Origin of the sequence: Variovorax paradoxus, from assembly GCF_000834655.1 — a bacterium.
Classification (GTDB): domain Bacteria; phylum Pseudomonadota; class Gammaproteobacteria; order Burkholderiales; family Burkholderiaceae_C; genus Variovorax; species Variovorax paradoxus_F.
The window spans coordinates 1-55865 of record NZ_JXQQ01000052.1; the positions used below are offsets into that span (position 1 = coordinate 1).

Annotated in this window: 56 protein-coding genes and 1 pseudogene (1 of these 57 running past the window's edge); 42 read left to right on the forward strand and 15 right to left on the reverse strand. The window is 66.8% G+C overall.

The features are described 5' to 3' along the window. Window positions 1-1591 (forward strand): dihydrolipoyl dehydrogenase (lpdA, locus tag RT97_RS21430; RefSeq protein WP_042580846.1); only part of this gene is annotated, 1591 nt, incomplete at its 5' end. Between the two features lie 88 nt (window positions 1592-1679). On the opposite strand, the gene RT97_RS21435 is transcribed toward lpdA (RT97_RS21430), so the two are convergent. Then, window positions 1680-2264, reverse strand: coding sequence for a C40 family peptidase (locus tag RT97_RS21435; RefSeq protein ID WP_042580847.1), 585 nt, complete (start codon window positions 2262-2264; stop codon window positions 1680-1682). A 241-nt stretch (window positions 2265-2505) separates the two neighbouring features. Between RT97_RS21435 and RT97_RS21440 the strand changes: the two genes are divergently transcribed. Next, the gene (locus RT97_RS21440; protein WP_042580848.1) at window positions 2506-3636 is read left to right on the forward strand and encodes a PQQ-dependent sugar dehydrogenase; all 1131 of its coding nucleotides are present in this window, start codon (window positions 2506-2508) and stop codon (window positions 3634-3636) included. Window positions 3637-3649: 13 nt separating this feature from the next. On the opposite strand, the gene RT97_RS21445 is transcribed toward RT97_RS21440, so the two are convergent. Then, window positions 3650-4420: an alpha/beta fold hydrolase gene (locus RT97_RS21445; protein WP_052810718.1), complete on the reverse strand. Its 771-nt coding sequence runs from the start codon at window positions 4418-4420 to the stop codon at window positions 3650-3652. Window positions 4421-4430: 10 nt separating this feature from the next. Then, a complete protein-coding gene (locus tag RT97_RS21450; protein ID WP_042580849.1) occupies window positions 4431-6068 on the reverse strand; it encodes a 4-hydroxyphenylacetate 3-hydroxylase family protein in 1638 nt (545 codons plus the stop codon). 112 nt (window positions 6069-6180) lie between these two features. Here RT97_RS21450 and RT97_RS21455 point away from each other — a divergent pair, with 112 nt between their 5' ends. From RT97_RS21455 to RT97_RS21495, 9 genes and pseudogenes are all read left to right on the forward strand, one after another. Next, the gene (locus RT97_RS21455; RefSeq protein ID WP_042580850.1) at window positions 6181-6885 is read left to right on the forward strand and encodes a TetR/AcrR family transcriptional regulator; all 705 of its coding nucleotides are present in this window, start codon (window positions 6181-6183) and stop codon (window positions 6883-6885) included. 12 nt (window positions 6886-6897) lie between these two features. Further along, window positions 6898-7500 (forward strand): isochorismatase family protein, encoded by a 603-nt coding sequence (locus RT97_RS21460; protein WP_042580851.1) that lies wholly within the window; start codon window positions 6898-6900, stop codon window positions 7498-7500. Between the two features lie 126 nt (window positions 7501-7626). Continuing rightward, window positions 7627-9549, forward strand: a pseudogene (locus RT97_RS21465) (propionate--CoA ligase); the annotation flags it as partial. 179 nt (window positions 9550-9728) lie between these two features. After that, window positions 9729-12605 carry a 2-oxoglutarate dehydrogenase E1 component gene (locus RT97_RS21470; RefSeq protein ID WP_042580853.1) on the forward strand — a complete coding sequence of 959 codons (2877 nt, stop codon included), beginning with the start codon at window positions 9729-9731 and terminating at the stop codon, window positions 12603-12605. Window positions 12606-12659: 54 nt separating this feature from the next. After that, entirely contained in the window at window positions 12660-13928 is a 1269-nt protein-coding gene (gene odhB, locus RT97_RS21475; protein ID WP_042580854.1) for a 2-oxoglutarate dehydrogenase complex dihydrolipoyllysine-residue succinyltransferase, read from the forward strand. Window positions 13929-13944: 16 nt separating this feature from the next. Further along, the gene (locus tag RT97_RS21480; RefSeq protein ID WP_042580855.1) at window positions 13945-14406 is read left to right on the forward strand and encodes a GNAT family N-acetyltransferase; all 462 of its coding nucleotides are present in this window, start codon (window positions 13945-13947) and stop codon (window positions 14404-14406) included. 15 nt (window positions 14407-14421) lie between these two features. Continuing rightward, a complete protein-coding gene (lpdA, locus tag RT97_RS21485) occupies window positions 14422-15849 on the forward strand; it encodes a dihydrolipoyl dehydrogenase (RefSeq protein WP_042580856.1) in 1428 nt (475 codons plus the stop codon). Window positions 15850-15862: 13 nt separating this feature from the next. Then, a complete protein-coding gene (gene zapE, locus RT97_RS21490) occupies window positions 15863-16963 on the forward strand; it encodes a cell division protein ZapE (RefSeq protein ID WP_042580857.1) in 1101 nt (366 codons plus the stop codon). Beyond that, window positions 16960-17625 (forward strand): hypothetical protein, encoded by a 666-nt coding sequence (locus RT97_RS21495; RefSeq protein ID WP_042580858.1) that lies wholly within the window; start codon window positions 16960-16962, stop codon window positions 17623-17625. The genes zapE and RT97_RS21495 overlap by 4 nt, the downstream gene beginning before the upstream one ends. Before the next feature lie 32 nt (window positions 17626-17657). Here RT97_RS21495 and RT97_RS21500 read toward each other — a convergent pair whose 3' ends face one another. Beyond that, window positions 17658-18446 carry a PP2C family protein-serine/threonine phosphatase gene (locus RT97_RS21500; protein ID WP_042580859.1) on the reverse strand — a complete coding sequence of 263 codons (789 nt, stop codon included), beginning with the start codon at window positions 18444-18446 and terminating at the stop codon, window positions 17658-17660. Between the two features lie 108 nt (window positions 18447-18554). Between RT97_RS21500 and RT97_RS21505 the strand changes: the two genes are divergently transcribed. Next, window positions 18555-18758: a DUF465 domain-containing protein gene (locus RT97_RS21505; RefSeq protein ID WP_042580860.1), complete on the forward strand. Its 204-nt coding sequence runs from the start codon at window positions 18555-18557 to the stop codon at window positions 18756-18758. Beyond that, window positions 18755-20821, forward strand: coding sequence for an ATP-dependent DNA helicase (locus RT97_RS21510; RefSeq protein WP_042580861.1), 2067 nt, complete (start codon window positions 18755-18757; stop codon window positions 20819-20821). Before RT97_RS21505 ends, RT97_RS21510 begins: the two co-directional genes overlap by 4 nt. Before the next feature lie 14 nt (window positions 20822-20835). On the opposite strand, the gene RT97_RS21515 is transcribed toward RT97_RS21510, so the two are convergent. Beyond that, a complete protein-coding gene (locus RT97_RS21515; RefSeq protein WP_042580862.1) occupies window positions 20836-21642 on the reverse strand; it encodes an outer membrane protein assembly factor BamD in 807 nt (268 codons plus the stop codon). Window positions 21643-21713: 71 nt separating this feature from the next. On the opposite strand from RT97_RS21515, the gene RT97_RS21520 reads away from it, so the two are divergent. From RT97_RS21520 to RT97_RS21615, 20 genes are all read left to right on the forward strand, one after another. After that, window positions 21714-22682: an RluA family pseudouridine synthase gene (locus RT97_RS21520; protein WP_042580863.1), complete on the forward strand. Its 969-nt coding sequence runs from the start codon at window positions 21714-21716 to the stop codon at window positions 22680-22682. 129 nt (window positions 22683-22811) lie between these two features. After that, on the forward strand, window positions 22812-23726 hold the full coding sequence (gene scpB / locus RT97_RS21525; RefSeq protein ID WP_042580864.1) for an SMC-Scp complex subunit ScpB: 915 nt from the start codon (window positions 22812-22814) through the stop codon (window positions 23724-23726). Then, window positions 23713-25515 carry a pseudouridine synthase gene (locus tag RT97_RS21530; protein ID WP_042580865.1) on the forward strand — a complete coding sequence of 601 codons (1803 nt, stop codon included), beginning with the start codon at window positions 23713-23715 and terminating at the stop codon, window positions 25513-25515. Before scpB ends, RT97_RS21530 begins: the two co-directional genes overlap by 14 nt. 152 nt (window positions 25516-25667) lie before the next feature. Next, on the forward strand, window positions 25668-26093 hold the full coding sequence (gene ndk / locus RT97_RS21535; RefSeq protein WP_042580866.1) for a nucleoside-diphosphate kinase: 426 nt from the start codon (window positions 25668-25670) through the stop codon (window positions 26091-26093). A 21-nt stretch (window positions 26094-26114) separates the two neighbouring features. Continuing rightward, window positions 26115-27269 (forward strand): 23S rRNA (adenine(2503)-C(2))-methyltransferase RlmN, encoded by a 1155-nt coding sequence (gene rlmN, locus RT97_RS21540; protein ID WP_042580867.1) that lies wholly within the window; start codon window positions 26115-26117, stop codon window positions 27267-27269. 4 nt (window positions 27270-27273) lie between these two features. After that, window positions 27274-28128 carry a type IV pilus biogenesis/stability protein PilW gene (gene pilW, locus RT97_RS21545; RefSeq protein ID WP_042580868.1) on the forward strand — a complete coding sequence of 285 codons (855 nt, stop codon included), beginning with the start codon at window positions 27274-27276 and terminating at the stop codon, window positions 28126-28128. Beyond that, complete coding sequence (locus RT97_RS21550; RefSeq protein ID WP_042580869.1) at window positions 28121-29083, forward strand: helix-turn-helix domain-containing protein; 963 nt, start codon at window positions 28121-28123, stop codon at window positions 29081-29083. The genes pilW and RT97_RS21550 overlap by 8 nt, the downstream gene beginning before the upstream one ends. Continuing rightward, window positions 29080-30366 (forward strand): flavodoxin-dependent (E)-4-hydroxy-3-methylbut-2-enyl-diphosphate synthase, encoded by a 1287-nt coding sequence (gene ispG / locus RT97_RS21555; RefSeq protein WP_042580870.1) that lies wholly within the window; start codon window positions 29080-29082, stop codon window positions 30364-30366. Before RT97_RS21550 ends, ispG begins: the two co-directional genes overlap by 4 nt. Before the next feature lie 15 nt (window positions 30367-30381). Continuing rightward, window positions 30382-31692 (forward strand): histidine--tRNA ligase, encoded by a 1311-nt coding sequence (gene hisS, locus RT97_RS21560; RefSeq protein WP_042580871.1) that lies wholly within the window; start codon window positions 30382-30384, stop codon window positions 31690-31692. Window positions 31693-31698: 6 nt separating this feature from the next. Then, entirely contained in the window at window positions 31699-32391 is a 693-nt protein-coding gene (locus tag RT97_RS21565) for a YfgM family protein (RefSeq protein ID WP_042580872.1), read from the forward strand. A 7-nt stretch (window positions 32392-32398) separates the two neighbouring features. Continuing rightward, window positions 32399-33541, forward strand: coding sequence for an outer membrane protein assembly factor BamB (bamB, locus tag RT97_RS21570; protein WP_042580873.1), 1143 nt, complete (start codon window positions 32399-32401; stop codon window positions 33539-33541). A 60-nt stretch (window positions 33542-33601) separates the two neighbouring features. Further along, window positions 33602-34945 carry a ribosome biogenesis GTPase Der gene (der, locus tag RT97_RS21575; protein WP_042580874.1) on the forward strand — a complete coding sequence of 448 codons (1344 nt, stop codon included), beginning with the start codon at window positions 33602-33604 and terminating at the stop codon, window positions 34943-34945. A gap of 165 nt (window positions 34946-35110) precedes the next feature. Then, window positions 35111-35356, forward strand: a complete 246-nt coding sequence (hfq, locus tag RT97_RS21580; RefSeq protein WP_012747311.1) for an RNA chaperone Hfq — start codon at window positions 35111-35113, stop codon at window positions 35354-35356. A gap of 57 nt (window positions 35357-35413) precedes the next feature. Beyond that, window positions 35414-36583, forward strand: coding sequence for a GTPase HflX (gene hflX, locus RT97_RS21585; RefSeq protein WP_042580875.1), 1170 nt, complete (start codon window positions 35414-35416; stop codon window positions 36581-36583). Window positions 36584-36657: 74 nt separating this feature from the next. Then, window positions 36658-38034 (forward strand): FtsH protease activity modulator HflK, encoded by a 1377-nt coding sequence (gene hflK, locus RT97_RS21590; RefSeq protein ID WP_042580876.1) that lies wholly within the window; start codon window positions 36658-36660, stop codon window positions 38032-38034. Window positions 38035-38051: 17 nt separating this feature from the next. Beyond that, window positions 38052-38951 carry a protease modulator HflC gene (hflC, locus tag RT97_RS21595; protein WP_042580877.1) on the forward strand — a complete coding sequence of 300 codons (900 nt, stop codon included), beginning with the start codon at window positions 38052-38054 and terminating at the stop codon, window positions 38949-38951. A gap of 15 nt (window positions 38952-38966) precedes the next feature. Next, window positions 38967-39155: a DUF2065 domain-containing protein gene (locus RT97_RS21600; protein WP_013542105.1), complete on the forward strand. Its 189-nt coding sequence runs from the start codon at window positions 38967-38969 to the stop codon at window positions 39153-39155. 44 nt (window positions 39156-39199) lie between these two features. Beyond that, on the forward strand, window positions 39200-40360 hold the full coding sequence (locus tag RT97_RS21605; protein WP_042580878.1) for an ATP phosphoribosyltransferase regulatory subunit: 1161 nt from the start codon (window positions 39200-39202) through the stop codon (window positions 40358-40360). A gap of 22 nt (window positions 40361-40382) precedes the next feature. Continuing rightward, entirely contained in the window at window positions 40383-41714 is a 1332-nt protein-coding gene (locus RT97_RS21610) for an adenylosuccinate synthase (protein ID WP_042580879.1), read from the forward strand. Window positions 41715-41836: 122 nt separating this feature from the next. After that, a complete protein-coding gene (locus RT97_RS21615) occupies window positions 41837-42361 on the forward strand; it encodes a phosphoribosyltransferase (protein WP_042580880.1) in 525 nt (174 codons plus the stop codon). 11 nt (window positions 42362-42372) lie between these two features. Here the strand turns inward: RT97_RS21615 and RT97_RS21620 are convergent, their stop codons facing one another. Both RT97_RS21620 and RT97_RS21625 read right to left on the reverse strand, forming a co-directional pair. Continuing rightward, entirely contained in the window at window positions 42373-42837 is a 465-nt protein-coding gene (locus RT97_RS21620) for a VOC family protein (protein ID WP_042580881.1), read from the reverse strand. A gap of 63 nt (window positions 42838-42900) precedes the next feature. Further along, window positions 42901-43767 carry a helix-turn-helix domain-containing protein gene (locus RT97_RS21625; RefSeq protein WP_042580882.1) on the reverse strand — a complete coding sequence of 289 codons (867 nt, stop codon included), beginning with the start codon at window positions 43765-43767 and terminating at the stop codon, window positions 42901-42903. Window positions 43768-43856: 89 nt separating this feature from the next. On the opposite strand from RT97_RS21625, the gene RT97_RS21630 reads away from it, so the two are divergent. The 3 genes from RT97_RS21630 to RT97_RS21640 all read left to right on the forward strand — a co-directional run bounded on the left by RT97_RS21630 (window position 43857) and on the right by RT97_RS21640 (window position 46275). Further along, a complete protein-coding gene (locus RT97_RS21630; RefSeq protein WP_042580883.1) occupies window positions 43857-45050 on the forward strand; it encodes a PLP-dependent transferase in 1194 nt (397 codons plus the stop codon). Window positions 45051-45066: 16 nt separating this feature from the next. Further along, window positions 45067-46002 carry a hypothetical protein gene (locus RT97_RS21635; RefSeq protein WP_155403858.1) on the forward strand — a complete coding sequence of 312 codons (936 nt, stop codon included), beginning with the start codon at window positions 45067-45069 and terminating at the stop codon, window positions 46000-46002. A 69-nt stretch (window positions 46003-46071) separates the two neighbouring features. Next, a complete protein-coding gene (locus RT97_RS21640) occupies window positions 46072-46275 on the forward strand; it encodes a hypothetical protein (RefSeq protein ID WP_042580885.1) in 204 nt (67 codons plus the stop codon). Between the two features lie 77 nt (window positions 46276-46352). On the opposite strand, the gene RT97_RS21645 is transcribed toward RT97_RS21640, so the two are convergent. Continuing rightward, a complete protein-coding gene (locus tag RT97_RS21645) occupies window positions 46353-46952 on the reverse strand; it encodes an arylesterase (RefSeq protein ID WP_080898379.1) in 600 nt (199 codons plus the stop codon). Between the two features lie 81 nt (window positions 46953-47033). On the opposite strand from RT97_RS21645, the gene RT97_RS21650 reads away from it, so the two are divergent. The 4 genes from RT97_RS21650 (at window position 47034) to rlmB (ending at window position 50111) form a co-directional block, all read left to right on the forward strand. Beyond that, complete coding sequence (locus RT97_RS21650) at window positions 47034-47756, forward strand: ABC transporter ATP-binding protein (protein WP_042580887.1); 723 nt, start codon at window positions 47034-47036, stop codon at window positions 47754-47756. A 45-nt stretch (window positions 47757-47801) separates the two neighbouring features. Then, window positions 47802-48305, forward strand: a complete 504-nt coding sequence (locus RT97_RS21655; protein ID WP_042580888.1) for a ribosomal protein L7/L12 — start codon at window positions 47802-47804, stop codon at window positions 48303-48305. A gap of 4 nt (window positions 48306-48309) precedes the next feature. Further along, window positions 48310-49290 carry a hypothetical protein gene (locus RT97_RS21660; protein ID WP_042580889.1) on the forward strand — a complete coding sequence of 327 codons (981 nt, stop codon included), beginning with the start codon at window positions 48310-48312 and terminating at the stop codon, window positions 49288-49290. A 74-nt stretch (window positions 49291-49364) separates the two neighbouring features. After that, window positions 49365-50111 carry a 23S rRNA (guanosine(2251)-2'-O)-methyltransferase RlmB gene (rlmB, locus tag RT97_RS21665; protein ID WP_042580890.1) on the forward strand — a complete coding sequence of 249 codons (747 nt, stop codon included), beginning with the start codon at window positions 49365-49367 and terminating at the stop codon, window positions 50109-50111. A 7-nt stretch (window positions 50112-50118) separates the two neighbouring features. On the opposite strand, the gene RT97_RS21670 is transcribed toward rlmB, so the two are convergent. The 3 genes from RT97_RS21670 to RT97_RS21680 form a co-directional block, all read right to left on the reverse strand. Further along, the gene (locus RT97_RS21670) at window positions 50119-51219 is read right to left on the reverse strand and encodes an NAD(P)/FAD-dependent oxidoreductase (RefSeq protein WP_253278284.1); all 1101 of its coding nucleotides are present in this window, start codon (window positions 51217-51219) and stop codon (window positions 50119-50121) included. Between the two features lie 214 nt (window positions 51220-51433). Further along, complete coding sequence (locus RT97_RS33495) at window positions 51434-51604, reverse strand: hypothetical protein (RefSeq protein ID WP_042580931.1); 171 nt, start codon at window positions 51602-51604, stop codon at window positions 51434-51436. A 102-nt stretch (window positions 51605-51706) separates the two neighbouring features. Next, window positions 51707-52297: a helix-turn-helix domain-containing protein gene (locus RT97_RS21680; protein ID WP_042580891.1), complete on the reverse strand. Its 591-nt coding sequence runs from the start codon at window positions 52295-52297 to the stop codon at window positions 51707-51709. Window positions 52298-52339: 42 nt separating this feature from the next. Here RT97_RS21680 and RT97_RS21685 point away from each other — a divergent pair, with 42 nt between their 5' ends. After that, window positions 52340-52861, forward strand: coding sequence for a GNAT family N-acetyltransferase (locus tag RT97_RS21685; RefSeq protein WP_042580892.1), 522 nt, complete (start codon window positions 52340-52342; stop codon window positions 52859-52861). A gap of 3 nt (window positions 52862-52864) precedes the next feature. On the opposite strand, the gene RT97_RS21690 is transcribed toward RT97_RS21685, so the two are convergent. From RT97_RS21690 to RT97_RS21705, 4 genes are read right to left on the reverse strand one after another with little or no spacing between them, the layout of a single operon-like run. Then, a complete protein-coding gene (locus RT97_RS21690; protein ID WP_042580893.1) occupies window positions 52865-53347 on the reverse strand; it encodes a DUF3237 domain-containing protein in 483 nt (160 codons plus the stop codon). 13 nt (window positions 53348-53360) lie between these two features. Continuing rightward, on the reverse strand, window positions 53361-54329 hold the full coding sequence (locus RT97_RS21695; protein ID WP_042580894.1) for an aldo/keto reductase: 969 nt from the start codon (window positions 54327-54329) through the stop codon (window positions 53361-53363). Window positions 54330-54366: 37 nt separating this feature from the next. Beyond that, a complete protein-coding gene (locus tag RT97_RS21700) occupies window positions 54367-54966 on the reverse strand; it encodes a chromate transporter (protein WP_042580895.1) in 600 nt (199 codons plus the stop codon). A gap of 58 nt (window positions 54967-55024) precedes the next feature. Further along, a complete protein-coding gene (locus tag RT97_RS21705; RefSeq protein WP_042580896.1) occupies window positions 55025-55627 on the reverse strand; it encodes a chromate transporter in 603 nt (200 codons plus the stop codon). 81 nt (window positions 55628-55708) lie between these two features. Here RT97_RS21705 and RT97_RS21710 point away from each other — a divergent pair, with 81 nt between their 5' ends. Beyond that, a protein-coding gene (locus tag RT97_RS21710) for a YihY/virulence factor BrkB family protein (RefSeq protein ID WP_172672236.1) crosses the window boundary here: on the forward strand, window positions 55709-55865 show its 5' end (the start). Its footprint extends 773 nt past the window's final position; only the first 157 of its 930 coding nucleotides appear in the window; the start codon lies at window positions 55709-55711; its stop codon lies beyond the right edge, outside the window.

A 55865-nucleotide genomic window follows, 5' to 3' on the forward strand; every position in this document is an offset into this window, starting at 1 on the left:
GCCTGCGCCGGCAGCAGCCGCACCCGCGCCCGCGCCCGCCGCGGCGGCTCCTGCGCCCAAGGCCGCAGCGCCAGCCCCCGCGCCGGCTCCGGCCGCAGCGGCCGTTGCCTCCACCTATGGCGGGAAGGTCGATGTCGAGTGCGACGTGATCGTGCTCGGCGCGGGCCCTGGCGGTTATTCGGCAGCATTCCGCGCGGCCGACCTGGGCCTGAAGGTCGTGCTGATCGAGCGCTACGCCACCCTCGGCGGCGTGTGCCTGAACGTCGGTTGCATCCCCTCGAAGGCGCTGCTGCACGTGGCGTCGGTCATGGACGAGGTCAAGCACTTCGCCGACCTGGGCGTGAGCTTCGCCGCACCCACGGTCGATCGCGCCAAGCTGCTCGGCCACAAGAACAAGGTGGTAGGCAAGCTCACCGGCGGCCTCACGGCCATGGCCAAGATGCGCAAGGTGACGGTGCTGCGCGGCGTGGGCAATTTCATCGACCCGTACCACCTGGAAGTCGAAGAGACCTCCGGCACCAGCTGGGACACCACCGGCAAGAAGCAGACCGTCAAGTTCCGCAACGCGATCATCGCGGCCGGCTCGCAGTCGGTCAGCCTGCCGTTCATGCCCAAGGACCCGCGCATCGTGGATTCCACCGGCGCGCTCGAGATGGGCACGGACCCCAAGCGCATGCTCGTGCTGGGCGGCGGCATCATCGGCCTCGAGATGGGCACGGTGTATTCCACTCTGGGCGCGCGCCTCGATGTGGTCGAAATGCTCGATGGCCTGATGCAGGGCGCCGACCGCGACCTGGTGAAGGTCTGGCAGAAGATGAACGCGCCGCGCTTCGACAACATCATGTTGAAGACCAAGACGGTCGGCGCCGAAGCCACGAAGGAAGGCATCAAGGTCACCTTCGAGGGCGAGAACGCACCCAAGGAGCCGCAGGTGTACGACCTGGTGCTGCAGGCCGTGGGCCGCAGCCCCAACGGCAAGAAGATCGGCGCCGAAAAGGCGGGCGTCACGGTGAGCGATCGGGGCTTCATTCCGGTGGACATCCAGATGCGCACCAACGTGCCCCACATCTTCGCAATCGGCGACATCGTGGGCCAGCCCATGCTGGCGCACAAGGCGGTGCATGAGGCCCACGTGGCGGCCGAGGTGATCGCCGGCGAGCAGAAGGGCGACAAGGAGCTTTCCAGCGCTGCCTTCAACGCCCGCGTGATCCCGAGCGTGGCCTACACCGACCCCGAGGTGGCGTGGGTCGGCCTCACGGAAGACCAGGCCAAGGCCGAAGGCATCAAGGTCAAGAAGGGCCATTTCCCGTGGACCGCTTCGGGCCGCGCCATCGCCAACGGGCGCGACGAGGGCTTCACCAAGCTGCTGTTCGACGCCGAGACGCACCGCATCCTGGGCGGCGGCATCGTCGGCACGCATGCGGGCGACATGATTGGCGAGATCGCGCTGGCCATCGAGATGGGCGCGGACGAGATCGACATCGGCAAGACCATCCACCCGCACCCGACGCTGGGCGAAAGCATCGGCATGGCGGCGGAAGTGGCGCACGGTACCTGTACCGACCTGCCGCCGGCGAAGAAGGCGGCCTGACAGAGCCAGAGGCGCTATCGGGCGCCCACAAAAAATCCCGCCGCGGCGGGATTTTTTTCGTCCTGATCCTGGTGGATCGGAAGGGGGATCAGTCGTCGCCGGTACGCGCGTTTGCCGCGGCGGCCTTGATCTCTTCGGTCGGTGCGCCGCCGAGTACGCGGCGGGCGCCGTCGAAGCGGCGCTGCCAGTAGCTGCCGTTCATGTCTTCGACACGAACCTGGGCACCCGAACGGGGGGAGTGGATGAACTTGCCTTCGCCGACATAGATGCCGACATGGCTGAAGGCGCGGCGCATGGTGTTGAAGAACACGAGGTCGCCGGGCTTGAGCTGGCTGCGGTCGATCTTCTCGGTGGCGGCAGCTTGCTCTTCGGCGCGGCGGGGGAGCATGTGCCCGACAGTCTGGTTGTACATCGCGCGGACGAAGCCGCTGCAATCGAAACCGGACTCTGCAGTATTGCCGCCGCGGCGGTAAGGAACGCCCAGGAAGCCGATGGCGGTCACCACCAGGTCGGAAGTTCGTTCGGTGACTGTTTGACGGACCTGCTTGAGTTGCCCGATCAGACCTTTGTCTGCGAGCAAGCCGGCCAGTTCGTCATCGGGTCGGTCCTGTTGAGGGGCTGCATGAACAGCGACGGCAAAGAGGAGGGACGCGGGTAGGACGAAAAAACGCATGGCGCGTAGGATATTGATGACGCGCGGTTATGTCAATTTAAACTGAATTAGCGAATGTGTCTGCAAATCGTTGATTTGTTTGAATTTTTTCGATTCGGCCGAATAAAAAATGTAACGGTGGACCTTTATGGTCCATAAGTGGTTCGCTTCGAATGGGCCTTCGGGCCCGAAGTGAACTGTCGTGCGGGCTGGAAGCTGGCGCCATTTCTCGCCAAGATGGCCCCAACTACCCGGAAAAAACATGAACTTTCGGATTAATTTGACCGCACGACTGGCTCGCGGCACCGTTTTTGTCGCCGCTCTCGGTTTTGGCGCTCTGGTTTTTGCCCAAGCGCGCCCTGAAACGGTGGCAACCGGCCTCGAAAACCCGTGGGGCGTGACCTTTTTGCCGGGCGGCCGCTACGTGGTCACCGAGCGTCCCGGACGGATGCGACTGATCGGCGCGGACGGCAAAGTCGGCGCGCCTCTCGCGGGCTTGCCCACCATCGCGGCTGGCGGCCAGGGCGGCTTGCTCGATGTGCTGGCCGACTCCGGCTTCGAGAAAAACCGCACGCTGTACTTCTGCTTCTCCGAGCCCGAGGCCAGCGGTTCCGGCAACAGCACCGCGCTGGCGAGCACCCAACTGTCGGCCGATGGCGCACGGCTCGAGAACCTCAAGATCATCTTCAGCCAGAAGCCCAAGGTGGCGAGCCGCTCGCACTTCGGCTGCCGCATCGTCGAGGCGCGCGACGGCACGCTGTTCCTCACGCTGGGCGACCGCTTCAGCCGCAAGGAAGATGCGCAAAAGCTCGACAACCACCACGGCAAGGTCGTCCGCATCAACAAGGACGGCTCCGTGCCGAAGGACAACCCCTTCGTCGGCAAGGCGGGTGCGCTGCCCGAGATCTGGAGCTACGGCCATCGCAACGGGCAGGGCGCCACGCTCGCGCCCGACGGCCGCTTCTGGATGAACGAGCACGGACCGCAGGGCGGCGACGAAATCAACGTCCCACAGGCCGGCCGCAACTACGGCTGGCCGGTGATCACCTACGGCGAGAACTACGGCGGCGGAAAGATCGGCGACGGCATTACCGCCAGGGAGGGCATGGAGCAGCCGTTGCATTACTGGGTGCCGTCGATCGCCCCCTCGGGCATGGCGTTTCTCACGAGCGACCGCTACGGCGCGGCTTGGAAGGGCAACCTCTTCGTGGGCTCGCTGAAGTTCGGCTACCTCGACCGCATCGAACTGAAGGACGGCAAGGTGGTGGCCGAGCACAAGCTGCTGACCGACAGCCGGGCGCGCATCCGCGATGTGAAGCAGGGGCCGGACGGGCTGCTCTACGTGCTGACCGACGAGTCCGACGGCAAGTTGCTGCGCCTGCGCCCGAACTGAGGAAGCCCGCGATTCAGCCGGGGCAGCCCGGCAGCGGCAGGGTGGGCAGCATGCGGCGCCAGAGCCGCGTCCACTCGGGCCAGTCGTGGCCGCCTTCCGTCGTGAAGACGCGGGCCGGCGGCAATGCTGCGGCGAGCAGCCGGTGGCTGAAGGCAAAGCGATCGTCGACCGCGTAGCCGAGATAGAGCGGCGGCCGCGCGCCGAAGGTGGCGGTGGCGCCGACGTAGCCGCGCATCCATTGCCAGAGCTGGGTTTCGTTCGGCGTGCGCGGGTCGCTGCCCGGCGGATCGCTCAGCGGCCCCGTCCAGCGGGCGAGGCCGCCGGCATTGGCGATGTCGGTGCCCAGGCCGCGCTCGCCGAGATAGGGCGCAAGGGTGACGAGGCCCGCGAGTTCGCCGGGGTGTGTCTGCGCGTAGAGCAGTCCGCCGAAGCCGCCGACCGAGATGCCGACGATCCAGATCGACTTGTAGCCCTGGCTGCGCGCGGGCGCCATCACGTCCTGGCTCAGGCGCTCGAGGATGGTCTTGTTGTTGTAGTAGCCGAGGTGCGCATCGACCCGCATCACGTCGACCGCGAGCCTGTTGTCGTTCAGGGCACTGACGAAGCCTTCGCGCACGAACTCGTCAGGGTGCGAGTAGGCGCCGGGCAGCAGTACGACGAGCGTGTCGGCGTTCGGCGTGCAGGCGCTCTTTTCGAGCATGGTCTCCAGCGGGGCCTTCGCCGTGCGCAGGCCGCCGCAGCCGGTGGCCACGAGGACCGCACAAAGTGCTGAAAGAATTCGCATCCGCCGGAGTCTAGGCGCGCTCGGCACGATGAGAGGCCGGCAGGTCGACCATCACCGGCTGGCCCGGCGTGGTGCAACCGGTGTCGCAGCATTTGCCGGGCTGCCGGTTCTTCGTGATGGCGCGTGCGGGTTCGTGCGGCGCGGCGGCAGGCGAGCCGTCTGCCGCGATGCCGCGCTCCAGGATGCGCTCGACCAGTTCGACCTTGGAGCCGACCGGGTAGTTGCGCCAGATCTCCTGCTTCATCGCCGCCGGCGAGCCGCCGCCATGCAAGCTGATCACGCTGTACCAGCCGCCCTGGTAGCCGGCCGTGAGGTCTTCGATGAACCGCGCCGTCTCGATGCGCTGCTCGTAGGGAATTGCCGGGTTGGCGCGCAGCACGTCCGACAGGCGCGCAGCGGTCTCGGGGTTGTGGTCTTCGTCGGGGCCGGGCAGGGTGACGATCAGGCCGCCGCTCACGTAGTGGGCGATGCGGTGCATGTCGTAGATCTTCGTGGCCAGCAGCAGCTTGCCGATGTTGCTGAACACCGGGTCGGGCATGAAGACTTCGCAGTGTTCGTCGGCCTGGCCGTAGACGCTGGCCGCCACGCCGCACGCGAAGAAGCTCTCTGTGAGGGTGATGAGTTCGACCATCTGCTCGCGCAAGTGGCTCTCCTTGCCAGGGTCGAAGCCGTTGGCCTCGCACATCAAGGCGCCGGCGCCGATCAGGAGGTCGCCGAAACCCGCGCGGGCACCGATGCAGCTGTGGCGGTGGTGGGTGGCGTAGCTGTAGGTCAGGTGGCCGGAGTGCTCCCAGGTTCCGTTGTCGCCGGCGTAGAACACGCGCTCCCACGGCACGAAGACCCGGTCGAACATGCACACGCCGGTGCTCTGGCCGTACTTGCGGCTGAAGAGGGCGTCGCCGTGTTCCAGCTTCTCGCCGGGCCGGCCTGCCGGGCGCGCGACGATGGTGAGGCCGGGCGCATCCAGCGGCACGGCGCAGCACACGGCGAAGTCGGCGTCTTCGCGGCCCATGTTGCGGCAGGGCATGACCAGCAACTCGTGCACATAGGGCGCGCCGGTCACGATGGCCTTGGTGCCCGAAATGACGATGCCGCGCGCATTGCGCTCGACCACGTGCAGGTAGCTGTCGACGTTCGCCTGTTCGTGCGGCCGGCGGCTGCGGTCGCCCTTGGCGTCGGTCATGGCGACGCCGAGCGTCAGGTCCTGGTCCTGGACGCGGTGCAGGTACTCGTGGAAACGCGCGGTGTGCTCGGTGCTGCCGCGCGCATCGTCGATGCGGGCCGACACCTGCGCGATCGCGTTGAGCGCGTCGTGCGTCAGGTAGCGCTGGGCGCAGCCGGTTTCCTGGCAGACCAGCCGCACGGCTTCGAGCTTGTTGAGCAGGTCGCCCGAGCTGGTGTTGATGTGCGAGAGCCGGTTCACTCGCTTGCCGCTCGTATGTTGCACGGCGGTCATCAGGGGCTCGTACTGGCTCTTGAGCGCGTAGTCGTAGGTGAGGGCGATGGCATTGATGCCGGGCTGGAACGCGGCTTCGTCGGCGACGCTGTCGACCCGGCGGCCATCGACGAACACATTGGGGGTGTAGCGGCGCAGCGATTCGCGATAGTCGGCGCCGGACATGAGGGCAGCGGGGAGCGGGGCGTTCATCGTTTGTCTCCGTTTTCTTATCGTCAGCGCAAAGATTTGAACATTGTTCAATTTTTATATCAATGTTAAAAAATATGAACTGAAGCCCGATCCCGGGCCTATAGTGCCGCCCATGCACGCCAAGCTCCAACGCCGCCAGACCCTCGCGGACGCCCGTCGTGCCCTCGTGCTCGATGCTGCCCGCGCGGTGTTTTCGGAGGCGGGGATCGAGGGCGCGAGCATCCGCGAAATCGCGAAGAAGGCGGGCTATACGCCGGGCGCCATCTATTCGTACTTCGAGAGCAAGGAGGCGATCTATGCCGCGCTGCTCGACGAATCGCTGCTGCGCCTGCAGGCCGCAGTCGCCGAGGCGAAGATGTCCAGGTCCCGCCCCGAAAAGACCCTGGCTGCAAAGGCCCAGGCCTGGTTCGACTTCTACGCGGCGAACCCGCGCGACCTCGACCTCGGCTTCTACCTGGTCCACGGCATGCGCCCCCGTGGCCTGACAAGCGAGCTGGACCACGAACTCAACGACCGTCTCTACGACGCACTGCGCCCCTGCGAAGACGCGCTGCTGGCCATGGGCCTCGACGCGGCGTTGGCGCTGCAGGAAAACACGGCACTCTTCGCGCATGGCGTCGGCCTTTTGTTGATGCAGCACACCGGTCGCATCCGCATGTTCCGGCAGTCGGCAGATGCCCTGTTCAAGACCTACCTGGCGCAACTGACGCAGCGATCCGCCGCCCCGGCGACGAATGAAGAGGCCGGCGCGCCCGCCCGGGCCGGCCAACCCGATCTTTTCGGTGGTACGGTTCAGCCCAATTCAACCGATACCTGAAAGACCCCGTTCATGCTGCTCGACGCCTCGCTCTCCCAACTCGTTCTGGTCGACTACCAGGCGCGGCTGATGCCGGCGATCTTCGAGGGCGAGTCGGTCGCGCAGAACGCGGTGCGGCTGGGCAAGCTGGCGCGCCTGTTCGAGGTTCCGGTGTTCGGCACCGAGCACAACCCTTCCAAGCTGGGCGAGAACCTGCCCGACATCCGCGCGCTGTGCCAACGCACATTGCCGAAGATGCACTTCAGCGGCGTGGAAGAGGGCCTGGGCGAATGGCTGCGCGTGCCGGCCAAGGCGCCGCAGGGCAATGCGCGCAGCCTGCCCAAGCACCTGCAGAAGCCGGCAGCCGCGGCGGAAGAGCGCAACACCATCGTGATCGCCGGCTGCGAAGCCCATGTCTGCCTGCTGCAGACCGCGCTCGACCTGCTGGAAGACGAGTTCGAAGTCTGGGTGGTCACCGACGCTTGTGGCTCCCGCACGGAACGCAACCGCGATGCCGCCTTCGACCGGCTGGCCGGCGCCGGTGCCGAGCTCGTGACGACCGAGATGGTCGCCTTCGAGTGGCTGCGCACGGCGGAACATCCCGCATTTCCTGAAGTGCTCGCGCTCGTCCGATAGCCGGATCGCAGCCGCCGGGCAGGGCTCGGCCGGATTGTTCCGGCCGTCAGCTTGCTGCAAGATCGGTCTCCATAATTATGAATTCAGTTTTGGCGAGCCTGCTGAAACCGGACAAATGACAGGAGACAAATCGAGATGAGCCGCTATGAAGAGTTCTATCGCCAGTCCGTCGACGCGCCCGAGGCCTTCTGGGCCGAGCAGGCCCGGCTGATCGACTGGCATACCCCCGCCACGCAGATCCTCGACGCCAGCCAGCCGCCGTTCGCGCGCTGGTTCGTCGGAGGCACAACCAACCTGTGCCACAACGCGGTCGACCGCCACCTGGCCGCGCGCGGCGATCAGCCCGCGCTGATCTTCGTGTCCACGGAAACCGGCGTCGAGAAGAGCTACAGCTTCCGCGAACTGCACGCCGAGGTGCAGCGCACCGCCGCCAGCCTGATCGAGCTGGGCGTGGGCAAGGGCGATCGCGTGCTGATCTACATGCCGATGATTGCCGAGGCTGCCTTCGCGATGCTGGCGTGCGCCCGCATCGGCGCGATCCACTGCGTTGTGTTCGGCGGTTTCGCGAGCGGCTCGCTGGCGACGCGCATCGAGGATGCCGAGCCCAAAGTCGTCGTGAGCGCCGATGCGGGTTCGCGCGGCGGCAAGGTCATCGCGTACAAGCCGCTGCTCGACGAGGCGATCCGACTGTCCAGGTACAAGCCGTCGGCGGTGCTGCTGACGGACCGCGGCCTCGCGCCCATGGACATGATCGCCGGCCGCGATCACCTGGCCACCGAACTGCGCCAGAAGCACATCGATGCACAAGTGCCCTGCACCTGGCTCGCCTCGACCGACATCAGCTACACCATCTACACGAGTGGCACCACCGGCAAGCCCAAGGGCGTGCAGCGCGACGTGGGCGGCTACGCCGTGGCGCTGGCCGCGAGCATGAAGCACATCTTCGACGGCCGGCCCGGCGAAACGTACTTCTCGACCAGCGACATCGGCTGGGTCGTGGGCCACAGCTACATCGTTTATGGCCCGCTCATCGCCGGCATGGCGACGATCATGTACGAGGGCCTGCCGACCCAGGGCATCGACCGGCAGCCCGACGGCGGCATCTGGTGGCGCCTCGTCGAAAAGTACAAGGTGACGGTAATGTTCAGCGCGCCAACCGCGGTGCGCGTGCTCAAGAAGCAGGACCCGGCGCTGCTCAAGAAATACGACCTCTCGACCCTGCGCGCGCTGTTCCTGGCGGGCGAGCCGCTGGACGAGCCGACCGCGCGCTGGATCAGCGAGGGCCTGGGCGTGCCGATCATTGACAACTACTGGCAGACCGAATCGGGCTGGCCGATGATCACCATTGCCAACGGCGTGGAGCCAAAGCCGAGCAAGTTCGGCAGCCCGGGCATTCCGATGTACGGCTACCGCATCAAGATCCTGCATGAATCGACCGGCGAGGAACTCACGGCACCGAACGAGAAGGGCGTTGTGGTGGTCGAAGGACCGACGCCGCCGGGTTTCATGCAGACCGTGTGGAAAGACGACGCGCGCTTCGTCAATACCTACTGGAAGAGCGTGCCCGGCAAGATGGTCTATTCGACCTTCGATTGGGGCATCCGCGACGCGGACGGCTACTTCTACATCCTGGGCCGCACCGACGACGTGATCAACGTCGCAGGCCATCGGCTCGGCACGCGAGAGATCGAGGAGAGCATCTCGGGCCACGCCAACGTGGCCGAGGTCGCGGTGGTCGGCGTGGCCGACGCGCTGAAGGGCCAGGTGGCGATGGCTTTCGTCGTTCCGAAGGACGGCCGCGCCGTTACCGACGCCGACGCGGCGCTGAAGCTCGAGGGCGAGATCATGAAAGTGGTGGCCGACCAGCTCGGGGCCCTTGCGCGGCCCGCGCGCGTGCGCTTCGTCTCGGGCCTGCCCAAGACCCGCAGCGGCAAATTGCTGCGCCGCGCCATCCAGGCCGTGTGCGAGCGGCGCGACCCGGGCGACCTGACGACCATCGACGACCCGGCCACGCTGCAGCAGATCAAACTGTTACTCGACCAAGGCTGAGATCCCTCCAATGGGGGTTGCAGACCCCCTTGGCGCCGTCATATGGTTGACGTGGCACAATGCCAAGGTACTCAGGCCCTTCCCCAGCCACAGTCGCATCCGCCAATCGGTTCAGCCGTGTCGCGGAAGGTTTCTTAACCAGCTAGTGCTTCCTTCAGGGAAGCGAAGGTCAGCGGATCATGAGCGATTCCTCTACGCCCACGGCGTACACCGCCTATCAAGGCAACACCTACCTCTTCGGCGGCAATGCGCCCTATGTCGAAGAGATGTACGAAAACTACCTCTCCAACCCCGGCAGCGTTCCCGACAACTGGCGTTCGTACTTCGACGCCCTGCAGAACGTTCCCGCGGCCGACGGCACCAACACTCGCGACGTGCCGCACCTGCCGGTCATCAATGCTTTCGCCGAACGCGCGAAGCAGGGCACGACCAAGGTCGTGCAGGCAAGCGGCGCCGACTCCGAGCTCGGCCGCAAGCGCACCGCCGTCCAGCAGCTGATTGCCGCCTACCGCAATGTCGGCGCTCGCTGGGCCGACCTCGACCCGCTCAAGCGCGCCGAGCGTCCCGCCATTCCGGAACTCGAGCCCTCGTTCTACGGCTTTGCCGACGCCGACCTCGAAACGGTGTTCAACACCAGCAACACATTCTTCGGCAAGGACACCATGTCCTTGCGCGACCTGCTCAACGCATTGCGCGAAACGTACTGCGGCACGATGGGTGCCGAGTACATGTACACCACCGACCAGAACCACAAGCGCTGGTGGCAGCAGAAGCTCGAGAGCGCACGCACCAACCCGAAGCTGAGCGCCGAGCAGAAGAAGCACGTGCTCAACCGCCTGACCGCGGCCGAAGGCCTCGAGCGTTTCCTGCACACCAAGTACGTCGGCCAGAAGCGCTTCTCGCTCGAAGGCGGCGAAAGCTTCATCGTCTCGATGGACGAGCTGATCAACCAGGCAGGCGCCAAGGGCGTGCAGGAAATCGTGATCGGCATGGCCCACCGCGGCCGCCTGAACGTGCTGGTCAACTCGCTCGGCAAGATGCCGGCCGACCTGTTCGCCGAGTTCGACCACACCGCGCCTGAAGACCTGCCCAGCGGCGACGTCAAGTACCACCAGGGCTTCAGCTCGGACGTGACCACCCCCGGCGGCCCGGTGCACCTGAGCCTCGCGTTCAACCCCTCGCACCTTGAAATCGTGAACCCCGTGGTCGAAGGCTCCGTGCGTGCCCGCATGGACCGCCGCGCCGACCCGCTGGGCAAGCAGGTGCTGCCCGTGATCGTGCACGGCGACGCCGCCTTCGCAGGCCAGGGCGTCGTGATGGAAACGCTGGCGCTGGCCGAAACCCGTGGCTACTCCACCGGCGGCACGGTGCACATCGTCATCAACAACCAGATCGGCTTCACCACCAGCGACCCGCGCGACAGCCGCTCGACGCTGTATTGCACCGACATCGTCAAGATGGTCGATGCACCCGTGCTGCACGTGAACGGCGACGATCCCGAAGCCGTGGTGCTCGCCACCCAGCTCGCGCTGGAGTTCCGCATGGAATTCCAGAAGGACGTGGTCGTGGACATCATCTGCTTCCGGAAGCTCGGCCACAACGAGCAGGACACGCCCTCGCTCACGCAGCCGCTCATGTACAAGAAGATCGCCCAGCACCCCGGCACGCGCAAGCTGTACGCCGACAAGCTGGCCGCTCAAGGCCTGGGCGACACGCTCGGCGACGACATGGTCAAGGCGCAGCGCGCGGCCTTCGACGAAGGCAAGAACACCGTCGACCCCGTGCTCACCAACTTCAAGAGCAAGTACGCCGTCGACTGGAGCCCGTACCTCAACAAGAAGTGGACCGACGCCGGCGACACCGCCATCCCGTCGTCCGAGTGGAAGCGCCTGGCCGAGAAGATCACCACGGTGCCGCAAGGCTTCACGGTGCACCCGCTCGTCAAGAAGGTGCTGGACGACCGCGCCGCCATGGGCCGCGGCGACGTGAACGTCGACTGGGGCATGGGCGAGCACATGGCTTTCGCCTCGCTGGTGGCCAGCGGCTACCCGGTGCGCCTGTCGGGCGAAGACTCGGGCCGCGGCACGTTCACGCACCGCCATGCCGTGCTGCACGACCAGAACCGCGAGAAGTTCGACGAAGGCACCTACACGCCGCTGCAGAACGTGGCTGAAAACCAGGCACCGTTCGTCGTCATCGACTCGATCCTGTCGGAAGAAGCCGTGCTCGCGTTTGAATACGGCTACGCGTCCAACGACCCGAACACGCTCGTCATCTGGGAAGCCCAGTTCGGCGACTTCGTGAACGGCGCGCAAGTGGTGATCGACCAGTTCATCGCCTCGGGCGAAGTGAAGTGGGGCCGCGTCAACGGCCTCACGATGATGCTGCCGCACGGCTACGAAGGCCAGGGCCCCGAGCACAGCTCGGCACGCCTGGAGCGCTTCATGCAGCTGAGCGCCGACACCAACATGCAGGTGGTGCAGCCCACCACGGCCAGCCAGATCTTCCACGTGCTGCGCCGCCAGATGGTGCGCAACCTGCGCAAGCCCCTGATCATCATGACGCCCAAGTCGCTGCTGCGGAACAAGGACGCGACCTCGCCGCTGTCCGAGTTCACCAAGGGCAGCTTCCAGACCGTCATTCCCGACAGCAAGGGCCTGAAGGCCGAGAAGGTCAAGCGCCTGATCGCCTGCTCGGGCAAGGTCTACTACGACCTGGCCAAGAAGCGCGAGGAGCAGGGCAACGACGACGTGGCGATCATCCGCGTCGAGCAGCTCTATCCGTTCCCGCACAAGGCATTCGCTGCAGAGATCAAGAAGTACCCGAACCTCTCGGACGTGGTGTGGTGCCAGGACGAGCCGCAGAACCAGGGCGCTTGGTTCTTCGTGCAGCACTACATCCACGAAAACATGCAGGACGGCCAGAAGCTGGGCTACTCCGGCCGCGCCGCTTCGGCATCGCCGGCGGTGGGGTACTCGCACCTGCACCAGGAACAGCAGAAGGCGCTCGTCGATGGCGCATTTGGCAAGCTCAAGGGCTTCGTGCTGACCAAGTAATCCAGGCCTCTTTTCACACGAACACCCTCAAGAAAAACACGGAGCAATCTCCAAATGTCTATCGTAGAAGTCAAAGTCCCCCAGCTTTCCGAATCCGTGGCCGAGGCCACCATGCTCACCTGGAAGAAGAAGGCCGGCGACGCCGTTGCCGTCGATGAAATCCTGATCGAGATCGAGACCGACAAGGTCGTGCTGGAAGTGCCCGCGCCCTCGGCCGGCGTGCTCGCCGAAATCGTGCAGCCCGATGGCGCCACCGTGGTGGCCGACCAGCTGATCGCCAAGATCGACACCGAAGGCAAGGCGAGCGCCGCTGCGCCGGCTGCAGCAGCACCCACTGCCGCTGCGCCGGCTGCTGCCGCGCCTGCTCCGGCAGCCGCTGCGGCCGCCACCGGCGGTTCGAAGTCCGACGTTGCCATGCCCGCCGCTGCCAAGCTGCTGGCCGACAACAACCTGAAGACCGGCGACGTTGCCGGGACCGGCAAGGACGGCCGCGTCACCAAGGGCGACGTGCTCGGCGCCGTCGCTTCGGGCGCCAAGCCCGCGGCTGCCGCCATTCCTGCGCCGGCTGCCAAGCCCGCACTGCCGCAGGTCGCGGCACCGGTCGGTTCGTCCGACCTGGGCGAGCGTCCGGAACAGCGCGTGCCGATGAGCCGCCTGCGCGCCCGCATCGCCGAGCGCCTGATCCAGTCGCAGTCGACCAACGCGATCCTCACGACCTTCAACGAAGTGAACATGGCGCCCGTCATGGAACTGCGCAAGCGCTTCCAGGACAGCTTCACCAAGGAACACGGCGTGAAGCTGGGGTTCATGTCCTTCTTCGTGAAGGCTGCGGTGCACGCCCTCAAGAAGTACCCGGTGATCAACGCCTCGGTCGACGGCAACGACATCCTGTACCACGGCTACTTCGACATCGGCATCGCCGTGGGTTCGCCGCGCGGCCTGGTGGTGCCGATCCTGCGCAATGCCGACCAGATGAGCTTTGCCGACATCGAGAAGAAGATCGCCGAGTACGGCAAGAAGGCGCAAGACGGCAAGCTGGGCATCGAGGAGATGACCGGCGGCACGTTCTCGATCTCGAACGGCGGCACCTTCGGCTCGATGCTCTCGACGCCGATCATCAACCCGCCCCAGTCGGCCATCCTCGGCGTGCACGCCACCAAGGACCGCGCCGTCGTGGAGAACGGCCAGATCGTCATCCGCCCGATGAACTACCTGGCCATGAGCTACGACCACCGCATCATCGACGGCCGCGAAGCCGTGCTGGGCCTGGTCGCCATGAAGGAAGCGCTGGAAGATCCGTCGCGCCTGTTGTTCGACATCTGACCCACGCGCGCTGCCGATGGAGTGGTATTGCAAGCCTTTCGACGCTTTGACGGCGTCGGAGCTCTACGCGATTCTGTCGGCGCGCAGCGAAGTCTTTGTCGTGGAGCAGCGCTGCGTGTACCTCGATCCGGACGGCAAGGACGCGCAGGCCCTCCACCTCTTCGCGGTGGACGGCGCAAAGGGCCAGCTGAAGGTAGCAGCGTACATGCGCCTCCTGCCGCCGGGCGTGTCGTACGAGGAAGCCTCGATCGGACGTGTCCTGACGGGCACCGCGTACCGCGGCCGGGGCATCGGGCAAGAGCTCCTGGGCAAGGGGATCGCGCACGCCGACGGGCTCTGGCCGCATGTCGCGCTCCGGATCGGCGCGCAGGCGTACCTGCAGAAGTTGTATGAATCGGCGGGCTTTGCCACAGTGGGCGAGCCCTACGACGAAGACGGGATACCGCACATCGAGATGGTGCGGAGCGTTCATCACTAAATTTTCGGAAATCAAATGACCAAACAATTCGATGTCATCGTGATCGGCGGCGGCCCCGGCGGCTACATCGCCGCGATCCGTGCGGCGCAACTGGGCTTCAACACGGCCTGCATCGACGAGTGGAAGAACGCCAAGGGCGGTCCCGCGCTCGGCGGTACCTGCACGAACGTGGGCTGCATTCCGTCGAAGGCGCTGCTGCAATCGTCGGAACACTTCGAGCACGCCGGCCACGGCTTTGCGGACCACGGCATCAACGTGTCGGGCCTCGAACTCGACGTCGGCAAGATGCTGGCCCGCAAGGACCAGGTCGTGAAGCAGAACAACGACGGCATCACCTACCTGTTCAAGAAGAACAAGATCACGTCGTTCCACGGCCGTGGCTCGTTCGTGAAGGCCGCTGAAGGCGGCTACGAGATCAAGGTGGCGGGCGCCGCCGAGGAAACCATCGTCGGCAAGCACATCATCGTGGCCACGGGCTCCAACGCCCGCGCGCTGCCGGGCGCGGCCTTCGACGAAGAGAACATTCTCTCGAACGACGGCGCGCTGCGCATCGGCGCCGTGCCCAAGAAGCTCGCGCTGATCGGCTCGGGCGTGATCGGCCTCGAAATGGGCTCCGTGTGGCGCCGTCTCGGTTCCGAAGTGACGGTGCTCGAAGCGCTGCCCACGTTCCTGGGCGCGGTGGACGAGCAGATCGCCAAGGAAGCCAAGAAGGCGTTCGACAAGCAGGGCCTGAAGATCGAGCTGGGCGTGAAGGTCGGCGAGATCAAGTCGGGCAAGAAGGGCGTCTCCATCGCCTGGACCAACGCCAAGGGCGAAGCCCAGGTGCTCGACGTCGACAAGCTGATCGTGTCGATCGGCCGCGTGCCCAACACCATCGGCCTCGCAGCCGACGCCGTGGGCCTGGCCCTCGACGAGCGCGGTGCCATCACCGTGGACGGCGACTGCAAGACGAACCTGCCCAACGTGTGGGCGATCGGCGACGTGGTGCGCGGCCCGATGCTGGCGCACAAGGCCGAGGAAGAGGGCGTTGCCGTGGCCGAGCGCATTGCCGGCCAGCATGGACACGTCAACTTCAACACGATCCCGTGGGTGATCTACACGCACCCCGAGATCGCGTGGGTCGGCCAGACCGAGCAGCAGCTCAAGGCCGAAGGCCGCGCCTACAAGGCCGGCACCTTCCCGTTCCTGGCGAATGGCCGCGCACGCGCGCTGGGCGACACGACCGGCATGGTCAAGTTCCTGGCCGACGCCGCGACCGACGAGATCCTGGGCGTGCACATGGTGGGCCCGCAGGTCAGCGAGTTGATCTCCGAAGCCGTGGTGGCCATGGAATTCAAGGCGAGCGCCGAAGACATCGCGCGCATCTGCCACGCGCACCCGTCGCTGTCGGAAGCCACGAAGGAAGCGGCACTCGCCGTGGACAAGCGCACGCTGAACTTCTGATTCGCCGTTTCTCTTGACCAGCGTCAAACAGGCCTACGAGGCGGAGCTCGCCACGCGCGGGTTCCAAAGCGATCCCGCGCAGCTGCGTGCCGTGGAGGCGCTGGATCGGTGCGCGAACGAATGGGCCGAGTACAAGGCCCAGCGTTCGAATGCGCTGAAGAAGTTCATCAACCGGCCCGAGCTGCCGCGCGGCGTCTACATGTACGGTGGCGTCGGGCGGGGCAAGAGCTTCCTGATGGACCTGTTCTTCAATGCGGTGCCGCTGCGCCGCAAGACGCGGCTGCACTTTCACGAATTCATGCGCGAGGTGCACCGCGAGCTGCGGGAGTTGCAGGGGACGGTCAACCCGCTCGACGAGCTGGGCCTGCGCATCTCCAAGCGCTACAAGCTCATCTGCTTCGACGAGTTCCACGTGGCGGACATCACCGACGCGATGATTCTTCATCGGTTGCTGGTGTCGCTGTTCGAGAACGGCGTGGGCTTCGTCACCACCTCCAATTTCAAGCCCGACGACCTGTATCCCGGCGGGCTGCACCGCGACCGCATCCTGCCTGCGATCGCGCTGCTCAACGAGAAGCTCGAAGTGTTGAGCGTGGACAACGGCACCGACTACCGGCGCCGCACGCTCGAGCAATTGCGCATGTACCTCACGCCGAACGACGCTTCGGCCGAGAAGGAAATGCGCAAGGCCTTCGACAAGCTGGCCGAGACGGCCGACGAAAACCCGGTGCTGCACATCGAGTCGCGCGAGATCCGCGCGCGGCGCAAGGCCGGCGGCGTGGTCTGGTTCGATTTCAAGACGCTCTGCGGCGGACCGCGCTCGCAGAACGACTACCTGGAAATCGCCAGCCAGTTCCACACGGTGCTCCTGTCCGACGTGCCGCACATGCCGGTGCGCATGGCTTCGGAAGCACGCCGTTTCACCTGGCTGGTGGATGTCTTGTACGACCGGCGCGTGAAGCTCATCATGTCGGCCGAGGTTCCGCCCGAGGCGTTGTACACCGAGGGTCCGCTGGCGCACGAGTTTCCGCGCACGGTCTCCCGGCTCACCGAAATGCAGTCGAGCGAGTTCCTCTCCCTGGAACGCCGCATCGTTGACACCCGACTCACATGAAAAAAATCGCCCTTGCCTTGCTGATGACGTTGGCCAGCCTTCCGCTCTGGGCGCAGTCGAACGCCGCGGCCGGCAACGCGAACCTGGACGCCGAACGCAGCCGGCTGTCCAGCGAGCGCGAAGCGATCGAAGCGCGCTTCCTGCAGGAGCGCACGGCCTGCTACGCGAAGTTCGCGGTCGAGGACTGCCTGCGCGAGAGCCGCACCCGCCGGCGCAAGGAGCTCGACAGCATCAAGCGCCAGGAAACGGCGATCAACGACATTCAGCGGCAGCGCGCTGGTGCCGCGGAGCTGCAGAAGCTCGACCAGAAGGCCGCAACGCAGCGCCCGGCGGACACCGCCGAAAAGAAAGAGCAGTCGCAGCAGGGCCAGAAAGACCGCGAGCAGCGCGCAACCGACCATGCGGCCAGCCGCGCCGCCACGGCCGCCGAAGCCGCCGAGCGCCAGCGGCAGTTCGACAGCAAGCAGAAGGCGCACGCCGACGCCGAGGCCAAGGCCGCGCAACGCCGGGCCGAGGCACCGACCGCCGCCGCGCAGTTCGCCGACAAGCAGAAGAAGGCCGAAGAACACCGGGCGAGCCGCGAGCGGCAGAACGCCAACCGCACCAAGCCGCGCGGCGCGCCGCTGCCGCCGGCTGCCGCCGCATCAGCGCCAGCGCGTTGAGCATCGGCGCCGAAGCGCCGCGGGCTCGCCGATCAGGCCGTGGCGGTGGCCGCCGCGGCTTCTGGCAGCGGGTCGAGCTTGAGCACGGCGATCGAGATGTTGTCGCCTGTGCCGCGGGCCCGGCGACGCGCTTCGCCCACCAGGATCTCGACTGCGTCGCGCGGCGGCTGCGCATACAGCACGCTCGCCAGTTCCGCGGGGCTGAAGTAGTGCCAGAGCCCGTCGCTGCACGCCATCAGCAGGTCGCCCGTCTGCATCTTCGGGATGTAGTGCGGGTCGATGGGCGGCGGCGTCGTGGCCATGCCGAGGCACCCGAGCAGGATGTTGCCCTGCGGATGCACGTTGGCCTCGGCCTCGCTGATCTGGCCGCGGTCGATCAGCGCCTGCACGTACGAATGGTCGCGCGTGCGCTTGATCAGTTGCCCGTCGTGAAAGTGATAGATGCGGGAGTCACCCGCGTGGATCCAGGCGCAGTCGCCCTTCGGGGTCATGAGGAACGCCGCCAGCGTGCTGTGCGGCTCCTGCTCGCTCGAGATCGCCGTGAGCTTGATGACCGTGTGCGCATCGTCGAGCAGCTGGCGAAGCACGGCCTCGGGGTCGTCGCGGTCGGGGTGGTAGCGGGTGAAGAGCTGGCGGGCCGTCATGAGCACCTGGTCGGAGGCCTTGCGGCCACCGCTGCGGCCACCCATGCCATCGGCGATGACGCCCAGGACACAGCCCGGCGTGCGCGGATGGCTCATCATCAACACCTGGTCCTGTTGATAGGGGCGGTCTCCCTTGTGGAGGCCGGTGGCGGCGGCAAGTCGAAAGCCTTGGGTCATGAGCACATGTGCGCCAAGGGCGCGCTTCCTGTCTTCTCGTAAATTCGTATCAGGACGTATTATCGAACGAACATGCGCCGCGCAAACCCTGCGTTCGCACACCCACCGTTGGACTCCAATCTCCACTCCCTTTCCCGCCAGCTGATCGAACTGCGCATCGAGCACGCCGATCTGGACGCCACCATCGACCGCCTCGCCGAAGCCTCGACGCAAGACGAACTCCTGCTGCGGCGGCTGAAGAAGCGACGTCTCGCGCTGCGCGACCAGATCACGCGCGTGGAGAACATGCTCGATCCGAGAGAGCCCGCGTGACCGAGTCGCTCGAGGACAAGGTGCGCGATGCGTTCGCGCAGGGCGGGGTGCTCTCGCATGCCGCCGATCAGTTCCGCGAACGCTCTGGCCAGACCGACATGGCGATGGCGGTAGCCCGCACCATCGACCAGGGCGGCGTGCTCGTGGTCGAGGCCGGCACCGGTGTCGGCAAGACCTTTTCGTATCTCGTGCCGGCACTGCTGAGTGGCGAGCGCGTGTTGCTGTCGACAGCCACCAAGACCCTGCAGGACCAGCTCTTCGGTCGCGACCTGCCGCGGCTGGTCGAGGCCTTCGGGCTGCCGGTGCGCACGGCGCTCCTGAAGGGGCGGGGCAGCTACCTGTGCCTGCACCGGCTCGACACGGCGCGCCACGACGCCTCCTTGCCCGAACGCGGGAGCCTTCGCACGCTCGCCAAGATCGAGCAATGGTCCAAGGCCACGCGCACCGGCGACCTGGCCGAGCTGCCGGGACTCGACGAGCGTTCGCCGCTGATTCCGCTGATCACGTCCACGCGCGAGAACTGCCTGGGCGCGCAGTGCCCGCAGTTCAAGCCCTGCCACGTCAACCTGGCGCGGCGCGAGGCGCTGGCGGCCGACATCGTCGTCATCAACCACCACCTGTTCTTTGCCGATCTCGCGGTGCGCGAGACCGGCATGGCGGAATTGCTCCCGACCGTGAGCGTGGTGGTGTTCGACGAGGCGCATCAACTCAACGAGACCGGCGTGCAGTTTCTGGGCGCGCAGCTCGGCAGCGGCCAGGCCCTCGACTTCGCGCGCGACATGCTGGGGGCCGGCCTTCAGCATGCGCGCGGGCTGGTCGACTGGCAGCTGCTGGTGGCCTCGGTCGAGCGGGCCGCGCGCGAGCTGCGGCTGGTGGTCGGCAAGCAATGGCCCGGCGCCAAGCTGCGCTGGCTGGGCGAGTCGCCCGAGGGGGTCGATCCCGGTGCCTGGCAGAGGTCGCTCGAAGACCTGCAGCACTCATTCGAGATGGCAGCCGAAGGGCTCGACACCGTCAGCGAAATTTCTCCCGACTTCGTGCGGCTTCACGAGCGGGCGCAGCAACTCGCCAAGCGCGCGGCGCGCTTCGCGCTGCCATGCGCGGTCGATTCCGTGCGCTGGGTGGACGTGGGCTCGCAGCTGCGGCTGATCGAATCGCCGCTCGACATCGCCGAGGCGATGCGCAAGCGCGTGCTCAAGATCAGCGAGCCGGACGACGAGGACGACAGCGACACCGATGCATACGGCGAGCGCCCCGCGGCGCAGGAGCGGGAGCCCGATCGCCGCGCCTGGGTTTTCACCTCCGCCACGTTGGGTGACGAGCCCACGCTGCGTTGGTTCACCGAGCCGTGCGGACTGGGCGATGCCGAGGTGCTGCGCGTGCAGAGCCCGTTCGACTACGCATCGCAGGCCGCGCTCTATGTGCCGCGCGTTTTTCCGAAACCCAACGATGCCTCGCACAGCACGAAGGTTGCGCAACTGGCTGCACGCGGCGCCGCCGAACTGGGCGGCCGCACGCTGGTGCTGACAACCACGCTGCGCGCATTGCGCACCATCGGCGATGCGATGAAGCAGCACTTCGAACTGCTCGATGCGGCGGTGCGGCCCGAGGTGCTGGTGCAAGGCGAACTGCCCAAGCGCGTGCTGATGGAGCGATTCCGCGAGGGTGCGAACGAGGGGCGTGCCGGCTGCGTGCTGGTCGCATCGGCGTCGTTCTGGGAGGGCTTCGATGCGCCGGGCGATGCGCTGCAGCTGGTGGTGATCGACAAGCTGCCGTTCCCGCCGCCCAACGATCCGCTGGTCGAGGCGCGCTCGCAGCGCCTGGAAGCCCAGGGGCGCAGTTCGTTCAGCGACTATTCGTTGCCCGAGGCGGCCGTGGCGCTCAAGCAGGGGGCGGGGCGTTTGATTCGCCGCGAGACCGACAGCGGTGTGCTGGCGATTTGCGATACCCGGCTGGTCGCCATGGGCTATGGCCGCCGACTGCTGGCAGCGCTGCCGCCGATGCGGCGGCTGGAATCCGAAGCGGATTTCGAGAGCGCGATCGGCGCGCTCAAGAATCCGTACTAGACGCTAGAAGCGTCTTACCAGAGCTTCCACCAAGGGTCGTTGCTGCCCTTGAAACCGTTGGCGAGGTAGGTGCTCTGCGGATAGTTGGTGGTCAGCACGCGCTGGGCGTCGTCGCGCAGGTCGTTCATGCCGAGCGCGTCGTACGACTTCACCATGATGTACAGGGCTTCTTCGAGCGCCGGCACTTCGCGGTAGTCGGACAGCGCGATCTGCGCCCGGTTGATGGCCGCCAGGTAGGCGCCGCGCGAGTAGTAGTAGCGCGCCACGTGAACCTCGTACTGCGCGAGCGAGTTCACGATGTAGTTCATGCGCTGGCGCGCGTCGGGTGCGTAGCGCGAATCGGGAAAGCGCGTGACGAGGTCGCGGAACGACTCGAACGATTCCTTGGCGGCCTTCTGATCGCGCTCGGACAGGTCCTGGCGCGTGAGGAATGCGAACATGCCCAGGTCGTCGTTGAAGTTGATCACGCCCTTCAGGTAGAGCGCGTAATCGAGCGCCGGGCTGGCCGGGTGCAGCTTCATGAAGCGGTCGATGGTGGCGATGGCGTTGGCCTTTTCGCCGCCCTTGTACTGGGCGTAGGCCTTTTCCAACTGGGCCTGCTGCGCAAGCGGGGTGCCGGCGGCGCGGCCTTCGAGCTTCTCGTACAGGGGCACGGCCTTGTCGTAGGCACCCGAGCTGGATTCTTCCTTGGCTTCCGAGTAAATGCGGTTGGGGCTCCAGTTGGCGGTCTTGTCTTCCTTGGTGGAAGAGCAGCCGGTAGCGAGCAGAGCCGCCGCGCTGAGCGCGATCCAGGCGGGGACCGATAATTTGGCGCGAAACATCACATACGGCTTTCGTGAAACAGTTGCCTTCAATTATATCGACCGACCCTTCGGCCGATCCCCCGGAAACCATGGAGCTCGAAGAGGGCGCCGATCCGGTCGAGCCGAGCGAACTGCGCTCCTTCGGCATCAGCCAGGACCAGCACGGGCAGCGGCTCGACCGCGCGCTGGCCGTGCTGGTGCCTGAATTTTCCAGAAGTTACCTGCAGCAATTGATCGAAGCCGGCGCTGTCGAGCTCCAGGGCCGCACGCTCACCAAGGCCTCGGCCACCGTGCGCGCGGGGCAGGCGGGGCACATCGAACTGCGGCCCACGCCCCAGAGCCAGGCCTTCAGGCCCGAGCCGATGGACCTCGTCACCGTGTACGAGGACGAGCACCTGCGCATCATCGACAAGCCGGCCGGCCTGGTCGTGCATCCGGCGCCGGGCCACTGGAGCGGCACGCTCCTGAACGGGCTGCTGGCGCTGGATGCGAAGGCCGTGCTGCTGCCACGCGCGGGCATCGTGCACCGACTCGACCGCGACACCAGCGGGCTGATGGTCGTTGCGCGCACCCGCGCCGCGATGGACGCGATGGTCGCGCTGATCGCCGCGCGCGAGGTCAAACGGCAGTACCTAGCGATCGGGCACAAGCCGTGGGTCGGCGCCGCGGCCCGACAGGTCGATGCCCCGATCGGGCGCGATCCGCGCAACCGGCTGCGCATGGCCGTGGTCGACCTGGAGCGCCATTCGGGCAAGACGGCGCGCACGCTGATCGAGCGGCTCGACAGCCATTCCGAAGGGTGCGTGGTGCGCTGCACGCTCGAAACCGGCCGCACGCACCAGATTCGCGTGCACATGGCATCGATCGGACATCCGCTGGTCGGCGACGCGCTGTACGGCGGCGCCCCCGCGGTCGGCCTCGCGCGCCAGGGGCTCCACGCGTTCCGGCTGGCGTTCGTGCATCCCATCACGCAAGCGGCCCTGGAGTTCCGATCCCCGCCGCCACCGGACCTCGTCCAGGCGTTGCAGTCCTGGGGGCTGGACTACAATCGCGCCTGACGGCCCGAGGGCCGCGCCGGCCCCCCGATGCCGGCCCTGCGTTGCACTCGCCGCGTGCCGGCAACGCCTCCTTCTTTCATCCTTCTGAACAAGCGTCCCCGAGGCGCCTTTTCCCGGATAACGCGAACCATGAATACGGCGGATGCCAAGCGCATTCTCGAAACCGCCTTGATCTGTTCGAGCCAGCCGTTGCCGGTGCGCGATCTGCGCGTGCTGTTCGACGACGAACTGGGCGTGGACACCATCAAGGTGCTGTTGCTTGAACTGCAGGAAGACTGGGCGCAACGCGGCCTGGAGCTGGTGAGCGTCGGCAGCGGCTGGCGCTTCCAGAGCCGGCCCGAGATGCGCGACCACCTCGATCGCCTGCACCCCGAGAAGCCGCCGCGCTACACGCGCGCCGCGCTCGAGACGCTGGCCATCATTGCCTACCGCCAACCGGCCACGCGCGGCGACATGGAAGACATCCGGGGCGTCACGATCAATTCGCTCATCCTGAAACAGCTCGAGGACCGCGGCTGGGTCGAGGTGATCGGCCACCGCGAGACCGTCGGCCGGCCCGCGCTCTACGCGACCACCCGTCAGTTTCTCGACGACCTCGGTCTTGCCTCGCTCGACCAGTTGCCCCTGATCGAAACGCCCGCACAGCAGGCCGCGCTGGTCGATGCGCTCGAACAGGCGTCCGGCGACCAGCCGGGCCTGCCTATGGATGCGGTGGCCGAGTCCGATGCCGACGCATCCGCCGATGGCGCTGCGGACGTAACGCCGGAAGATTTGTCGCCAGAGGCGCCGCTGCCGGCCGACGGCACGATCGAAGCCGCTCCAGAGGTGGTGCAAGCCGCCGCAGCGCAGGTCGCCGAAGACGCCGCATCCGCCGACCTGGCCGAAGCCGAGGAAGCCCCGCTACCTGCAGGCGACGAAGCCGGGTCTCCCGCCGAAGGCGAGCCCACCCCCGTTATCGACTCCGATCCCGATCCCGATGCCGCGTCCCAGGACGAGGCCGACCCCCACGCAGTTCCTCCGGAAAAACCCCATGAGCCCATCTGACATCGACGACGCGGGAATCCAGCCGGTCGCGCCTGAATCCGAGCAAAAGGAGGCGCCGGTGACCGAGCAGGCTGCGGATGCCGGCATCGATTCCGCAGCGCCTGCTGATGGCGAGGCTCCCAAGAAGCGGCGCCCACGCAAGAAGAAGGTGGTCGAGGCTGCTGGCGACGAGGCAGAGGCATCCTCTACGGTCGAGCAGGCCGAGCCGGTGAACCCCGAGGTTCAAACACCGGCTGTGACCGCCGCAGTCGAGGAGGCCGCTCCGATCGAAGCAGCCCGGCAGGAGCGCCCGGCAGAGGAAGCGCCTCGCGATGACCGGAGTGATCAAGGCGACGACGAGGACGAAGACGAAGACGAAGAACCCGACGAGGAAGAAGACGACCTGGACCGCGCTCGCCGCGCCGCCGAGCGCGAACAGCGCAACGCTCCGCCGACCGAGCCGATCCGCTTCGCGGACGTCATCTCTGGCCAGTTCGACGCCGACGAGGAAAGCCCCGAGGTGCCGCCGCTCAAGCGCGTGCTGCTGCCCGAAGCCGATTCGCCCAAGCTGCACAAGGTGCTGGCCCAGGCCGGCCTGGGTTCGCGGCTGGAGATGGAGTCGCTGATCCTGCAGGGCCGCATTTCCGTCAACAACGAGCCCGCGCACATCGGCCAGCGCATCCAGTACGGCGACCAGGTCAAGATCAACGGCAAGCCGATCCGCTACCGCATCGCCCCCCCGCCGCCGCGCGTGATCGCCTATCACAAACCTGTCGGCGAGGTGGTTACGCATGACGATCCTCAGAACCGCCCCACGGTGTTTCGCAAGCTCCCGCGCCTGCAGCAGGGCAAGTGGCAGTCGGTCGGCCGCCTCGACCTGAACACCGAAGGCCTGCTGCTGTTCAGCAGCTCCGGCGACCTGGCCAATCAACTGATGCACCCGCGCTTCGGCCTGGAGCGCGAGTACGCGGTGCGCGTATTGGGCGCGCTCAGCAGCGAAGAGAAGCAGAAGCTGCTCGACGGCGTGCGCCTGGAAGACGGCATGGCCCAGTTCGGCACCATCGAAGAAGGAGGCGGCGAAGGTTCCAACTGCTGGTACCGCGTCACCATTTCCGAAGGCCGCAACCGCGAAGTGCGCCGGTTGTTCGAGTCGGTGGGCCATGCGGTCAGCCGGCTGATCCGTATCCGCTATGGCGCGATGGTGCTGCCGCGCGGCCTGAAGCGCGGCGCCTGGATGGAGCTGGACGAGCGCGACATCCGCGCACTGTTCCAGGCATCCGGCGGCGCAGCTGCGCGCCCCGCGGCGCCCCAGCAACGCGGTCCCGGCGGACCCGACGGCGGTGGCCGCAACGGGCGCAACAAGAAGCGCCGCGGCAACCGCAATGGCGGTGGACAAGGCCAGGGCCAAGGCCAAGGCCAGCAACCGCGCGAAATGCGCGATGACGGGCGCGAGGCGCCGATTCCTAATCCGCTGGGCGACGGTCGCCCGCCGCGTGGCGATCGCGGCGGCCGTGCCAACCGCGGCGGCGGCAACGGCGGACCGCCTCAGCAACGGCGCGGCAATGCCGGAGGCAACAACCGCCAGGGGCAGGGCGGCGGCAATCGCCAGCAGGGCGACGACCGCCAGCCGAGCGGCGCCAATCAACCCGATCCGATGAAGACCTCGCTGGGCTACATCGGTGCCGACAGCTTCTCGCGTCAGCGCAAGGAGCAGCGCGGAGGCCCGGGGGGGCGCCGCAGCGGTGGCGGGGGCGCCGCGGGTGGCGGCGGTTACGGCGGCCCGGCCGGCTCGCGCCGCCGCGGACGCTGAAAACCAGCCGTCACGGCGCGGCTTTCGCGGGGTTTTCACCAATCCCGAAGGCCGCGCCGGTTAAAATCAGAGGCTTTGTCGACTGGTGACGAAACAAATTCGTTGCAGTTGTGACAAAACACTTCAAAATCAAAGCTGCAGGAAGCATTTCAATGGCTATCGAACGTACCCTCTCCATCATCAAGCCCGACGCAGTCGCAAAGAACGTCATCGGCAAGATCGTTTCCCGCTTCGAAGCTGCCGGCCTCAAGATCGTCGCCGCCAAGCTGGTGCATCTGTCGCGCAACGAAGCCGAACAGTTCTACTCGGTCCACAAGGAGCGTCCCTTCTTCAAGGACCTCGTCGAGTTCATGATCTCGGGCCCCGTGTTCGTGCAAGTGCTCGAAGGTGACAACGCCATCGCCAAGAACCGCGACCTGATGGGCGCCACCGACCCCAAGAAGGCCGCCGCCGGCACCATCCGCGCCGACTTCGCCGACAGCATCGACGCCAACGCCGTGCACGGTTCGGACGCTCCCGAAACCGCAGCGAACGAAGTGTCGTTCTTCTTCGCCGGCCTCAACGTCTACGCACGCTGAAGCCGTCTGCCGACTGATTCCATGACCACGGCCAACCTGCTCGACTTCGATCTCGAGGGTTTGGCTGCGTTCTGCGAAAAACTCGGCGAGAAGCGTTTCCGCGCCACGCAGCTGTTCCGCTGGATCCACCAGCGTGGCGCCAGCGACTTCACCCAGATGACCGATCTGGCCAAGTCGCTGCGCGAGAAACTCGCGACCACCGCGCGCGTGGAGGCCTTGCCGGTCCTCACGCAGCACGAATCCAAGGACGGCACGATCAAGTGGCTGTTCGACGTCGGCGACGGCAATGCCGTCGAAGCCGTATTCATTCCCGAGGACGACCGCGGCACGCTGTGCGTGTCGTCCCAGGCCGGCTGTGCGGTCGGTTGCCGCTTTTGCTCGACCGGGCACCAGGGCTTCAGCCGCAACCTGAGCACGGGCGAAATCGTCGCCCAGCTCTGGTTTGCCGAGCACTTCCTGCGCAAGCACCTCAAACGAGACGAGCGCGTCATCTCCAACGTGGTGATGATGGGCATGGGCGAGCCGCTGCAGAACTACACGGCGCTGGTGCCCGCGCTGCGCACCATGCTCGACGACAACGCCTACGGGCTGTCGCGCCGCCGTGTCACCGTATCGACTTCGGGTGTCGTGCCGATGATCGACCGGCTGGGCACCGACTGCGCCGTGGCCATGGCCGTTTCGCTGCACGCGCCCAACGATGCGCTGCGCGACGACCTCGTGCCGCTCAATCGCAAGTACCCGATCGCCGAACTGCTCGAAGCCTGCAAGCGCTACCTCGCGCATGCGCCGCGCGACTTCATCACCTTCGAGTACTGCATGCTCGACGGTGTGAACGACCAGCCCGAGCATGCGCGCCAGCTGATCGAGCTCGTGCGCAAGCACGACGTCTCGTGCAAGTTCAACCTGATTCCGTTCAACCCGTTTCCGGCCTCGGGCCTCTTGCGGTCGCCGCAGCCGCGCGTGTTGGCGTTCGCCAGGGCGCTGAGCGAAGCCGGCCTCGTGACCACCGTGCGCAAGACGCGCGGCGACGACATCGATGCCGCCTGCGGGCAGCTCGCCGGCGACGTCAAGGACCGCACCCGCGCCGCCGAACGCATGGCCCAGCGCCGTGCGACGGAACGCCCCGTCGTCTTGCACCCGATGCGCAAGACCCCCACCGTCCCCCAGGAGCATTGAAGCGATGAGCAAGGCCTTTCCGATGACCACCGCGAGCACGCAGCGCCTGCTGGCTGCCAGCCTTGCCGGTGTCGCCGTGGCGTTTCTGCTCACGGGCTGCGTCAACACGCGGACCACCACCACCAGCCTGGCCGACACCAGCTCGGGCAAGGGCAACGAGATCGTCACCGAGTCCGACGAGACCAACCGGCAGCGCCGCGCGCGCCTGCGCATGGAACTGGCCTCGGGCTATTTCGAGCACGGCCAGACCACCGTCGCACTCGACGAAATCAAGCAGGCGCTGGTGGCCGATCCCAACTACGCGGACGCCTATAACCTGCGCGGCCTCGTCTACATGCGCCTGGAAGATGCGGGCCTGGCCGAAGACAGCTTCCGCCGCGCGATCGCGATCGCTCCGCGCGATCCCAACATCCGCCACAACTACGGCTGGCTGCTGTGCCAGCAGAACCGCTTTGGCGACGCCGCCCAGCAGTTCACCGAGGCACTCGCCGTGCCCAGCTACAACGACCGTGCCAAGACGCTCATGACGCAGGGCGTCTGCGAGCTCAAGGCCGGGCTGCGCCCGCAGGCCGAGCGCAGTCTCATGCAGGCCTACGAAATCGACGCCGGCAATCCGGTGGTCGGCTTCAACCTGGCGTCGGTGCTGGCGCAGCGCGAAGAGTGGCAGCGCGCGCAGTTCTACATCCGCCGCGTCAACAACAGCCCTTCGGCCAGTGCCGAGACGCTCTGGCTCGGTATCAAGATCGAACGCAAGCTCAACAACCGCGAGGCCATCGCGCAGTTGGGGGGCCAGCTGCAACGTCGTTTCCCCCAGTCGCGGGAGGCATCAGCGTACGAGCGCGGGAATTTCAATGACTGAACGGGTTTCGGAGTTCGGCACTTCCGCGGCGCTGCCGCTTGAGGAAGGCGATATCACGCAAAAGACAGCCGGTGACCTGCTGCGCGAGGCGCGCGAGGCACACGGACTGCACATTGAAATGGTGGCGGCTGCGCTCAAGGTGCCGCCGCAGAAGCTCATGGCGCTCGAGGCGGACGACATCGATTCGCTGCCCGATCCGGTCTTTGCGCGCGCACTGGCCAGCAGCGTCTGCCGGGCCCTGCGCATCGATCCGGCGCCCGTGCTCGCCAAGCTGCCGACCACCAGGCACACCTCGCTGGCCGTGGCCGACCGCACCCTCAAGACCAACATCGTCTCCGGCACGCCGCGCTGGAACGGCGGTCGCTCCAGCGTGCTGCCGTCGCGGGCGCTGCTGACGGTGGTCGTGCTTCTGTTGATCGGCGCGGGTGCGCTGTTCTGGCTGCCGCAATCGGTTTTCGATCAGGTCGGCGCCTCGGTGTCGCGCCTCACGTCGCGCAGCGAGGCCAATGCGGGTTCGGCGGGCGACACGTCCGCAGGCGGATCGGCTTCGGGCACGCCGGGCGTCGTTGCTGAAAACGTTCCCGTCCAGGCCGTTGCGCCCACCGGGCCGGCGGGCGATGCACCTGCCGCGGCTGCCAATGGCCCCGCACCTGCTGCTACGGCAACCGTCGCGCCTGGCGCGGCATCTCCCGTTGCCGCCGCCGCGGGCAGCAGCCAGCAACTGGTTTTCGTTGCACGCGAAGAGTGCTGGATCACCGTGACCGAAGCCGGCGGCAAGCAACTGCTGCGCCGCAGCCTGCAGGCCGGCGAAACCGTCGGGCTGTCGGGCACGCTGCCGCTCTCGGTGGTGGTGGGCCGTGCCTCGGCCGTCGACGTGCAGGTGCGCGGAAAAGCCTACGATCTGAAGCCTGTCACGCGCGGTGGCGGCGTGGCGCGTTTCGAGGTGACATCGTGACCGACTTCACTGACTGCACTCCCCAACCCATTGAATCTGCGGCGCCCAAGGCCCGCCGCTCGCGCCAGGCCAGCGTCGTCTGGGGCCCGCGTGTCGTCACGGTGGGCGGCGACGCGCCGGTGCGCGTGCAGTCGATGACGAACACCGACACGGTCGACGCCATCGGCACCGCGATCCAGGTCAAGGAACTCGCCATCGCGGGCTCCGAGATGGTCCGCATCACGGTCAACACGCCCGAGGCCGCGGCTCAGGTGCCCTACATCCGCGAGCAGCTCGACCGCATGGGCATCGACGTGCCGCTGATCGGCGACTTCCACTACAACGGACACCGCCTGCTCACCGACTATCCGGCCTGCGCCGAGGCGTTGAGCAAGTACCGCATCAACCCCGGCAACGTGGGCAAGGGCGACAAGAAGGACAAGCAGTTCGGCCAGATGATCGACGCCGCGATGCGCTGGAACAAGCCGGTGCGCATCGGCGTGAACTGGGGCAGCCTCGACCAGGAACTGCTCGCCAGCCTGATGGACACGAACAGCCAGCGCGCCGAACCTTGGGACGCCAAACAGGTGATGTACGAGGCGCTGATCACCTCGGCCATCGAATCGGCCAAGCTGGCCGAATCCATGGGCATGGCCGGCAACCAGGTCATCCTGTCGTGCAAGGTGAGCGGTGTGCAGGACCTGATCTCGGTGTACCGCGAGCTGGCCAAACGTTGCGACTATCCGCTGCACCTGGGCCTGACCGAAGCCGGCATGGGCACCAAGGGCACGGTGGCGTCGGCCACGGCGCTGTCGATCCTGCTGCAGGAGGGCATCGGCGACACGATTCGCGTGTCGCTCACCCCGCAGCCGGGCGAGTCGCGCACGCAGGAAGTGCTGATCGCCAACGAAATTCTCCAAGCGCTCGGCCTGCGCGTGTTCGTGCCGAGTGTCACCGCCTGCCCGGGCTGCGGGCGCACCACGAGCACGACCTTCCAGGAACTGGCCAAGCAGATCGACGACTACCTGCGCCTGCAGATGCCGGTCTGGCGAAAGAAATACCCGGGTGTGGAAACGCTGAAGGTGGCGGTCATGGGCTGCATCGTCAACGGCCCCGGCGAGAGCAAGCACGCCGACATCGGCATCAGCCTGCCCGGCACCGGCGAGGCGCCCGCCGCACCGGTCTTCATCGACGGGGAAAAGGCCCTCACGCTGCGCGGCGACAATATCGCCAACGAGTTCCACCAGCTCGTCGAAACCTACATCGAAAAGCGCTTCGGCGGCGAACACGCCGTCGCTGCCTGACACCTCCGCAGACTCATGGCTGAAAAATTGAATGCCGTCAAAGGCATGAACGACATATTGCCGCCCGAATCGGCGCGCTGGGAGTGGCTCGAGGCCACCGTGCGCGACCTGATGGGCCGCTATGCGTACCGCAACGTCCGCACGCCGATCCTGGAGCACACGGCCCTGTTCGTGCGCGGCATCGGCGAGGTGACCGACATCGTCGAGAAGGAGATGTACTCCTTCCACGACCGTTCGGACAAGTACGGCGACAACGATCACCTGACGCTGCGGCCGGAGAACACCGCCGGCCTGGTCCGCGCGGTGATCGAGCACAACATGCTCTACGACGGTGGCAAGCGCCTCTGGTACATCGGGCCGATGTTCCGCCGCGAGAAGCCGCAGCGCGGGCGCTTCCGCCAGTTCCACCAGATCGGCGCGGAGGCGCTCGGCTTTGCCGGTCCGGATGTCGACGCCGAGTTGATTCTGCTGGCCAGCGCGCTCTGGAAGGTTCTGGGTCTCACGGACATCCGCCTCGAACTCAACAGCCTGGGCCAGCCTGCAGAGCGCGCGCAACACCGTGCCGAACTCATCGCTCACCTCGAGAAGCACGCCGACAAGCTCGATGAAGACGGCAAGCGTCGCCTGCACAGCAATCCGCTGCGCATCCTCGACACCAAGAATCCGGCGATGAAGGAAGTGGTCGAAGCGGCACCGAAGCTGATCGACTTCCTCGGCGCCGAGTCGCTGGCGCACTTCGAGGGCCTGAAGGCCATCCTCGATGCCAACGGCATCGCCTACACCATCAATCCGAGACTGGTGCGCGGCCTCGACTACTACAACCTCAGCGTGTTCGAGTTCGTGACCGATCGGCTCGGGTCGCAAGGCACGGTATGCGCGGGTGGCCGCTACGACGACCTGATCGCGCAGATCGGCGGCAAGCCGGCGCCCGCGGTGGGCTGGGCCATGGGCGTGGAGCGCGTGCTAGACCTCATGAAGGAGCAGGGGACCTCGATCCCTGTGCCGGCACCCGATGTCTATGCCGTCGTGCCCGACGCATCGGCCATGCCGGTGGTGCTGCGCACCTTGCAGCAACTGCGCGATGCCGGCGTGCGCGTGCAGATGCATGCCGCCACTGTCGACGGCCTCGGCAGCTTCAAGTCGCAGTTCAAGCGCGCCGACAACAGCGGCGCTACCTATGCCCTGATCTTCGGCGCCGATGAACTTGCACGCGGCGAAGTGACTCTCAAGGCCCTGCGCGACGGCAGCGGCGCGCAAACCTCGCGGCCGCTCGCCGAAGTGGCCACCTGGGCCGCCACCCTACAATCCCCGGCTCCCAACACCTGACAGCGCATGGCAACCCATCTCGATCTCGAAGAACAGGAACAGCTCGACCAGCTCAAGCATTTCTGGAACACCTACGGCACCCTGATCACCTGGGCCGTGCTGCTCGTCGCCGGCGCCTTCGTGGCCTGGAACGGCTGGCAGTACTTCCAGCGCAACAAGGCAGCCCAGGCTGCAGCCCTCTACGACGAGGTCGAGCGCAGCACGCAGTCCGGCGACGTCGAGCGCATCCAGCGCGTGCTGGGCGACATGAAGGAACGCTTCGCGGGCACCGCCTATGCGCAGCAGGCCGGCCTCCTGGCCGCCAAGACGCTGTACGAGAAGGGCAAGGTCGAGGAATCGCGTGCCGCACTGGGCTGGGTGGCGCAGAGCGCCATCGACCCGGGCTACCAGGCCATCGCGAAGCTGCGGCTCGCTGCCGAGCTGCTCGATGGCAAGTCGTACGACGAAGCCTTGAAGCAGCTCGACGGCAAGGTGCCCAAGGAATTCGAACCGCTGGTGGCCGACCGCAAGGGCGACATCTACATGGCGCAGGGCAAGCGCGACGAGGCGCAGCTGGAATACCGCAAGGCCTGGACTGGCCTTGGCGCAACGTCCGACTACCGCCGCCTGGTCGAGATCAAGCTGAACGCGGTCGGTGTCGACCCGAAGAGCCTGGCGCCGACCATCACTGTCACACCCGCAGCCCCCAAAACTTCCTGACCGCATCATGAATTTCAAGCGTCTCATGCCTGAATCGGCCGCCCTGCGCGCGGGTTCCGCTCTCGTTCTGGTCGCGCTCCTGGCCGCCTGCTCGGGCACCAGCAAGCCGAAGCCGGCCGAGCTGCCCGCCAACCCCGCCACGCTCGGCGTGCGCCAGGCCTGGAGCGTGAAGATTCCCGACGTGAGCTTCCCGCTCACCACGGACGTCAGCGGCGACATCGTGACCGTGGCCGGCAGCGACGGCACCATCGTGGCCATCGACGCCCGTGCCGGCCGCGAAACCTGGCGCGCGAGCGCTGGCGCCACGCTGGCAGCAGGCGTCGGCAGCGACGGTTCCATGGCTGCGGTCGTCACCACCAACAACGAGCTCGTCGCCATCGAAGGCGGCAAGGTCCTGTGGAAGCAGAAGCTGTCGGCCCAGGCCTTCACCGCACCGCTGGTCGCCGGCCGCCGCGTGTTCGTGCAGACCGCCGACCGGAGCATCAGCGCCTGGGACGGCCAGAGCGGCCGTCGCCTCTGGCTGCAGCAGCGCCCCGGTGAAAATCTGGTGCTGCGCAAGTCGGGCGTCCTGATTGCCGTGGGCGACACCCTGGTCGCGGGCATCGGCGGCCGGCTGGTCGGTATCAACCCGGCCAACGGCACCTCGCGTTGGGAATCGCCCATTGCGGCGCCACGCGGCACCAACGACGTGGAGCGCCTTGTCGACCTGACCGGCAGCGTGAGCCGTTTCGGCGACAGCGTCTGCGCGCGGGCCTACTACGCCAGCGTCGGCTGCGTCGAGACGCAGCGCGGTACGCTGGTCTGGAGCAAGCCGGCCTCGGGCGCGGACGGCGTCTCGGGCGACGAAGGTTTTGTCTACGGCACCGAATCTGACGGCAGCGTCACGGCCTGGCGCCGCGGCGACGGCGAACGCGCCTGGCAATCGACCCGTTTCAAGAACCGCGTGCTGACCTCGCCGCTCGCGGTGGGCCGCTCGCTGATCCTCGGCGAGGACACCGGGTCCCTGCATTTCGTTTCGCGCGAAGACGGTGCGCTGCTCAATCGCGTCACGCCCGATGGCTCTGCCATCACCGTTGCACCGGTCCTGGCCGGCAACACGGTCGTGGTCGTGACCGCCAAGGGTGGCGTGTTTGGCTATCGCCCTGAATAACTTCTTCTTTTCCCACTCTCAAGGCCCGACCATGAAAACCGCGCCATCGAAAGGCCGGCCATGAAGCCGGTCGTGGCCCTGGTCGGCCGTCCCAACGTCGGCAAGTCGACGCTCTTCAACCGCCTGACCCAGACGCGCGACGCCATCGTCGCCGACTACGCCGGCCTCACGCGCGACCGCCACTACGGCAACGGCCGCCTGGGCAAGCACGAGTTCATCGTGATCGATACCGGCGGCTTCGAGCCCGACGCCGGCAGCGGCATCTACAAGGAAATGGCCAAGCAGACGCGGCAGGCCGTGGCCGAGGCCGACGTGGTGATCTTCGTGGTCGATGCCCGCGAAGGCCTCTCGGCACAAGACCACGACATTGCGAACGAACTGCGCCGGCTGGGCAAGCCTTGCGTGCTGGCCGCCAACAAGGCCGAAGGCATGCACGACGGCACCAAGCTGGTCGATTTCTACGAACTCGGCTTCGGCGACGTTCATGGCGTGTCCGCTGCGCACGGGCAGGGCATGCGAGATTTGGTCGAGCTGGCACTCGAGCCGCTGAATCTGGCGGACCCGGACGATGAGACGGACGATGACGACGTCAACAAGCCGATCAAGCTGGCGGTGGCCGGCCGGCCCAACGTCGGCAAGTCCACACTGATCAACACCTGGCTCGGCGAAGAGCGCCTGGTGGCATTCGACATGCCGGGTACCACGCGCGACGCCATCTCGGTGCCGTTCGAGCGCAACGGCCAGCGCTTCGAGTTGATCGACACGGCCGGCCTGCGCCGCAAGGGCAAGGTGTTCGAGGCAATCGAGAAGTTCTCGGTGGTCAAGACGCTGCAGGCCATCGAATCGGCCAACGTCGTGCTGCTGTTGCTCGATGCCACGCAGGGCGTGACCGACCAGGACGCGCACATTGCGGGCTATATCCTGGAGAGTGGCCGCGCGGTGGTGATCGCCATCAACAAGTGGGATGCGGTCGACAGCTACCAGCGCGAACAGATCCAGCGGCAGATCGAGACGCGGCTGCCGTTTCTGAAGTTCGCCTCGCTGCACTTCATCTCGGCCATCAAGCGCCAGGGGCTTGGCCCGGTGTGGCAGGCCATTGCGCAGGCCCACAAGTCGGCCACGCGCAAGATGTCGACGCCGGTTCTCACGCGCCTGCTGCTGGAGGCGGTGCAATTCCAGGCGCCCCAGCGCGGCGGCATGTTCCGACCCAAGCTGCGCTATGCGCACCAAGGCGGCATGAATCCGCCGGTGATCATCATCCACGGCAATTCGCTGGAGCATGTGACCGACGCGTACAAGCGCTTCCTGGAAGGGCGCTTTCGCAAGGAATTCGACCTGGTGGGCACGCCCTTGCGGATCCAGTTCAAAAGCTCGCAAAATCCGTTCGCGGACAAGGACAGCTAAATCGGGCTTGGCTGCCGATGGCGGCCGATGAGTTCCAGCTGGAACGGAAGTTCCGTATTTTGAGAACCGTTATTTTCTCAAGGCTTTTGGGCCCGATTGCTGCAGCGCAGAAACCCTGTGTTAAGGTCATCTCTCCAACAACTACTCTTGAACACGGAGAATATCGTGAGCAATAAAGGGCAACTTCTGCAAGACCCGTTTCTGAACACCCTGCGTCGCGAGCATGTGCCGGTTTCCATTTATTTGGTGAACGGCATCAAGCTGCAGGGCCAGATTGAGTCTTTTGACCAATACGTCGTGTTGCTCCGCAATACAGTGACGCAAATGGTCTACAAGCACGCCATTTCCACCATCGTGCCGGGTCGTGCCGTCAACTTCTCGGCTGCCGAGAACGACGACGCTGCAGCCTGATCGCGCGGAGCGCGGCGGAGTCCCCTCCGTCGCGCTTTTTCCATTTTCTGATTCCGCTTGTCTGAACTGATCCACCGCCAGGAAGGCGCCGCCGTTCTCGTCGGCGTCGACTTTGGGCTGCCCCATTTCGACAGCGAACTCGAGGAACTCGGCCTGCTCGCGCAGACCGCGGGTCTCACGCCTGTCGCCCGACTCACATGCAAACGCAAGGCGCCCGATGCGGCGCTGTTCGTGGGCAGCGGCAAGGCCGACGAGATCAAGGAGCTCGCCGCCATGCACCAGGCGAGCGAGGTCATCTTCGACCAGTCCCTGAGCCCGGCGCAGCAGCGCAACCTCGAGCGCCAGCTCGACATCGCGGTCTACGACCGCACCTTCCTCATTCTCGAAATCTTCGCCCAGCGCGCGCGTTCGCACGAAGGCAAGCTGCAAGTCGAGCTGGCTCGCCTGCAGTACCTCAGCACGCGGCTCGTTCGCCGATGGTCCCACCTGGAGCGCCAAACCGGTGGCGCAGGTGTGCGCGGCGGCCCGGGCGAGAAGCAGATCGAGCTCGACCGCCGGATGATCGGCGAGTCGATCAAGCGCACGCGTGAGCGCCTGGCCAAGGTGCAGAAGCAGCGCGGCACGCAACGCCGGCAGCGGGAGCGCCGCGAGACCTTCAACATCTCGCTCGTGGGCTACACCAACGCGGGCAAGTCGTCGCTCTTCAATGCGCTCGTCAAGGCGCGCGCCTATGCGGCCGACCAGCTCTTCGCCACGCTCGACACCACCACCCGCAATCTCTACCTGGGGGATGCGAAGCGCCAGGTGTCGATCTCCGACACCGTCGGCTTCATCCGCGACCTGCCGCACGGCCTGGTCGATGCGTTCAAGGCCACGCTGCAGGAGGCGGTCGATGCCGACCTGCTGCTGCACGTGATCGACGCCTCCAACCCCCATTACCCCGAGCAGATGGCCGAAGTGCAGACCGTCCTGCGCGAGATCGGTGCGGACGCCGTTCCGCAACTGTTGGTATTCAACAAGCTCGATGCTCTTGAAAGCACGCAACGTCCGCTGCATCTGCAGGACGAGATGGAAATCGACGGTGTTCAGGTCCCCCGCATCTTCCTCAGCGCCAGGAGCGGCGAGGGCGTGCCGTTGCTGCGCGCCGAGCTGGCACGGCAATCGGGCTCCGTAGCCGATACGATGACCCCTGCGGACGACACTGAATTGCACGATGCTGCCCTTTGATTGGGCACAATCCCGCCACTGACAAGAGAACGAAGCGAATGAATGCAAAGCCAGCGTGGAGAGGGTTTCTGGGCATGTTCAACCTGAACGATGGCCGATGGGGTCGCGGCGACGAGCCGTCGTCCTCCAACGGCGACCGCCCAGCCGGCAACCGGCCCCCCGATGCCGATCCTCCGGGCGCTCCGACGCCCCCGCCTTCGGGCAACAACAATAACAACGGCAACCGCCCCCGCGGCCAGGGTCCCAACCAGGGACCGCCCGACCTCGACGAGCTTTGGCGCGACCTCAATCGCAAGCTCGGCGGTTTCTTCGGCGGCGGCAAGGGCGGCGGCAATCGCCCGAGCGGCGGCAACAGCGGCGGTGGCGGCAACGGCTACAGACCCGACATGAAAAACGCAGGATTCGGCCTCGGCCTGGTGGCAGCCGTGGCGATCCTGATCTGGCTCGGCACCGGCTTCTTCATCGTGAACGAAGGCCAGCAGGCCGTGGTCACGCAGTTCGGCCGCTACAAGTCGACGGTGAACGCCGGCTTCAACTGGCGCCTGCCGTATCCCATCCAGCGCCACGAAGTGGTGGTGACCACGCAGATCCGCTCCACCGACGTGGGCCGCGATGCCATCGTGCGTTCCACGGGCCTTCGCGAATCGGCCATGCTGACCGAAGACGAGAACATCGTCGAAATCAAGTTCGCCGTGCAGTACCGCCTGAGCAATGCACAGGCCTGGCTCTACGAGAGCAAGTCGCCAGCCGAAACCATCGTCCAGGTGGCCGAGAGTTCCGTGCGCGAAGTGGTCGGCAAGATGAAGATGGACGCGGCGCTCGCTGAAGAGCGGGACCAGATCGCCCCGCGCGTTCGCGCGCTGATGCAGACCATCCTGGATCGCTACAAGATCGGTGTCGAAGTCGTCGGCATCAACCTGCAGCAGGGCGGCGTTCGTCCCCCCGAGCAGGTGCAGGCAGCGTTCGACGACGTGCTCAAGGCAGGTCAAGAGCGCGAGCGCGCCAAGAACGATGCCCAGGCCTACGCCAACAACGTGGTGCCGCTCGCCACCGGTACGTCCTCGCGCCTGAAGGAAGAATCCGAAGCCTACAAGGCACGCATCGTGGCCCAGGCACAAGGCGATGCCGGTCGTTTCAGCGCGGTGCTGGCCGAGTACCAGAAGGCGCCGCAGGTCACCCGCGACCGCATGTACACCGACGCCATGCAGCAGATCTATGCCAGCACCACCAAGGTCCTGGTCGATACCAAGGCAGGCTCCAACCTGCTGTACCTGCCGCTCGACAAGATCATGCAGATGACCGGCAACAACGCTGCCGCAACGCCCGTCGATGCCGCCAGCCCGAGCGTGGCCGGCACCGCGCCGGCCCAGTCGTCGGTGATTCCGGTCGCCCCGCCCACGGGCGAGACCCGTGCACGCGACGGTCGCTCGCGTGAACGCGACGTGCGCTGAAAAAGGCCAAGAAGAACATGAACAGAATCGGATTCATCGCCTCGTCGATCCTCGTCTTGCTCGTGCTGTTGAGCTCGACACTTTTCGTGGTCGACCAGCGCCAGTTCGGCGTTGTCTATGCCCTTGGCCAGATCAAGAGCGTCATCACCGAGCCCGGCCTCAACTTCAAGCTGCCGCCGCCGTTCCAGAACGTGTCGTACATCGACAAGCGCCTCCTGACACTGTCAAGCATCGACACCGAACCCATGCTCACGGCTGAAAAGCAGCGCGTGGTGATCGACTGGTATGTGCGCTGGCGCATCAGCGACCCGCAGGCCTATATCCGCAACGTCGGCCTCGATGAGAACGCGGGTGCCATGCAGCTGAACCGCGTGGTGCGCAACGCGTTCCAGGAAAACATCAACAAGCGCACCGTTCGCGATCTGATCTCGTTGCGTCGCGAGGCCTTGATGGCCGACGTGCAGCGCGAGGTGCTTGCCGTGGTGAAGGGCGCCAAGCCCTGGGGCGTCGATGTGGTCGACGTGCGGATCACCCGCGTGGACTACGTGGAAGCGATCACCGAATCTGTCTACCGCCGCATGGAAGCCGAGCGCAAGCGCGTGGCCAACGAACTGCGTTCGACCGGTACGGCCGAAGGCGAAAAGATCCGCGCCGACGCCGACCGCCAGCGCGAAGTGATCGTGGCGAATGCCTACCGCGACGCGCAGAAAATCAAGGGCGAGGGCGATGCGCAGGCCGCCTCCGCGTACAGCGAGGCCTTCGGCCGCGATCCGCAGTTCGCCCAGTTCTATCGCAGCCTCGAGGCCTACAAACAGAGCTTCAACAAGAAGAGCGACGTGATGGTCGTGGATCCGTCGTCCGACTTCTTCCGCGCCATGCAGGGCTCCGGCTCGGCAGGCAACGCGCCGCGCCGCTGATCCGCTCCGGGCTTCGTGAGCGCCGAGACCTTCTGGAGCGCGCTGGCGCTCGTCCTGGTGATCGAGGGCATCCTGCCCTTCGTGTCGCCGGGAGGGTGGCGCCGCGGCTTCGGGCAGCTGATGCAACTGCGCGACGGGCAGCTCCGTTTCTTCGGTCTTTGCAGCATCTTGCTGGGCTTGGTACTCCTTTGGGTTTTGGCGTAGCGCGGTCCCGGTAGAATCCCGGTTTAACCACGCCCCCGATCCCCATGTCCGCCTGGGTCCTCCCGGATCACATTGCCGATGTGCTGCCTTCCGAGGCGCGCCACATCGAAGAACTTCGACGCCAGCTGCTCGATACCGCCCGTGGCTATGGCTACGAGCTGGTGATGCCGCCGCTGCTCGAGCACCTCGAGTCGCTGCTTTCGGGCACCGGCGAGGCGCTCGACCTCCAAACCTTCAAGCTTGTGGACCAGCTCTCCGGCCGCAGCATGGGCCTTCGCGCCGACACCACCCCCCAGGTGGCGCGCATCGATGCCCACCTGCTGAACCGCGACGGCGTGGCGCGCCTTTGCTATTGCGGACCGGTGCTCCACACCCGGCCCGACCGCCCGCATGCGACGCGCGAGCCGCTGCAGTTCGGCGCCGAGATCTACGGCCACGCCGGTCTCGAAGCCGACACTGAAACGCTCCTGCTGGCACTCGACTGCCTCGATGCTGCGGGCCTTCGCGAGGGCGTGATCGTCGACCTGGCCGATGCCCGCATCGTGCGCGCGCTGTTCGCCGGCGTGCCGGTCGATGCCGCCGCGCTCGCCCGCGTGCATGCTGCGCTGGCCGCCAAGGATTCAAGCGAGCTCCACGCGCTCACAAAGGATTTCCCGGCCGCCTCGCGCGACGGGCTGCGTGCGCTGGTCCAGCTGTATGGCGACGCGTCGGTGCTCGACGAAGCCGCCAAGGCGTTGAAGGGCACGCCGGCCGTGGCCGCCGCGCTGGCAGACCTCAAGCAGCTCGCTGCTGGCCTCAGCGGCACGGCAGGGCCCCAGATCAGCTTCGACCTGGCCGACCTGCGCGGCTACGCCTACTACAGCGGCATGCGCTTCGGCATCTACGTGCCGGGCGCCGCCGATTCGCTGGTGCGCGGCGGCCGTTACGACGAGGTGGGCGCCGTGTTCGGCCGCAACCGCCCGGCCGTCGGCTTCAGCCTGGACGTGCGCGAACTGGTCGGCGTGCTGCCCGCGCGCCCGCTGCGCGCCGCCATCCGCGCGCCCTGGAGCGATGCGGCGGGCCTGCGCCAGGCGATCGCCCAATTGCGCAAGGCCGGTGAAACGGTTGTCTGTGTGCTGCCGGGACACGGCAGCGAAATCGATGAATTCCATTGCGACCGCGAGCTTGTCGAGCAGGCGGGCCAATGGAATGTCCGAGCGATCTGAATTTTTAAGCAATGGAACGAGCATGAGCGTAACCACCGGAAGAAATGTGGTCGTCGTCGGCACCCAGTGGGGCGATGAAGGCAAGGGCAAGCTGGTCGACTGGCTGACGGAGAGCGCCCAGGGCGTGGTCCGCTTCCAGGGCGGCCACAACGCGGGCCACACGCTGGTCATCAACGGCGTGAAGACCGCCTTGCACCTGATCCCGAGCGGCATCATGCGGCCCGGCGTCAAGTGCTACATCGGCAACGGCGTGGTGCTGTCGGCCGCCAAGCTCTTCGAGGAAATCGAAGGCCTGGAGAAAGCCGGCGTCGAAGTGCGCTCGCGCCTGCGCATCAGCGAAGCCTGCCCGCTGATCCTGCCGTTCCACGCCGCGCTGGACATCGCGCGCGAGGCCTACCGCGAGAAGGGCGGTGTCGAGAAGATCGGCACCACCGGCCGTGGCATCGGCCCGGCATACGAAGACAAGATCGCCCGCCGCGCGCTTCGCGTGCAGGACCTGAAGCACCCCGAGCGCTTCGCCACCAAGCTGCGCGTGCTGCTCGACCTGCACAACCACGTGCTCACGCAGGTGCTGGGCGCGCCGGCCGTCGATTTCGACACCGTGTTCGACGAAGCCATGCGCCATGCCGTGCTGCTCAAGCCGATGATGGCCGACGTGTCGCGCGAGCTGAACGACGCCCACAAGGCCGGCGCGAACCTGTTGTTCGAAGGCGCGCAGGGCACGCTGCTCGACGTCGACCACGGCACCTATCCGTACGTCACCTCCAGCAACTGCGTGGCCGGCAACGCGGCCGCCGGTTCGGGCGTGGGCCCGGGCATGCTGCACTACATCCTGGGCATCACGAAGGCCTACTGCACGCGCGTCGGCGGCGGTCCGTTCCCCACTGAACTCGACTGGGCAACGCCCGGCACCCCGGGCTATCACATGAGCACCGTGGGCGCCGAAAAGGGCGTGACCACCGGCCGCAGCCGCCGTTGCGGCTGGTTCGACGCCGCTCTGCTCAAGCGCTCGGCGCAGGTCAATGGCCTCTCGGGCCTGTGCATCACCAAGCTCGACGTGCTGGACGGCCTCGAGAAGCTCGAGCTGTGCACCGGCTACGAGCTCGATGGCGAAACCACCGACATCCTGCCGATGGGCGCCGACGAAATCGAACGCTGCACACCCATCTACGAAACCCTCGAAGGCTGGACCGAGAGCACCGTGGGCGTCACGCAGTACGACAAACTGCCGGTCAATGCGCGCCTGTACCTGCAGCGCATCGAGCAGATCACCGGTGTGCCGATCCACATGGTGTCCACGAGCCCGGATCGCGACCACACCATCATGATGCGTCACCCCTACCTGGCGGATTGAGTTCTCCCCAGGCTTGCCCACTTCGTGTGGCCGCCTACCCCCTTCCGGGGCAACACCAGCGGGCCGGCGAGCCGGTTCCGCGGTGTTCCACGAACGAGAAAAAGACTGAAGGAATCCAGACCATGTTGACCGAAGACGGCAAACATCTCTACGTCAGCTACGACGAGTATCACAACCTGATCGAGAAGCTCGCGATCAAGGTGCACCAGTCGGGCTGGGAGTTCGACACCATCCTGTGCCTCGCGCGCGGCGGCATGCGGCCGGGCGATGTGCTCTCGCGCATCTTCGACAAGCCGCTGGCGATCATGTCGACCAGCTCGTACCGCGCCGACGCCGGCACTGTGCAGGGCCACCTGGACATCGCCCGCTTCATCACCACGCCCAAGGGCGAGATCGCCGGCAGGGTGCTGCTGGTGGACGACCTGGCCGACTCGGGCCATACGCTGCATGCCGTGATGGACATGCTGCGCAACAACTACAAGCCCATCACCGAGCTGCGCAGCGCGGTGATCTGGACCAAGGCGTTGTCGACCTTCACGCCTGACTATTCGGTCGAGTACCTGGCGACCAACCCCTGGATCCACCAGCCCTTCGAGGGCTACGACTCGCTCGGCGCAGAGAAGCTGCTCGAGAAGTGGTCGGTCTGATCAAGTCCTGATCAGCCCTGGCACGACCCGTCGCCGGAAGTGAGCATCGCGGTATAGCGCCGCTGCATCTCTTCCGGCGTCAGTTTTTCGATGCTGTGGCCCACGTTCCAGCGGTGGCCGAAGGGATCGCGAAAAACCCCCGAGCGCTCGCCGTAGAACTGATCCTGCGGCGCCATGTCGAGCGTCGCGCCGGCCGCCACGGCCCGCGCCACCACCGCATCCGCATCGTCCACGTGCAGGTGCAGCGTCACTGCGCTGCCGCCCAGCGTCTTGGCGCTGCGGATGTTGTATTCGGCGAACTCGTCCGAGATCATCAGGATTGCGCCGTTGTGGAAATCCAGCTCCGCGTGGCCGATGCGCCCACTGGGCTCGGTGAGGCGGAAGATCTCCTTCACCTCGAAAACCTCGCAATAGAAGTCGATGGCCGCGCCGGCATCGTCGACACAGAGGTACGGAAACAGTTCGTGGATTGCCATGTTGGATTGCCTTTCGAGAGAGAGAAGCAGTTGTCGTGGCGCCGATTCTGGAGCGCCGCGCCGCTAACGTCTTGAACGAATTTGACCTGCTGCCGTATCCGCCGGCACATGCCGCGGCGAGGCGGGCCCCGTCCGCCGCCACGCCTGCGGCGACATGCCCGCCAGCGCGGAGAACTCGCGGCTCAGGTGGGCCTGATCGCTGTAGCCGGCGGTGAGCGCGATCTCGGCCCAGCTTTGCGCCGGGTCGCCGGCCAGCGTCAGCGCGCGGTCGAAACGCATCACGCGTGCGTACTCCTTGGGGCTGAGGCCGATGGCGCCGCGAAACAGCGCGATGAAGCGGCGGTGGCTGTAGCCGCTGCGTGTCACCAGCCCGGCGATCGACGGGTTCTCGTGCGCCAACGGTCCGAGCGTCGCAGCGATGGCCAGATGCAGGCCACGCAGGCCGGCGCTGAGCGCGTCGATGACACGCCGGGCGAGCAGGGCCTCGAAAACCGCCAGCTGGCGTTCAAGGCCGCCGGCCGCGTGGACCTGCTCGAGCGCAGCATCGGTCTGCCGCGCGCCCCACAGCGCATCGAGCGGCGTGTGCTGGCTGGCGAGTGCGTCTTCGGGCGCACCGAGCAGGGCACGCGCTGCGCCGGGCTGCAACTGCGCGCCGACGGAGCGCGTCGCCACCGAAACGTCGCGCATGTAGGAGGCGGCACGCGCACCGCCGACGATCGCGTAGCCGCAGGTCTGGCCGCGCATGTCGTCGGCGCCGCCGAACAGCTTCAGCGGCGGGCCCGACAGCCGGAACACCAGGTGCATGCCGCCGGTGGGCAGCACATGCTCGCGCGCGCCTGGCCGATCGATCGATGCGTCATCGGGCGACGAAGCCCACAGCAGTTTGATGAATGGCTGCAAGTGGGGAGGAGGGAGCCGCGTCAGTTGCATGCTGCGAGACCCGGCTGGAACAGGCTGTAGCCCATCGGCGCATTGTGCGATGGGACCGCGCCGCGTGCCAGTCGCGCTAGCATCGGCACATGAGCAAGCCTTCGACGACCCTGATCCATCACCCCTACACCCCGCCCGCCAAATTCGCCGCGCCGCAGCCCGGCGTGTTCAAGGCATCGACCGTCTTCTTCTCCGACGTGGCCGCCATGCGTGCGCGCGACTGGAAGACCAAGGCCGGCTACACCTACGGCCTGCACGGCACGCCGACCACGTTCACGCTCGAGGAGCGCCTGGCCACGCTCGAAGGCGGTACCGAATGCCTGCTCGTGCCCAGCGGCCTCGCGGCCATTTCGCTGGTCTCGTTCGCGTTTCTCAAGACCGGCGACGAGGTGCTGATTCCCGACAACGCCTACGGCCCCAACAAGGCGCTGGCCACGGGCGAACTGGCCAACTTCGGCATCACCCACCGCCTGTACGACGCGATGAATCCGGCCGACCTGGAGGCCAAGATCTCGCATCGCACGCGGCTGGTGTGGCTCGAGGCGGCCGGCTCGGTGACGATGGAATTCCCGAACCTGCCCGCGCTCGTGGACGTGTGCCGCGCACGGGGCGTCGTGACGGCGCTGGACAACACCTGGGGCGCCGGCCTCGCCTTCGCGCCTTTCGACTTCAACGGCACGGGGCAGGGCGTCGACATCTCGGTTCACGCGCTCACCAAGTACCCGAGCGGCGGTGGCGACGTGCTGATGGGCAGCGTGGTCACCAACGACGAACGGTTGCACCGCGCGCTCAAGCTCGCGCACATGCGCATCGGCTTCGGCATCGGCGTGGGCGACGTCGAGACGCTGCTGCGCTCGCTGCCGAGCATCGGCCTGCGCTATGCCGCGCACGACCGCGCGGCGCGCGAACTGGCCGGCTGGCTCAACGGCTGCGAGGAGATTGCGCAGGTGCTGCATCCCGCGCTCGAAGACTCGCCGGGCCATGCCAACTGGCGCGCGTTGTGCGGCGCCACCGACCTGGCCGCCGGCCTGTTCTCGGTCGTGTTCGACGAGCGCTACAGCTCCGAGCAGGTCGATCGTTTTTGCGACAGCCTGAAGCTCTTCCGTCTGGGCTACTCGTGGGGCGGGCCCATCAGCCTGGTGGTGCCGTACGACATCGGCCTGATGCGCGACGCGAACGTGGCGCGCTGGCCGTACAAGGGCACGCTGGTGCGCTTCTCGGTCGGTCTGGAAGACGTCGACGACCTGCGTGCCGACCTGCAGCAGGCGTTGGTGCGGATGTAGGAGCCGACGCGCTCACGTGGGACGAAAAAATCGCAAGGGCCGGCACGCCGCGCCGCCCGCTGCGCCGCAGTCCGTCGCACCGCGCGTGTTGACCGTGCCGGCGCATGTGCTGGAGGCGCTGGCGCAGGCTGGCCCGCTGGAAGGCGTGCCCGACCTGCGCGGCACGCGCCTCTTCATCGGCGGCTTCGTGGCGCTTCTCGCGTCGATCGCGGCGGGACTGGCCTCGGCCGCGGTGTTGCAGGAAGACTGGTCCAATGCACGCGGCAACGAAGCCGTTGTCGTTCTGCTGGCGCTCTTGCTTTTCTTGTTGCTGGGCGGCGGCATCTGGTACCTGCTGCGCCAGCTTCCGAGGGTTGGCGAGAGGATGTTCCGCATCGACGCGCAAGGCATGCGATGGGGCGAACCTGCATCGCCACGGGTCTTGGCGTGGCGCCATGCATGCCGCGCACCCACGGGCTTCTGCGACGTGAAAACCGAGTTCGCATCGAGCGATGCCATCGTCAAGCGGCTGGTCTTCCAGCAGGCCGCGCGAGGTGGTGAACCGGGTGAGGTGAGGCTGCCCCTGGCGCTGACCGTGGACACGGGCCGAGTCCTTCGCTTTCGCAACCGGGCTGCACTATTGCGCGCGCTGCTGCTGCATCTGGCTACCCAGCCCAGGCCCCGCCTGCGCTTCGACGCCGAGGTGTTCATCGATGCCGGCATCGATCCGCAAACCTGGGAGCCCATGCCCGGGCCGAGGCGCTGGATGTGGCTTTCAACGCTCGCCGCGCTGGTGCCGGTGCTGGCCGTGATCGTTCTCTGGCCGGTGGGCGAACACATCGGCTGGATGGTGGCCGCGACGGTCCTGGCCATGGTGGCCGGCGCGGGTGCGATGGGCTGGTTCATGCATCGGCGCTACCCCGGTTTGCAAGGTTTGTTCGAGTTCGAAACGCAGCCCGGCGCTGCGCCTTGAGACCGCACCGTTATCGCTTACAGTAGGCGACGCACAGTCACGGTGACTGTCTCGCCTCAAGGAGAAGCAGTGGCAACACCAAATTACGGCTACGAGAAGCGCCAGAAAGAGCTGGCCAAGAAGAAGAAGAAGGAAGACAAGCTCCGCGAGAAGCAGTACCGCAAGCTCAGCCCGAGCAGCGACGGGCTGGCTCCCGGAGATCCGGAGACCGACGTGGCATCGCTCGAACGCGATCCCCCCACGGTGCCCGAGTTGCCCACCAAGAACGGTTGATCCGCTCCTGGCGTCCCCATCGAAAAGCCGCCGCAGGCCTGCGCCTGCGGCGGCTTTTTTCTTGCGCGCCGGCGGCCTTATTTCGGAAGCAGCTTGCGCAGTTCGGGCCAGACGTTGTCGAGCAACTGCGGTTGCGCCACGGCCGTCGGGTGGATGCGGTCGGCCTGGAACAGCGAGAGCGCATCGGGCGCGTCGGCGACGCCCTTGAGCAGGAATGGCACGAGCGCCGACTTGGTCGCGCTCGCCACCTTGGAGAACACTGCCTCGAAGCGCCGCGTGTAATCGCCGCCGTAGTTCGGCGGCACCTGGATGCCGACGATCAGCACCTTTGCGCCGGCGGCCTGCGCGGCCTTGGTGATCTGCAGCAGGTTGCTCTCGGTGTCCGAGAGCGGAAGGCCGCGCAGCGCGTCGTTGGCGCCGAGCTCGACCACGACATGGCTGGGCTTGTGCTGCGCGAGCAGGGCGGGAAAGCGCGCGCGTCCGCCGGAGCTGGTGTCGCCGCTGATGCTGGCGTTGACCACGGTGGCCGCGATCTTCTGCTGGGCAAGCCTTTTTTCCAGCAAGGGTACCCAGCCTTCGCCGCGCTTCAAGCCGTACTCTGCGCTCAGCGAATCGCCCAGCACCAGGATGACCGGCTTGCCGGCCGCGTTGGTGGCCTGGGCCTGCGCCGCGGCCATCCATGTTCCCGCGCTGCCCGCACCGCCTAGTGCGGCGGTAGTCAAGATAAAGTCACGTCGATTCAAAACCAAAGCCTTTCCATGTCCCAACCCCCGTCTGATGCCATTGTCGCCGTCGAGCATGTCTTCAAGTCCGTCACCGATTCGACCGGCACGCTGGACATTCTGCAGGACATCGATTTCACCCTCGGCGCGCGGGAAACCGCCGCCATCGTCGGCGCCTCGGGCTCCGGCAAGAGCACCTTGCTGTCGATCATCGCGGGGCTTGATACGCCCACGCGCGGCACGGTCAAGCTCGCGGGCGACGACATCTTCGCCATCGACGAGGACGAACGCGCCGCCCTGCGCGCACAGCGCGTGGGCTTCGTGTTCCAGAGCTTCCAGCTGCTGGGCAACCTGAGCGCCCTCGAGAACGTGATGCTGCCGCTGGAGCTGGCCAACCGCAAGGACGCACGCAAGGCCGCCACCGAGATGCTCGGCCGCGTGGGCCTCGGGCAGCGCCTGGGCCACTACCCCAAGGTGCTCTCGGGCGGCGAGCAGCAGCGCGTGGCGCTCGCGCGGGCCTTCGTGGTGCAGCCGGCCCTGCTGCTGGCTGACGAGCCCACCGGCAGCCTCGACTTCGCGACGGGCGAGCAGGTGATGAAGCTGATGTTCGACCTCAACCGCGAACTGGGCACCACGCTGGTGCTTGTCACCCACGACCGCGGCATCGCATCCCGCTGCGAGCGCCGCATCACCATCGAGGCGGGGCGCGTGTCGCTCAACGAAAAAACGCCGGTCTCGACGGTCGAGCAGGCCGCCTGAGCACCGAAGACGCGCCCAAGAGCGCAACAACCAGAGGAGACGTTCATGGACAAGCTTCCACCCGAAGCCGTCGCGGCACTGCAGCGCGGCAACCTGATCGAGGCCATCAAGATCGTGCGCGACCAGACCGGCATGGATCTCAAGTCGTCCAAGGAGGCCGTCGAGCGCTACGCCAATGGCGAAGGCGGGGGCGCGGACTGGCAGGAGGGCGACTGGGGCCGCGGCGAGCCCGAGGGTGCGGGCATGCAGGGCAACGGGCCTGCGGCGGTGCCGCCGGCGGCGCTCGCGGCGCTCGCAAAGGGCAACAAGGTCGAGGCCATCCGCCTCACGCGCGAGGCCACAGGCCTTGGCCTGGCCGAGGCCAAGCGGCTGGTCGAGAACCACCAGAACCCGGCAGCCGGCGATTTTGGGCACGTGTCATCGAGCATTCCGACGAATCCGATGGCCGAGCCGGGCAGGGTCCCGCAAGGTGGTTTCAAGTGGCTGCCCGTCGTCCTCGTCCTGCTGGTCGCGGCGCTGGCCTGGCTGTATTTCGTCAAAGGCGCCTGACGCGATGATCGTTCCCCAGTTCTGGGCCGAGGGTCGCATCCAGGAGCGCACGGCGGGCAAGCAGATCACGGTACGGCGCTACGGCTGGTCCGACGACAGCCCGCTGGCCGCGCAGGCCCACGCCGACCAGCGCACGCGCGACGCCTTCGACCGCATCGTGAGCGGCGAACAACTCGAGCGCCGCGAGCGCAAGCTGGCCTACAACGGCGCCGACGGCGTGCCGATCCGCGAGGAAATCGTCGAGCGGCAGGGCGAGAGCGTCGTCACCCGCAACGGCTACGGTGCGCGCTGCCTGAACACGCCCGACGTGCTGTTCGTCGACATCGATTTCGATGAGCCCCTGCGCGGCAGCGTGTTCGGCTTTGCGCTGGTGCCGGCGCTCATCGCGGGCATCGTCGGTGGCTGGACAGCCAAGACCTGGTTGGGCGGGCTGATCGCTGCCATCGTGGTCTTCGTCGTCGCTTACCGCATCGGGCTGGCGAAGAAGCGCGGTGAGGCCAGCACCAGCCCCGCGCCCGAGAAGCGGGCGATCGAGCGCATCGGGCGCTTCGTGCACCAGCATCCGGACTGGCACCTGCGGGTCTACTGCACGCCCGCGGGCTTTCGCCTGCTGGCGATGCACGATGTCTTCAGCCCGACCGACATGACGGTGGCCGATTGCTTCCAGGCGCTGGGCGTGGACAAGGTCTATGCGCGCATGTGCCGCAACCAGAACTGCTTTCGCGCCCGCCTGAGCGCCAAGCCCTGGCGCATCGGCATCGGCGAACACATGCGGCCGCAGCCGGGCGTGTGGCCCGTCTCGCCCGAGAGGCTCCCCGCGCGCGACGCCTGGATCGCGCAGTACGAAAAGGCCGCCGAAGGCCACGCCGCCTGCCAGTACCTGGAGAGCGTCGGCAACACCGAGCGGGTGCATCCGAACGCGCAGGCGGTGCGGGAACTGCACGACGGGCGCACGCGCGCGCTCAGCGGCCTCCCTATCGCCTGAAGGGGAGACACCGCGGAACCGGCTCTGTCGGGCCACACGAAGTGGGCAAGCCTGGGGGTAGGGATAATCGGGGGATGTCTTCCCCCAAAGTGATCTTCGGCTTCCATGCCGTGGGCGTGCGAATCAAGACCGCGCCGAAATCGGTGCTCGAGGTTCTGTTCGATGCCAGCCGGCGCGATGCGCGCATGAAACAGTTCATCGCGCGTGCGCAAGAAGCCGGCGTGCGGCTGGTCGAGGCCGACAGCCTGCGCATTGCCAAGCTCAGCGGCAGCCACGGCCACCAGGGCGTGGCGGCGCGGGTCGAACCCACGGCGCAAATCCATTCGCTTGACGAACTGCTCGAAGGCCTGGAGGAGGCCGGCACCGTGCCGCTTCTGCTGGTGCTCGACGGCGTGACCGATCCGCACAACCTGGGCGCGTGCCTGCGCGTGGCCGATGGTGCCGGCGCCCATGCGGTGATCGCCCCCAAGGACCATGCGGCCGGCATCAACGCCACCGTGGCCAAGGTGGCGAGCGGCGCGGCCGAGACGGTGCCGTATTTCATGGTGACCAATCTCGCGCGCACGCTCAACGAGCTCAAGGAGCGCAACATCTGGTGCGTGGGTACGAGCGACGATGCGCCGGGCACGATCTACCAGAGCGACCTCAAGCGCCCGCTGGCGCTGGTGCTGGGCGCCGAGGGCGAAGGCATGCGCCAGCTGACCCGCAAGACCTGTGACGAGCTCGTGAGCATCCCGATGGCCGGCGCGGTCGAGAGCCTGAACGTCTCGGTGGCCAGCGGCGTGTGCCTCTACGAGGCGATGCGCCAGCGCAGCGCCTGATCTCCCGCTAGTCCTGCTTGGGCAGCGGCCCGCCCTTGCGGTGGAAGTACACGAGCTCGGCCATGCGCCGCATCTGCGGCGTGCCGAGCAGGTGGTTGAACATCCAGTCGCTCTGGAAGTGGTCGAAGGCCCAGCGCAGCGAACGCTTGAGCACGAAGCGCGGGTAGCTGCGCACGAACCACGTCGCCGGGTCGTCCACCTCGCCGCGCACGAAGCGCGCCACCGCCTCGCCCGCACGCTCGCCGTGCTGCAGCGCGGTGTGGATGCCGCCGGCCGTCACGGGCGACACCATGCCCGCCGCATCGCCCACCAGGAGCGCCCGTTCGCGCGCCACGACCGGAAGCACGCCGCCGCAGGGAATCATTCCGGCGCGCACGGCCACCGGGGGCGCATCGCCCGGCGACACCACCGATTCGATCTTCTTCAGGAAAGGCGCGAGCCGCAGCGCATTCGCATCGTTCTGCCCCGTGCGGCGCGCGAGACCGATCTGGCTCACGCCCACGCCGTCCAGCGCCCAGCCGATGTAGCCCGGGGCGAGCTTGCGGTCGATGAAGCAGTGCAGGAGGTCGGGCGCCATGCGGGCGCCCTGGTATTCGTGCTCGACGCCGTAGAGAAAGCGCGTGTTGCGCGAGAGGCCCAACACCTTGGCGACGCGTGAATGCGGGCCGTCGGCGCCCACGAGGTAGGTGGCGGTGATGCAGGGGCCGTGCGTCACCGGGACTTCCCACCGGTCGTTCATCCACAGCGCCTGCTCGAACAGCGTGCCCAGGCGCACATCGACGCCAGAGGCGCGGGCCGAATCCACCATCCAGTCGAGCAGCGCGGGCGCATCGGTGGCCCAGAACCAGTAGCCGGGGGCATGCAGGTCGACGTGCCGCATGTTCGGGGCGTAGAGCCGCACGCCTTCGATGCGCCGAACCAGCGCGGGTGGCACCTCGGCCAGCCAGGGGACGCTGTCCACCGCGTCTTTCACGATGATGCCGGTGGTGTGGAGCTTGGCGCCGGCGCTGGCTTTTTTCTCCAGCACCATCACGCTCAAGCCGGCCAGGGCCGCGGCACGAGCACAGGCGAGGCCCGCGAAGCTCGCACCGACGACGAGCAGGTCCACCCTGATGTTTGCCAGGCCACCGCTCGGGGTGGTCGGCGCGGGGCAACGCGCCGTGGACGAAGTGGAGAGAGGGGAAAAGAGGCAGGAAGTAGAGGAGTGCATGGCAGCCGACTGAAGCAACGCGCACCACGGTGTGTGGTGCGCGTGCGAAGTTAGCTACGCCATGTGCGGGCGGCGTGAAGCCTGTGTGAACTCGACCCGCAGGGTCAGCGCATCAGGAGGGATCCTTGCTGCGTGTGCGGCCCACCGCGCTGAAGATGCCGATGCCCAGGAGGATCAGCGCGCCGATGCCGATGTAGAGCGTGGGAACGCCCGCCACTGAGGCACCCCAGGCGATGCCGCCCAGGAAAATCAGGAAACCGACCATGTAAAGCGCAAAAGACATCATGTCCTCCGGTAGCTGAGATGCCTTGCAGTATCCCCACGTGCCGTCCGCCCCCAACCGGCGCTGACCGCCTCTGCGTGTGGGAGCGTGCCTACCGATGGGTTAGTCCGGGCACGCGACCAGGAGGTACCGGCAGGCCGTGCGCCCCAGCGCCTTGAAGACCAGCGGCCGGTCCACGCCGAAGTCGAGGCAATCCCCGGGCGCCAGTTCGAATCGCTCGTCGCCGTAGTCGACCTGCAGCGCGCCCTGCAGCATCCAGAGGCATTGGCGATAGGGCTTGCCGCTCCACCGTGGATAGCCGACCTGTGCCGACCGAGGCAGTTCGACCTCCACCAGTTCCACGCCGCTGCCCGCGCGGCGCTCGGCGACCTGGCGGCGCAGATAGCCGGCGTCGGGGTCGCGCCAGACTTCCTGCGCGGCCTTTGTGCGAAGCCGCTGGGGGCTTTCCTTTTCCTCGGTGAGCAATTGGGCCAGCGACACGCCAAGGCCCGCGGCCAGCCGGCCCAGCAGGACGGCGGTGGGGCTGCTCTGCGCACGCTCCACCTTCGAAATCATCGCCTTGCTCACGCCCGACAACTCCGCCAGTTCGGCCAGGCTCAGCCCCTTGGCCTGCCGCAGCGCCAGCAGCCGGGTAGCGATAAGGGCATCGATGTGGCCGGAGGCGTCGCCGGGAGGGGGTGATTCGTTTCTCATATGAGATTATTATTCTCTTATATTGAACGACGGAGAAGCGCCATGCGCCTCATTGCCTGCACCGAGGAAGCCCACGCCGGCGCCATCCTCGCCATCCTCAACGACGCCATCGTCACCTCCACCGCGCTCTACGACTACAAGCCGCGCACGCTCGAGAACATGGTTGGGTGGTTCGCCACCAAGCGCGCCAACGGCTTCCCGGTGATCGGCGCGGAAGACGAGAACGGCAAGCTCATGGGCTTTGCGAGCTATGGCACCTTTCGGGCCTTTCCCGCCTACAAGTACACGGTCGAGCACTCGGTGTACGTCGAGGCCGGCCATCGCGGCGCGGGGCTCGGGCGCACGCTCATGGAGGCGATCATCGACGAGGCGATCGCGCGCGACGTGCATGTGATGGTCGGCGCCATCGATGCCGCGAACGCGGGCAGCATCGGCCTGCACGAGCGGCTCGGTTTCGAGCACGCGGGCACGGTGAGGCAGGCCGGCTTCAAGTTCGGCCGTTGGCTCGACGTGGCGTTCTACCAGCGGATTCTTGCGACGCCGCTGAACCCCGTCGACGGCTAAAAGCTAGGCAAGCAAGAAGAAGCGCATCACGACTTCGGCCGGGTGCCTGACGCCGGCACCGACGAACATCCGTTCGTTGATCCATTGCAGCGTGGGCGAGGCCGTCTCGAAGCGCGGATTGCAGCGGAAGTAGACCTGTGCCGGATCGACCGGCTCGCCGCGCATCAGCTTGGCCATCACGTCCGGCGCGGCCGAGCGCACCGCATGGTTCTGCACGTAGATGAGGTCGCCCGCATCGGTCTCGAGGCCGTAGCGCGCGTCGAGTTCGGAGAGCGTGTCGCTCACGATCAACTGGAAGTCGCTGCCGCCGGGCAGCACGCGTGCGCGCCAGCCGTGGCCCGACGCCTCGCCGCCCGTGATGGGCACCACGCGCCGGAGGCCCCGCGCGCTCCGGCCCAGCACCTGCGGCACGCCCACCTCGACGCGCAGGTCGGCGAAGTGCTCGAGCGAGGGCGCGGCGATCGAATCGAAGAGGTTGCTGCTCATCGCCGGAAACGGTTCAGGCCGCTGCCGTCTCCGCGCTCGCGCGGTCGAGCATCTCGATGGTGCCCGCGTCGAGCTTCAGTTGCGTGGCGACCACCAACTCTTCGAGCTGCGCGATCGAGGTTGCGCTGGCGATCGGCGCGGTCACGCCCGGTCGTGCGATCTGCCAGGCAATGGCGACCTGGCCCGGCTTGGCGTTGTACTGCTGCGCCACCTTGTCGAGCGCATCGAGGATGCGCAGGCCCCGCTCGTTGAGGTACTTCTTCGTCGTGTTGGCGCCGCGCGCGCTCTTCGATGCATCGGCCTCGGTGCGGTACTTGCCCGTGAGGAAGCCGGCCGCGAGCGCGTAGAAGTTGATCACGCCCACTTCGCGCTTGACGCAGAGCGGCTCCAGTTCGTCCTCGAACACCGCGCGGTCGTACAGGTTGTAGAGCGGCTGCAGGCTCTCGTAGCGCGCGATGCCCAGGCGTTCCGACACGTCCAGCGCCTCGGCCAGCCGGGGCGCCGTGTAGTTGGAGGCGCCGATGGCGCGCACCTTGCCTTCCTTGATGAGCGCATCGAAGGCGCCGAGCGATTCCTCCAGCGGCGTGTTGGCGTCGTCGTCGTGCGACTGGTAGAGGTCGATGTAGTCCGTCTGCAGGCGCTTGAGCGAGGCCTCGACCGCTTCCCGGATGTACTTGGGCGCGAGGCCCACCTTGCCTTCGCCCATCGGCTTGCCGACCTTGGTGGCCAGCACCACGCGGTTGCGCTTGCCGCTCTGCTTGAGCCACTTGCCGATGATGGTTTCCGACTCGCCGCCGGTGTGGCCCGGCACCCAGGCCGAGTAGACGTCGGCGGTGTCCACGAAGTTGAAGCCCGCGTCCAGCCAGGCGTCGAGCAGCTTGAACGAGGCGGCCTCGTCGACCGTCCAGCCGAACACGTTGCCTCCGAAGGCGAGCGGCGAAACCAGGAGGCCGGAGCGGCCGAGCGGGCGAAGTTGCGACATGACGAAGTTTCCTGAAGAAGAAAAGCGAAGGGAAGGATCAGACGAAGCCCACGGCGCCGAGCAATGCGCCCGCGCCCAGCAGCCAGAGCAGGTGAAGGCGCGTGCGCCAGACGATAAGCGCGGCCACGCCGGTCAGGAGCCACAGATGCCAGGCAGGCGCGTCGCCGGCATGGTTACCCGCGGCCAGCACCCAGCCGGTGGCGATCAGGAGGCCCACCACGACCGGCGCCATGCCTTGCTTGAAGGCGCGCACTTCGCGGCGGGTGCGGTTGCGGTGGCCCCAGCGGGTGGCGAAGTAGGTGAGGGTGGTGCTGGGCACCATGATGCCGACCATGGTCACCATCAGGCCGAAGAATCCGAGCAGCCATGCCATCGGCCCGGCGCCGATGCCGCCGCCCGCGTTGAGCCCGACGTTCCAGCCCATGAGCGCGACGAACAGCACGTTGGGCCCCGGAGCCGCCTGGGCGATGGCGACCGACGAGCTGAACTGCGCATCGGTGAGCCAGCCGTGCTGGGTGACCAGGTAGCGATGCATGTCGGGCACCGTGGTGATGGCGCCGCTGATCGACAGCAGCGAAAGGAGCAGGTACTGGCCGAAGAGGGCGAGCCAGTCGTGCCACTGCATCGCGATGGTCATTCGAAAACCTCCGCCTTCGGCTGCGGTGCGAGCTTGCTTGGGGCGGCCCGGCGCGCGCTCATGGCGCGATCCTCTTCCAGGTCCAGACGCAGGCCACGCCGCCGACCACCAGCAGCACCCAGCCGAGCGGCACCTTGAACACCGCGATCGCCGCGAACACCAGCGCCATGAACGCAAGGCAGACCGGAAAGCCCAGCGGGTGCTTGCGCAGTTGCGGAATCAGCTTGATGCCCGTGGCCGCGATCAGCCCGCCCGAGACCGCCCCCATGCCGCGCAGCGCCGCCGCCACCTGCGGGTTGCCCGCGTAGTGCGCATAGAGCACGGCCAGCGCGAGGATGACGACAAGGGGGATGGTCAGCATGCCCGCCACCGCGGCAAGGGCGCCGCGCAGGCCGAAGTAGCGGTCGCCGATCATGAGGCCCAGGTTGATCACGTTGGGCCCGGGCATCACCTGGGCCACGGCCCAGTCTTCAAGGAACTGCTCGGGGGTGAGCCACTTCTTCTTCTCGACCATCTCTCGCTGGACGATGGCCAGGACACCGCCGAAGCCCTGCAGCGCGAGCCAGGTGAATGAAACAAAAAGGTCGCCTGGCGACCGGGGCTGGGGCTGGAGCTGCGAGAGCGCTTCTGGCGCTGCCGCGTCGGAGAGGGGCGGGTGCATGTGGATGCGATTATCGTAGGCAGGCCTGCAAGATGCCGGGCACCGGGCTGACAAGCCCGACCGAAGCAACAGGGACACTCCATGCTCATGCAAATCCGCGCGCTCTTCGATCTCTGCAAACGGGCCTTCGCCTCGTGGTCGAACGACTACGCACCCAGCATGGGGGCGGCGCTCGCGTACTACACGGTGTTTTCCATCGCGCCGCTGCTCCTGATCGTGATCGCGGTGGCGGGCCTGG

Bases quoted from the DNA above. Each gene is read 5' to 3' on its own strand.
- RT97_RS21700 (WP_042580895.1), bottom strand. From the start codon at position 54,966: ATGACCATCGCGATGCAGTGGCACGACTGGCTCGCCCTCTTCGGCCAG.
- RT97_RS33495 (WP_042580931.1), bottom strand. From the start codon at position 51,604: ATGTCTTTTGCGCTTTACATGGTCGGTTTCCTGATTTTCCTGGGCGGC.
- hisS (WP_042580871.1), top strand. From the start codon at position 30,382: ATGGCTGAAAAATTGAATGCCGTCAAAGGCATGAACGACATATTGCCG.
- pilW (WP_042580868.1), top strand. From the start codon at position 27,274: ATGAGCAAGGCCTTTCCGATGACCACCGCGAGCACGCAGCGCCTGCTG.
- RT97_RS21660 (WP_042580889.1), top strand. From the start codon at position 48,310: ATGATCGTTCCCCAGTTCTGGGCCGAGGGTCGCATCCAGGAGCGCACG.
- RT97_RS21610 (WP_042580879.1), top strand. From the start codon at position 40,383: ATGAGCGTAACCACCGGAAGAAATGTGGTCGTCGTCGGCACCCAGTGG.
- RT97_RS21470 (WP_042580853.1), top strand. From the start codon at position 9,729: ATGAGCGATTCCTCTACGCCCACGGCGTACACCGCCTATCAAGGCAAC.
- RT97_RS21695 (WP_042580894.1), bottom strand. From the start codon at position 54,329: ATGTCGCAACTTCGCCCGCTCGGCCGCTCCGGCCTCCTGGTTTCGCCG.
- RT97_RS21455 (WP_042580850.1), top strand. From the start codon at position 6,181: ATGCACGCCAAGCTCCAACGCCGCCAGACCCTCGCGGACGCCCGTCGT.
- RT97_RS21615 (WP_042580880.1), top strand. From the start codon at position 41,837: ATGTTGACCGAAGACGGCAAACATCTCTACGTCAGCTACGACGAGTAT.
- RT97_RS21690 (WP_042580893.1), bottom strand. From the start codon at position 53,347: ATGAGCAGCAACCTCTTCGATTCGATCGCCGCGCCCTCGCTCGAGCAC.
- RT97_RS21550 (WP_042580869.1), top strand. From the start codon at position 28,121: ATGACTGAACGGGTTTCGGAGTTCGGCACTTCCGCGGCGCTGCCGCTT.
- rlmB (WP_042580890.1), top strand. From the start codon at position 49,365: ATGTCTTCCCCCAAAGTGATCTTCGGCTTCCATGCCGTGGGCGTGCGA.
- odhB (WP_042580854.1), top strand. From the start codon at position 12,660: ATGTCTATCGTAGAAGTCAAAGTCCCCCAGCTTTCCGAATCCGTGGCC.
- RT97_RS21500 (WP_042580859.1), bottom strand. From the start codon at position 18,446: ATGACCCAAGGCTTTCGACTTGCCGCCGCCACCGGCCTCCACAAGGGA.
- RT97_RS21565 (WP_042580872.1), top strand. From the start codon at position 31,699: ATGGCAACCCATCTCGATCTCGAAGAACAGGAACAGCTCGACCAGCTC.
- RT97_RS21655 (WP_042580888.1), top strand. From the start codon at position 47,802: ATGGACAAGCTTCCACCCGAAGCCGTCGCGGCACTGCAGCGCGGCAAC.
- rlmN (WP_042580867.1), top strand. From the start codon at position 26,115: ATGACCACGGCCAACCTGCTCGACTTCGATCTCGAGGGTTTGGCTGCG.
- RT97_RS21530 (WP_042580865.1), top strand. From the start codon at position 23,713: ATGAGCCCATCTGACATCGACGACGCGGGAATCCAGCCGGTCGCGCCT.
- RT97_RS21440 (WP_042580848.1), top strand. From the start codon at position 2,506: ATGAACTTTCGGATTAATTTGACCGCACGACTGGCTCGCGGCACCGTT.
- ndk (WP_042580866.1), top strand. From the start codon at position 25,668: ATGGCTATCGAACGTACCCTCTCCATCATCAAGCCCGACGCAGTCGCA.
- RT97_RS21645 (WP_080898379.1), bottom strand. From the start codon at position 46,952: ATGGCCGCGGCGCAGGCCCAGGCCACCAACGCGGCCGGCAAGCCGGTC.
- RT97_RS21515 (WP_042580862.1), bottom strand. From the start codon at position 21,642: ATGTTTCGCGCCAAATTATCGGTCCCCGCCTGGATCGCGCTCAGCGCG.
- RT97_RS21460 (WP_042580851.1), top strand. From the start codon at position 6,898: ATGCTGCTCGACGCCTCGCTCTCCCAACTCGTTCTGGTCGACTACCAG.
- RT97_RS21495 (WP_042580858.1), top strand. From the start codon at position 16,960: ATGAAAAAAATCGCCCTTGCCTTGCTGATGACGTTGGCCAGCCTTCCG.
- RT97_RS21435 (WP_042580847.1), bottom strand. From the start codon at position 2,264: ATGCGTTTTTTCGTCCTACCCGCGTCCCTCCTCTTTGCCGTCGCTGTT.
- RT97_RS21705 (WP_042580896.1), bottom strand. From the start codon at position 55,627: ATGCACCCGCCCCTCTCCGACGCGGCAGCGCCAGAAGCGCTCTCGCAG.
- RT97_RS21625 (WP_042580882.1), bottom strand. From the start codon at position 43,767: ATGCAACTGACGCGGCTCCCTCCTCCCCACTTGCAGCCATTCATCAAA.
- RT97_RS21450 (WP_042580849.1), bottom strand. From the start codon at position 6,068: ATGAACGCCCCGCTCCCCGCTGCCCTCATGTCCGGCGCCGACTATCGC.
- lpdA (WP_042580856.1), top strand. From the start codon at position 14,422: ATGACCAAACAATTCGATGTCATCGTGATCGGCGGCGGCCCCGGCGGC.
- RT97_RS21605 (WP_042580878.1), top strand. From the start codon at position 39,200: ATGTCCGCCTGGGTCCTCCCGGATCACATTGCCGATGTGCTGCCTTCC.
- RT97_RS21630 (WP_042580883.1), top strand. From the start codon at position 43,857: ATGAGCAAGCCTTCGACGACCCTGATCCATCACCCCTACACCCCGCCC.
- RT97_RS21680 (WP_042580891.1), bottom strand. From the start codon at position 52,297: ATGAGAAACGAATCACCCCCTCCCGGCGACGCCTCCGGCCACATCGAT.
- der (WP_042580874.1), top strand. From the start codon at position 33,602: ATGAAGCCGGTCGTGGCCCTGGTCGGCCGTCCCAACGTCGGCAAGTCG.
- bamB (WP_042580873.1), top strand. From the start codon at position 32,399: ATGAATTTCAAGCGTCTCATGCCTGAATCGGCCGCCCTGCGCGCGGGT.
- RT97_RS21650 (WP_042580887.1), top strand. From the start codon at position 47,034: ATGTCCCAACCCCCGTCTGATGCCATTGTCGCCGTCGAGCATGTCTTC.
- hflK (WP_042580876.1), top strand. From the start codon at position 36,658: ATGTTCAACCTGAACGATGGCCGATGGGGTCGCGGCGACGAGCCGTCG.
- hflC (WP_042580877.1), top strand. From the start codon at position 38,052: ATGAACAGAATCGGATTCATCGCCTCGTCGATCCTCGTCTTGCTCGTG.
- RT97_RS21620 (WP_042580881.1), bottom strand. From the start codon at position 42,837: ATGGCAATCCACGAACTGTTTCCGTACCTCTGTGTCGACGATGCCGGC.
- RT97_RS21685 (WP_042580892.1), top strand. From the start codon at position 52,340: ATGCGCCTCATTGCCTGCACCGAGGAAGCCCACGCCGGCGCCATCCTC.
- scpB (WP_042580864.1), top strand. From the start codon at position 22,812: ATGAATACGGCGGATGCCAAGCGCATTCTCGAAACCGCCTTGATCTGT.
- RT97_RS21480 (WP_042580855.1), top strand. From the start codon at position 13,945: ATGGAGTGGTATTGCAAGCCTTTCGACGCTTTGACGGCGTCGGAGCTC.
- RT97_RS21445 (WP_052810718.1), bottom strand. From the start codon at position 4,420: ATGCGAATTCTTTCAGCACTTTGTGCGGTCCTCGTGGCCACCGGCTGC.
- RT97_RS21520 (WP_042580863.1), top strand. From the start codon at position 21,714: ATGGAGCTCGAAGAGGGCGCCGATCCGGTCGAGCCGAGCGAACTGCGC.